Origin of the sequence: Halomonas sp. 25-S5, assembly GCF_029889845.1 — a bacterium.
Classification (GTDB): Bacteria; Pseudomonadota; Gammaproteobacteria; order Pseudomonadales; family Halomonadaceae; genus Halomonas.
Genome location: NZ_JARANV010000006.1, coordinates 55,769 through 111,757, shown reverse-complemented (window position 1 = coordinate 111,757; position 55,989 = coordinate 55,769). Strand labels below are relative to the sequence as shown.

At 67.4% G+C, this 55,989-nt stretch carries 51 protein-coding genes and 1 pseudogene (2 of these 52 only partly in view); 27 read left to right on the top strand and 25 right to left on the bottom strand.

The window, feature by feature from the left end:
• Together OP498_RS06680 and OP498_RS06675 are read right to left on the bottom strand one after the other, a co-directional pair.
• Positions 1-2,580, bottom strand: partial view of a DEAD/DEAH box helicase family protein gene (locus OP498_RS06680; RefSeq protein ID WP_280553009.1) — the 5' portion only. 225 nt of this gene lie to the left of the window's left edge; only the first 2,580 of its 2,805 coding nucleotides appear in the window; its start codon is at positions 2,578-2,580; the stop codon falls past the left edge of the window.
• A gap of 246 nt (positions 2,581-2,826) precedes the next feature.
• On the bottom strand, positions 2,827-3,759 hold the full coding sequence (locus OP498_RS06675; protein WP_280553008.1) for a GAF domain-containing protein: 933 nt from the start codon (positions 3,757-3,759) through the stop codon (positions 2,827-2,829).
• A gap of 257 nt (positions 3,760-4,016) precedes the next feature.
• Between OP498_RS06675 and OP498_RS06670 the strand changes: the two genes are divergently transcribed.
• The 3 genes from OP498_RS06670 to OP498_RS06660 all read left to right on the top strand — a co-directional run bounded on the left by OP498_RS06670 (position 4,017) and on the right by OP498_RS06660 (position 6,073).
• Positions 4,017-4,304, top strand: a complete 288-nt coding sequence (locus OP498_RS06670) for a coiled coil domain-containing protein (RefSeq protein WP_280553007.1) — start codon at positions 4,017-4,019, stop codon at positions 4,302-4,304.
• Positions 4,305-4,488: 184 nt separating this feature from the next.
• Positions 4,489-4,827: a helix-turn-helix transcriptional regulator gene (locus OP498_RS06665; RefSeq protein ID WP_280549949.1), complete on the top strand. Its 339-nt coding sequence runs from the start codon at positions 4,489-4,491 to the stop codon at positions 4,825-4,827.
• Positions 4,814-6,073 carry a type II toxin-antitoxin system HipA family toxin gene (locus OP498_RS06660; protein WP_280553006.1) on the top strand — a complete coding sequence of 420 codons (1,260 nt, stop codon included), beginning with the start codon at positions 4,814-4,816 and terminating at the stop codon, positions 6,071-6,073. The genes OP498_RS06665 and OP498_RS06660 overlap by 14 nt, the downstream gene beginning before the upstream one ends.
• A 31-nt stretch (positions 6,074-6,104) precedes the next feature.
• Here OP498_RS06660 and OP498_RS06655 read toward each other — a convergent pair whose 3' ends face one another.
• The gene (locus OP498_RS06655; RefSeq protein WP_280549952.1) at positions 6,105-6,452 is read right to left on the bottom strand and encodes a hypothetical protein; all 348 of its coding nucleotides are present in this window, start codon (positions 6,450-6,452) and stop codon (positions 6,105-6,107) included.
• 123 nt (positions 6,453-6,575) lie between these two features.
• Between OP498_RS06655 and OP498_RS06650 the strand changes: the two are divergent.
• A pseudogene (locus OP498_RS06650) lies at positions 6,576-6,722 on the top strand (dihydrodipicolinate synthase family protein); the annotation flags it as partial.
• A gap of 157 nt (positions 6,723-6,879) precedes the next feature.
• On the opposite strand, the gene OP498_RS06645 reads toward OP498_RS06650, so the two are convergent.
• Positions 6,880-7,194: a HigA family addiction module antitoxin gene (locus OP498_RS06645; RefSeq protein ID WP_280549954.1), complete on the bottom strand. Its 315-nt coding sequence runs from the start codon at positions 7,192-7,194 to the stop codon at positions 6,880-6,882.
• A gap of 15 nt (positions 7,195-7,209) precedes the next feature.
• Complete coding sequence (locus OP498_RS06640; RefSeq protein ID WP_280553005.1) at positions 7,210-7,803, bottom strand: type II toxin-antitoxin system RelE/ParE family toxin; 594 nt, start codon at positions 7,801-7,803, stop codon at positions 7,210-7,212.
• A 23-nt stretch (positions 7,804-7,826) separates the two neighbouring features.
• Here OP498_RS06640 and OP498_RS06635 point away from each other — a divergent pair, with 23 nt between their 5' ends.
• The 8 genes from OP498_RS06635 (at position 7,827) to OP498_RS06600 (ending at position 15,294) form a co-directional block, all read left to right on the top strand.
• Positions 7,827-10,364 carry a hypothetical protein gene (locus OP498_RS06635; protein WP_280553004.1) on the top strand — a complete coding sequence of 846 codons (2,538 nt, stop codon included), beginning with the start codon at positions 7,827-7,829 and terminating at the stop codon, positions 10,362-10,364.
• On the top strand, positions 10,361-10,654 hold the full coding sequence (locus OP498_RS06630; protein WP_280549223.1) for a DnaJ domain-containing protein: 294 nt from the start codon (positions 10,361-10,363) through the stop codon (positions 10,652-10,654). The genes OP498_RS06635 and OP498_RS06630 overlap by 4 nt, the downstream gene beginning before the upstream one ends.
• Complete coding sequence (gene grpE / locus OP498_RS06625) at positions 10,654-11,343, top strand: nucleotide exchange factor GrpE (RefSeq protein ID WP_280553003.1); 690 nt, start codon at positions 10,654-10,656, stop codon at positions 11,341-11,343. Before OP498_RS06630 ends, grpE begins: the two co-directional genes overlap by 1 nt.
• A complete protein-coding gene (locus OP498_RS06620) occupies positions 11,340-13,073 on the top strand; it encodes an Hsp70 family protein (protein ID WP_280553002.1) in 1,734 nt (577 codons plus the stop codon). The genes grpE and OP498_RS06620 overlap by 4 nt, the downstream gene beginning before the upstream one ends.
• Positions 13,073-13,321: a hypothetical protein gene (locus OP498_RS06615; RefSeq protein ID WP_280553001.1), complete on the top strand. Its 249-nt coding sequence runs from the start codon at positions 13,073-13,075 to the stop codon at positions 13,319-13,321. Before OP498_RS06620 ends, OP498_RS06615 begins: the two co-directional genes overlap by 1 nt.
• Before the next feature lie 70 nt (positions 13,322-13,391).
• Positions 13,392-13,958, top strand: a complete 567-nt coding sequence (locus tag OP498_RS06610; RefSeq protein ID WP_280549229.1) for a TetR/AcrR family transcriptional regulator — start codon at positions 13,392-13,394, stop codon at positions 13,956-13,958.
• Complete coding sequence (locus tag OP498_RS06605) at positions 13,955-15,142, top strand: MFS transporter (protein WP_280549231.1); 1,188 nt, start codon at positions 13,955-13,957, stop codon at positions 15,140-15,142. Before OP498_RS06610 ends, OP498_RS06605 begins: the two co-directional genes overlap by 4 nt.
• Positions 15,139-15,294 (top strand): YgjV family protein, encoded by a 156-nt coding sequence (locus OP498_RS06600; RefSeq protein WP_280553000.1) that lies wholly within the window; start codon positions 15,139-15,141, stop codon positions 15,292-15,294. The genes OP498_RS06605 and OP498_RS06600 overlap by 4 nt, the downstream gene beginning before the upstream one ends.
• Before the next feature lie 8 nt (positions 15,295-15,302).
• Here OP498_RS06600 and nfsA read toward each other — a convergent pair whose 3' ends face one another.
• The gene (gene nfsA / locus OP498_RS06595; RefSeq protein WP_280549234.1) at positions 15,303-16,034 is read right to left on the bottom strand and encodes an oxygen-insensitive NADPH nitroreductase; all 732 of its coding nucleotides are present in this window, start codon (positions 16,032-16,034) and stop codon (positions 15,303-15,305) included.
• Between the two features lie 213 nt (positions 16,035-16,247).
• On the opposite strand from nfsA, the gene OP498_RS06590 reads away from it, so the two are divergent.
• The 7 genes from OP498_RS06590 (at position 16,248) to OP498_RS06560 (ending at position 21,995) form a co-directional block, all read left to right on the top strand.
• Entirely contained in the window at positions 16,248-16,868 is a 621-nt protein-coding gene (locus OP498_RS06590; protein ID WP_280549236.1) for a LemA family protein, read from the top strand.
• Positions 16,865-17,638, top strand: coding sequence for a TPM domain-containing protein (locus tag OP498_RS06585; protein ID WP_280552999.1), 774 nt, complete (start codon positions 16,865-16,867; stop codon positions 17,636-17,638). Before OP498_RS06590 ends, OP498_RS06585 begins: the two co-directional genes overlap by 4 nt.
• Before the next feature lie 62 nt (positions 17,639-17,700).
• Positions 17,701-18,318 carry a TPM domain-containing protein gene (locus tag OP498_RS06580; RefSeq protein ID WP_280552998.1) on the top strand — a complete coding sequence of 206 codons (618 nt, stop codon included), beginning with the start codon at positions 17,701-17,703 and terminating at the stop codon, positions 18,316-18,318.
• A 108-nt stretch (positions 18,319-18,426) separates the two neighbouring features.
• Positions 18,427-19,179, top strand: coding sequence for a DUF1499 domain-containing protein (locus tag OP498_RS06575; protein WP_280552997.1), 753 nt, complete (start codon positions 18,427-18,429; stop codon positions 19,177-19,179).
• A 204-nt stretch (positions 19,180-19,383) separates the two neighbouring features.
• A complete protein-coding gene (locus OP498_RS06570) occupies positions 19,384-19,614 on the top strand; it encodes a DUF3820 family protein (RefSeq protein ID WP_280549241.1) in 231 nt (76 codons plus the stop codon).
• A gap of 61 nt (positions 19,615-19,675) precedes the next feature.
• The gene (locus OP498_RS06565) at positions 19,676-20,746 is read left to right on the top strand and encodes a GGDEF domain-containing protein (protein WP_280552996.1); all 1,071 of its coding nucleotides are present in this window, start codon (positions 19,676-19,678) and stop codon (positions 20,744-20,746) included.
• Positions 20,747-20,813: 67 nt separating this feature from the next.
• Entirely contained in the window at positions 20,814-21,995 is a 1,182-nt protein-coding gene (locus OP498_RS06560) for an MFS transporter (RefSeq protein ID WP_280552995.1), read from the top strand.
• An 84-nt stretch (positions 21,996-22,079) separates the two neighbouring features.
• Here the strand turns inward: OP498_RS06560 and OP498_RS06555 are convergent, their stop codons facing one another.
• The 3 genes from OP498_RS06555 to OP498_RS06545 form a co-directional block, all read right to left on the bottom strand.
• Positions 22,080-22,532: a hypothetical protein gene (locus OP498_RS06555; protein ID WP_280549248.1), complete on the bottom strand. Its 453-nt coding sequence runs from the start codon at positions 22,530-22,532 to the stop codon at positions 22,080-22,082.
• 335 nt (positions 22,533-22,867) lie between these two features.
• Positions 22,868-23,836 carry a magnesium transporter CorA family protein gene (locus tag OP498_RS06550; RefSeq protein ID WP_280552994.1) on the bottom strand — a complete coding sequence of 323 codons (969 nt, stop codon included), beginning with the start codon at positions 23,834-23,836 and terminating at the stop codon, positions 22,868-22,870.
• Between the two features lie 105 nt (positions 23,837-23,941).
• Complete coding sequence (locus tag OP498_RS06545) at positions 23,942-24,655, bottom strand: DUF3581 domain-containing protein (RefSeq protein ID WP_280549252.1); 714 nt, start codon at positions 24,653-24,655, stop codon at positions 23,942-23,944.
• 141 nt (positions 24,656-24,796) lie between these two features.
• Here OP498_RS06545 and OP498_RS06540 point away from each other — a divergent pair, with 141 nt between their 5' ends.
• From OP498_RS06540 to OP498_RS06520, 5 genes are all read left to right on the top strand, one after another.
• Positions 24,797-28,255, top strand: a complete 3,459-nt coding sequence (locus tag OP498_RS06540) for a hypothetical protein (protein ID WP_280552993.1) — start codon at positions 24,797-24,799, stop codon at positions 28,253-28,255.
• A 181-nt stretch (positions 28,256-28,436) separates the two neighbouring features.
• Positions 28,437-29,864 (top strand): sodium:proton antiporter NhaD, encoded by a 1,428-nt coding sequence (nhaD, locus tag OP498_RS06535; RefSeq protein ID WP_280552992.1) that lies wholly within the window; start codon positions 28,437-28,439, stop codon positions 29,862-29,864.
• 392 nt (positions 29,865-30,256) lie between these two features.
• Complete coding sequence (locus OP498_RS06530; RefSeq protein WP_280549257.1) at positions 30,257-30,703, top strand: hypothetical protein; 447 nt, start codon at positions 30,257-30,259, stop codon at positions 30,701-30,703.
• The gene (locus tag OP498_RS06525; RefSeq protein WP_280552991.1) at positions 30,672-31,895 is read left to right on the top strand and encodes a hypothetical protein; all 1,224 of its coding nucleotides are present in this window, start codon (positions 30,672-30,674) and stop codon (positions 31,893-31,895) included. The genes OP498_RS06530 and OP498_RS06525 overlap by 32 nt, the downstream gene beginning before the upstream one ends.
• A 33-nt stretch (positions 31,896-31,928) precedes the next feature.
• Positions 31,929-34,757 carry an EAL domain-containing protein gene (locus tag OP498_RS06520; RefSeq protein ID WP_280552990.1) on the top strand — a complete coding sequence of 943 codons (2,829 nt, stop codon included), beginning with the start codon at positions 31,929-31,931 and terminating at the stop codon, positions 34,755-34,757.
• A 701-nt stretch (positions 34,758-35,458) separates the two neighbouring features.
• Here OP498_RS06520 and OP498_RS06515 read toward each other — a convergent pair.
• From OP498_RS06515 to OP498_RS06480, 8 genes are all read right to left on the bottom strand, one after another.
• Entirely contained in the window at positions 35,459-36,721 is a 1,263-nt protein-coding gene (locus tag OP498_RS06515) for a DUF3541 domain-containing protein (RefSeq protein ID WP_280552989.1), read from the bottom strand.
• Positions 36,718-37,455: a trimeric intracellular cation channel family protein gene (locus OP498_RS06510; protein WP_280552988.1), complete on the bottom strand. Its 738-nt coding sequence runs from the start codon at positions 37,453-37,455 to the stop codon at positions 36,718-36,720. Before OP498_RS06510 ends, OP498_RS06515 begins: the two co-directional genes overlap by 4 nt.
• A gap of 180 nt (positions 37,456-37,635) precedes the next feature.
• Positions 37,636-38,805: a cell division protein ZapE gene (gene zapE / locus OP498_RS06505; protein WP_280552987.1), complete on the bottom strand. Its 1,170-nt coding sequence runs from the start codon at positions 38,803-38,805 to the stop codon at positions 37,636-37,638.
• A 65-nt stretch (positions 38,806-38,870) separates the two neighbouring features.
• On the bottom strand, positions 38,871-40,250 hold the full coding sequence (gene astB, locus OP498_RS06500) for an N-succinylarginine dihydrolase (protein WP_280552986.1): 1,380 nt from the start codon (positions 40,248-40,250) through the stop codon (positions 38,871-38,873).
• A complete protein-coding gene (gene astD / locus OP498_RS06495) occupies positions 40,247-41,716 on the bottom strand; it encodes a succinylglutamate-semialdehyde dehydrogenase (RefSeq protein ID WP_280552985.1) in 1,470 nt (489 codons plus the stop codon). Before astD ends, astB begins: the two co-directional genes overlap by 4 nt.
• On the bottom strand, positions 41,716-42,762 hold the full coding sequence (gene astA, locus OP498_RS06490; RefSeq protein ID WP_280552984.1) for an arginine N-succinyltransferase: 1,047 nt from the start codon (positions 42,760-42,762) through the stop codon (positions 41,716-41,718). The genes astD and astA overlap by 1 nt, the downstream gene beginning before the upstream one ends.
• A complete protein-coding gene (locus OP498_RS06485) occupies positions 42,762-43,850 on the bottom strand; it encodes an arginine N-succinyltransferase (protein WP_280552983.1) in 1,089 nt (362 codons plus the stop codon). Before OP498_RS06485 ends, astA begins: the two co-directional genes overlap by 1 nt.
• A 50-nt stretch (positions 43,851-43,900) precedes the next feature.
• Positions 43,901-45,115 carry an aspartate aminotransferase family protein gene (locus OP498_RS06480; RefSeq protein ID WP_280552982.1) on the bottom strand — a complete coding sequence of 405 codons (1,215 nt, stop codon included), beginning with the start codon at positions 45,113-45,115 and terminating at the stop codon, positions 43,901-43,903.
• Between the two features lie 209 nt (positions 45,116-45,324).
• On the opposite strand from OP498_RS06480, the gene OP498_RS06475 reads away from it, so the two are divergent.
• Positions 45,325-45,936: a class I SAM-dependent methyltransferase gene (locus OP498_RS06475; protein WP_280549282.1), complete on the top strand. Its 612-nt coding sequence runs from the start codon at positions 45,325-45,327 to the stop codon at positions 45,934-45,936.
• Positions 45,937-45,952: 16 nt separating this feature from the next.
• On the opposite strand, the gene OP498_RS06470 is transcribed toward OP498_RS06475, so the two are convergent.
• Complete coding sequence (locus tag OP498_RS06470; RefSeq protein ID WP_280549284.1) at positions 45,953-46,930, bottom strand: GlxA family transcriptional regulator; 978 nt, start codon at positions 46,928-46,930, stop codon at positions 45,953-45,955.
• A gap of 142 nt (positions 46,931-47,072) precedes the next feature.
• Positions 47,073-48,299: an enoyl-ACP reductase FabV gene (gene fabV / locus OP498_RS06465; protein WP_280549286.1), complete on the bottom strand. Its 1,227-nt coding sequence runs from the start codon at positions 48,297-48,299 to the stop codon at positions 47,073-47,075.
• Positions 48,300-48,495: 196 nt separating this feature from the next.
• Here fabV and OP498_RS06460 point away from each other — a divergent pair, with 196 nt between their 5' ends.
• Positions 48,496-48,882, top strand: a complete 387-nt coding sequence (locus OP498_RS06460; protein WP_280549288.1) for a hypothetical protein — start codon at positions 48,496-48,498, stop codon at positions 48,880-48,882.
• 89 nt (positions 48,883-48,971) lie between these two features.
• On the opposite strand, the gene OP498_RS06455 is transcribed toward OP498_RS06460, so the two are convergent.
• The 5 genes from OP498_RS06455 to OP498_RS06435 are packed head-to-tail and all read right to left on the bottom strand — an operon-like array spanning position 48,972 to position 54,044.
• On the bottom strand, positions 48,972-49,457 hold the full coding sequence (locus tag OP498_RS06455; protein WP_280549290.1) for a glutathione peroxidase: 486 nt from the start codon (positions 49,455-49,457) through the stop codon (positions 48,972-48,974).
• A 45-nt stretch (positions 49,458-49,502) separates the two neighbouring features.
• The gene (locus tag OP498_RS06450) at positions 49,503-51,635 is read right to left on the bottom strand and encodes a DUF3488 and transglutaminase-like domain-containing protein (RefSeq protein WP_280552981.1); all 2,133 of its coding nucleotides are present in this window, start codon (positions 51,633-51,635) and stop codon (positions 49,503-49,505) included.
• Positions 51,632-52,588 carry a DUF58 domain-containing protein gene (locus tag OP498_RS06445; RefSeq protein WP_280549294.1) on the bottom strand — a complete coding sequence of 319 codons (957 nt, stop codon included), beginning with the start codon at positions 52,586-52,588 and terminating at the stop codon, positions 51,632-51,634. Before OP498_RS06445 ends, OP498_RS06450 begins: the two co-directional genes overlap by 4 nt.
• The gene (locus OP498_RS06440; RefSeq protein WP_280552980.1) at positions 52,585-53,511 is read right to left on the bottom strand and encodes a MoxR family ATPase; all 927 of its coding nucleotides are present in this window, start codon (positions 53,509-53,511) and stop codon (positions 52,585-52,587) included. Before OP498_RS06440 ends, OP498_RS06445 begins: the two co-directional genes overlap by 4 nt.
• A complete protein-coding gene (locus OP498_RS06435) occupies positions 53,508-54,044 on the bottom strand; it encodes an NUDIX domain-containing protein (protein ID WP_280552979.1) in 537 nt (178 codons plus the stop codon). Before OP498_RS06435 ends, OP498_RS06440 begins: the two co-directional genes overlap by 4 nt.
• Before the next feature lie 121 nt (positions 54,045-54,165).
• On the opposite strand from OP498_RS06435, the gene OP498_RS06430 reads away from it, so the two are divergent.
• Positions 54,166-55,842 (top strand): acyl-CoA dehydrogenase family protein, encoded by a 1,677-nt coding sequence (locus tag OP498_RS06430; protein WP_280549299.1) that lies wholly within the window; start codon positions 54,166-54,168, stop codon positions 55,840-55,842.
• On the opposite strand, the gene OP498_RS06425 is transcribed toward OP498_RS06430, so the two are convergent.
• On the bottom strand, positions 55,782-55,989 hold the 3' portion of the coding sequence (locus tag OP498_RS06425; protein ID WP_280549301.1) for an EAL domain-containing response regulator. Its footprint extends 1,025 nt past the window's final position; the window shows 208 of its 1,233 coding nt (coding positions 1,026-1,233); its start codon lies off the right edge, out of view; its stop codon occupies positions 55,782-55,784. The two genes, OP498_RS06430 and OP498_RS06425, sit on opposite strands and share 61 nt — an antisense overlap.

Here is a 55,989-nt window from a genome sequence, read left to right as displayed (position 1 = left end):
GCGCTTGAAGTTGGCGCGCACGGTGTCGGCGTAGGGCGTGAGCTTGTCGTCCCAGCCGCTGACCCGGCGCACCAGGGCGATGATCTGCGCCAGTTCCGATTCCGGCCGGCGCGCTGGCACCTGATCCAGGCGGGCGTAGGCGTCCCACACCCGGGCCGGGGCGAGCTGCGGCTTCTCGCGCTTGAGCGCGTCGCGCAGCTCGCGAATGGCCCGGGCGGTGATCTCGCGGCGCCGGTGCGGCTGGTGATAGTAAATGGTCAGGGCGTCGATGTCGTCCCGGTGGGCCTCCAGCCACTCGCGAAATGCCTGGCGCAGGTTCTCGCGGTGGGTGTCGGCGTCGGTCTCCCAGTCGCTGGTGGTGACCTCGTCCGGGTTGATCTCATCCACCAGCTGCTCCTGGCGCTGGCGGACCTCTTCGAGGTAGGTGGTCAGCGGGCCGGTGATGGCGGCGGTGGCGGCCTTGGCTCGCTGCTCGCGCACCGTCTCGATCTGCGCCGGGCTGGGTTCGGCGGATTCGGGCAGCTGGTGGGCCTCGCGGGCGGCGCGGCGCAGGGCGTCCGGGTCGTCGGTGGCCAGCAATTCGGCGGCGATGGTGTTGAGGTCCGGGCCGCCGGTGATCCTGCGCACGTTCTGGTGCTGCTCGTCGTCGAGTCGCTTGCTGAAGCGGGCCAGGCGGCCGGCCAGGCTGGTCAGGGTGTCCGGGTCGCGCACGCCCATGGTCACGCCCTGCATGAGCGCCTTCATGGGCACGCTGGGCTGGCGCTCCAGGGTGCCGGTTTCCATCTTTTTCGACTCGCTCACCCCCACGGCGTCGACCAGCACGAAGTGTTCCTTCGGGCCACTGGCGGAGCGGTTGACCTGGCGCAGGCCGTCGGCGTCCAGGCTACGGGTGCCGCGGCCGACCATCTGCATGTAGTAGTTGCGGCTTTTCACGTCGCGCATGAACAGCAGGCACTCGAGGGGCTTCACGTCGGTGCCGGTGGCGATCATGTCCACGGTGACGGCGATGCGCGGGTGGTAGTCGTTGCGGAAGCTGTTGAGCAGGCCCTGGGGATCTTCGTCGATGCGGTAGGTGATCTTCTTGCAGAAGTCGTTGCCGGCGGCGAACTCCTCGCGGACGATCTTGATGATGTCGTCGGCGTGGCTGTCGGTCTTGGCGAAGATCAGGGTCTTGGGCACCTCGATGCCGCCAGCGTTGATGCCGGGGCCGCCCTCGCCTTCCGACAGGCGACGCTGCGGGAACATGCGCGGCAGGGCGTCGCGGAAGGCGCGGATGACGGTGCGGATCTGGTTGGGGTTGACCACGCTGCGGTCGAGCTGGCTGCCGGCGTATTCCAGGTCCTCGTCGAGCTGCGACCAGCGCTGTTCGCGGGTCAGGCGGTCGCGATGCTCGACGGTCTCCTCCGCCTCGATCGTCGCCCCTTCCCGAGTCAGCCGAGTGTCGATGCGCCAGATGAAGTGATCCACGTTCACGCCGTCCACCACGGACTGCTCCAGCGGGTATTCGCTGACCACGTTCTGCTGGAAGAAGCCGTAGGTGCGGTTGTCCGGCGTGGCGGTGAGCCCCACCAGGAAACTGTCGAAATACTCGATCACCTGCCGCCAGAGGTTGTAGATGGAGCGGTGGCACTCGTCGATGACGATGACATCGAAGAACTCCGGCGGCACCTTGGCGTTGTACACCACCGGCAACGGTTCCTTGCGCAGGGCATCGAGCCCGGCCGGTTCGTCTTCGGCCTCTTCGGGCAATGGCTCACCCTTGAGGATGGAGTAGAGCCGCTGGATGGTGCTGATGCAGACCTGGCCGTCGCGGGGCACATGGGGCGAGCGCAGGCGCTGGACGGTGTAGAGCTCGGTGAACTTGCGGTTGTCGTCCTGGGGCAGGTACTGGTGGAACTCGTTCTCCGCCTGTACGCCCAGGTTGCGGGTGTCCACCAGGAACAGCACGCGCTTGGCGCCGGCGTGCTTGAGCAGGCGGTAGATGCTGGTGATGGCGGTGAAGGTCTTGCCCGCGCCGGTGGCCATCTGGATCAACGCCCGGAGACGGTTTTCCTTCAGCGAGGTTTCCAGGTTGCCGATGGCGCGGAACTGGCAGTCGCGCAGGCCGTCCGGCTGCAGCACCGGCAGCGCCTGAAGCCGGGCCCGGAAGGGGGCGGTCTGCGAGCGCCACTCTGCCAGGGTCTCCGGGCGATGGAACTGGAACACTTCGCGGGCGCGGGGCGCCGGATCGTGGCGGTCGGTGAAACGAGTGATCTCGCCGGTGGCTTCATAGACGAAGCGCAGATCCACCTTGCCGATATGCTTCAGCTCGGCCTCGGCATAGCGGGCCGACTGCTCCTCCACCTTGCTGATGCGATGGCCTTCCTCCTCGCGCTTGGCTTCGATCAGGCCCACCGGCACGCCGTCCACCAGCAGAAGATAGTCCATGGGTCCAGTGTCAGTGGGATACTCCCGCACTGCCACGCCCCGCGCCGCCGACGGATTCAGCTCTGCCAGGCTCTGTACGAGCCAGCCGGAAGACCGGAGCTGGTCATCGATGCGATCGCGGGCGCGCTGCTCGGGATTCTGATTGTTACCCATGGGGTATCCCACCATGGCAATCGCTGCCAGGCGGTCCGATAACCGCCTGCCCCTGTCGAGAATGCGAGATGGGATAATGGGGGGAGTCGGCAGAGTCCGTCGCCATGGGGTCGTCCTTTGCGTATGGGCTGCGTGGTTATATTGTTCGATTCAGCCTAGCACCAAAGGATAATGGGTCCCATAAGCGGTTGGATCGAGGGGTCAGCTCTGGCTCGGAGGCGATCGGTCCCCCCGAAGCAGTCGGGTCTATTCGGAATCGAGATTCACAGCGCCGGGCTCGGTCGCCTCGCGATACAAAAGCGCGCAGTTGCGGCCGGCGTGCTTTGCGGCATAGAGCGCCTGGTCGGCCTGGGCCATCAGCTGGTTCGGCGCCTGGCTAGCGTCGTCGCCCTGGCGGGCGACCCCGAGGCTGACCGACATCGTTACTCTCAGCGGCGGCTCGTCTTCCATCCTTTCCACCAGGAAGGGTTCCGCGGCGACGCGCCAAAGGGCCCTCAAGCAAGTCCGCAACGCAGCGCGATCGTCGGGGTGTAGACGAGCGAGCAGGCGTCGCAAGGGCACCCGCGGATACGTCTCGGGGTAGCCCAGTACCGTCTTGAACGCCTGGGAACACCAGACCCGCCCGTTGCGAAGGCTGATTTCCCAGACGCCACAGTCGGCCACCTTGTGGAACAGTTCGATCTGGCGGGAGCGATGGTTCAGTTCGTAGCGGTAAAGGGCCGCCGCGATCAGCTGGCCGGCGGCCTCGAGGAGGTCGAGACCCGGCCCCCGCCAACTGACGGGACGCTCACAGTCATCGATGCCCAGGGTGCCCCACCAATGACCGTTGACGAAGATGGGCACCGTGGCCATGGACTGAATCGCCTGGCCCTCGAGATCACTCCGCAACGGTCCCGGTGGCATGACAGGGATACAGAAGTCATGAGACACCCCCGCCTGGCGCTCCTCGACCAGACGACGATAGACGGGATCCTCGAGCGATGAGGAAAAGAAGCGAAACCGGTTTTGGTTGAGCTGTCGATAGCGCTCCGATGGCGCCCACTCAAAGACATAGTCCTGGACCACGGTATCGGACTGCACCTCTAGAAGCTGGAAGATCCAGACACGGCTCGCCCCGGTGACGGGACCAATCTCCGCCAGTAACCGGTCGACGCCCTCTGCCCAATGGTCCGCCCTCATCAGGGTGCTGCCACCTCGGCTGAGCGCCGCCAGGCAGTCCGCGGTATCGATCAGGACAGGGGCGGCCGAGGCCAGATCCGGAGGGCGCGCTGGTTGACCTGACACAGTGTAAGCATCCTGTAAGTCAAGGAGTCCTCGACAGCTTGGCTGATCGCGGCTGGGATGCCAAGTATGCCACCCTTGAACAAACGCCCTGTCCGCTCGCGGACAGGCTATCTTCAAGGTTCCATGAACCGGAAAACGGAAAGGAGTGCCCCATGAGCAACAGGGAAGCCTACGAACAGAAGCTGCGCGCCAAGCTCGATGAGCTGCAGGCCGAGGTGGACAAGCTGAAGGCCCGCGCCCGGAGCGCCGAAGCCGATGCGCGCATCGACCGGGAAGAAGAGATCGACCGGCTCGAGGCGAAGCGCGAAGAGATGCGCAAGAAGCTCGAGGAGCTGCGCCACTCCAGCGACGACGCCTGGGACGACATCCGGGCCGGCACAGAGCGCGCCTGGGGGTCGCTGAGCGAAGCGATCAAGTCGGCCCGCTCACGCTTCAAGTGACCGGGCACGCCCCCTTCATGACCGGCGTCGGCCCCGTCGAGGCGTTCGCCGAAGGCCTGTTGGAGCTTTGACGCTGGCAGCATCAGGGCGACTTCATTGCGGAATCGCCAGCGCCTGACGTTGAGTGGGCGGGTAGTGGCATTAAAATATCGATAACGCTACTAATCGACACTATACTATCGGTATGAAAACACGTCACGTCACCCTCAGCCCCCAAGCCTCCCTCTCGCTACGCCTGTTCGCCGGTATGATCGAGGAGGGGCGGCTGCGCAAGGGGTGGACCCGAGACGAACTCGCCGAGCGGGTTGGCGTCGGCGTGGTCACCATTCGTCAGGTTGCCAAGGGCTCTCCCCGCGTGGCCATCGGCACCTATTTCGAAGCGGCGGCGCTGGTCGGCGTGTTGCTGTTCACCGATGACCTGGACACGCTGAAACGCGAGCATGCTACCCAGCGGGAACGGCTGACGCTGCTCCCCAAGCGCGCTCGCCGTCAGCCACAAGAGCCCATCGATGATGACTTCTAGCAGCCGACGCGCCTACGTCTGGGCTTGGTTGCCCGGTCAGACATCCCCCGTGGTGGCCGGTCTCGTGGAGCGCGACGATCAAGACCACTACCGCTTTGCCTATGGTCGTCGCTACCTGGCACGCGAAGACGCGATCAGCCTCTACCCCGACGAGCTTCCCCTTCGGCCCGGGAGCCAGGAGCAAGCAGGTGGCGCACTGCCCTCCTGCCTGCGCGATGCCGCTCCCGACGCCTGGGGGCGTCGCGTCATCATCAATCGGCTAACGGGCAGGAAGGGCGATGCTGCCGATGAGGTCGAGTTCAACGAGCTGGTCTACCTGCTGGAGTCCGGATCGGACAGGATCGGCGCGCTGGATTTCCAGCTCTCCCCCACCGACTACCAGCCGCGTGAGCACCAGGACGCCACCCTGGCGGCATTGCAGGAGGCCTCGGCGTATGTGGAAGCAGGGGAGCCGCTCCCTCCCCCCCTGGAGCAGGCCATTCAACACGGCAGCAGCATCGGCGGCGCTCGTCCCAAGGCCCTGTTGGATGACCAGGGCCGCAAGCTGGTGGCGAAATTCTCTTCCAGCACTGACCTCTACAGCATAGTGAAGGCGGAATTCGCTGCCATGCGACTCGCCAGGCTCGTGGGGCTCGATATCGCTCCCGTCGAGATGACCCGATCGCTGGGCAAGGACGTGCTGCTGGTGGAGCGCTTCGACAGGATGAGAACGCCCGGCGGTTGGTCCAGAAGGATCGTGCTGTCGGCCCTCACCCTGCTGGGCCTGGATGAGATGACGGCTCGCTATGCCAGTTATGAGGACCTCGGCCATCGCATCCGGGCAGAGTTCTACCAGCCCGAGCAGTCGCTGCTCGAGCTGTTCGGCCGCATCGTCTTCAACGTGCTTTGCGGCAACACCGACGACCATGCGCGCAATCATGCCGCCTGCTGGGATGGCGAATCGTATCGACTGACGCCGGCCTATGACATCTGCCCACAATCCCGAACCGGTGGCGAAGCCACCCAGGCTATGCTGATGAGTGGCCAGGAGCGGCGCAGCCAGCTCGTCCACTGCCTGGCGGCCGCGGAGCGACTCGGCCTGAGCTTGGCGCAAGCCAGGGAGATAATCGACCACCAACTTGCCACGATCCGGGAACAATGGGAGGCCGTGTGCGACGAAGCCGCTCTGAGCACGGTAGATCGCAACTTCTTGTGGGGCAGGCAGTTTCTCAATCCGTTCGCGCTGGAAGGCTATACGGCGTCATGAGTGAGCGCGCCCATTCGCGAGGTGGAGCGTCTCACCCGCGAAGCGCCATGACACAGTCAAGCTCCTCCCGATAAGCCGCCTCGTGCTGAGCCGGATCGGCAGAAAAGCGCCCGAGCGCCACGGCCAGCTCGAAGAAGCCCTGCCGGGGCAGGTCGTCACGGCGGCTGACCACCAGGGTGGCGACCATCGGGCGGCCGGCGGCGACGTCCTCGCGCATCAGCGCCTCCAGCGCCAGGGCGACGCGCTGGATGGTGCGAGGTGGCGTGAGGCCCAGCGCCTCGGCGGCCTGCTGGTAGGTGATCGGCACGGCTTCGTCGGGCAAGCCCATCAGCAGCTCACGCAGGCGCGGGGCCAGGTCGGGGTCAGCTTGGCTCACCATTCAATCACCCTCCTGGGGTTGGCGATAAACCTCCGGCTCACAGCTCGGATGCGCTGTGCCGAGTCTCCGCCGTGGCATACTCCCGAGCAAGTCCGCCGCCAGAATAGAACAAGGAGACAGCGCATGTTCACCGGCCTGAGTGCCTTCCCCATGACGCCCATGAACGAGAATGCCATCGACGAGGTGGCCTTCGTACGGCTGGTCGAGAGACTGGTCACCGCGGGTGTTGATTCCATTGGCGCCCTCGGCTCGACGGGCAACTATGCCTATGCACCGCCCAGCCTGCCGCTGCCCCTGAGGACGCTGGAGGGGCAGCAGCGACAGGCGCTTGGCGCGCTGCTGGAGGAGCTCAAGTGACCTGATGGAAGCGTGATGCTTTACAGCGCTCTGTATCGTATCGTGCCGAAAAAGAGCGTCATGCAAGATATCACGCGGCGTCGAGCGGCTTGATCCGTTCCATATCGTCCTTGATGGCCTCGGCAGCTACCCAGAGGTCAACGGCTCGCTGTGCGTTCAGCCAGAACTCCGGCGAGTTGCCGAATAGGCGACCGAGCCTAAGCGCCATCTCGGGGCTGACCGCTCGACGTTCGCGTAGCAGTTCATTGATGGACTGGCGTGATACCCCCAACGCTTCGGCAAGACCTGCGACGGTCAAGCCATAATCCGGCAGGAAGTCCTCACGCAACATTTCACCGGGATGCGTGGGCCTGCGCTGCATACCGCCCGTGTTTTCGATGGCCATCTTCACCTCCTGATGTCAGTGGTAATCGCAGACTTCGACATCGTAAGCATCACCGTCTTCAAAGCGAAAACAGATACGCCACTGGGCATTGATCGATATCGCATATTGCCCCGCTCTATCGCCGAACAACGCATGCAGCCGGTTACCGGGTGGCACTTCCAGATCGCGCAGCCGCATGGCCAGGTGGATATACTCGAGTTTTCGAGCGGCCCTGGCTGCTACATCGGCTGGAAACCGTCTTGACTGTCCCTTGGCATACAGCTCATGGGTGCGCTTGTCGGCGAAGGACTTGATCATCCCAGCAATGTAATGCGTCACGTGACGCGCGTCAAGATGGCAGCGGCCCTCAGGCGAGCACCTCGGCAATTGGCCGCCGACGTTCGAGGGCTTCGACGTCATCCACACCGTCGACAACGAGGAGCATGACTCATGAGCAACAGTTGGCGGGGGCGCGCGGTGCTCCACCATGGATAGGTGCCCAGTTTCACCACCAGCGTCGGACACGTTATAGTCGCACCTGACGATACCTATCACCATCGGCCGGCCACTGGCGCGGCTGTCGCATAGCGTGCCGGGGTCAACGCGCCCAAAGCCCTGGTGGCGCATCATCAACCTGTCTCCATGGCCAGAGCATGTCCAAGAAACGAAACAAGCGTTCGGCGCGCAACAAGCCGGGCCCCGCCTCTCTCTCGTCCGACGCCCTGGAAAGCTCCGCCCAAGAAACATTGCAGCGAGGCCGTTTCCGCGAGGCCATCGCCCATTTCAAGGAGCTGTTGAAACGAGAGCAGCGGGAGGAGTGGCGCGAGGGCCTGGCACAGGCCTACGAAAGCCGTGCCCACTCACTCACCGAGAAGGGCATGCTCAAGGAAGCGCTGGTGATGTGGGAGAACCGCCACCGGCTGGGGGCTGCCGCGCCGCTGCGCCTGGCACACACCGCCTTGCTGCTGCGCCTGGGGCGCGTCCACGAGACGGTCAAGATGTTCAACCAGGCCGCTGACACACTGCCTGCTGACGAACTGGCAGCACTGCGGACTCAGTTGGCGGCCTACTACCTGAGCGGGGAAGCCGAGGTCATGGAGGGCCTGGCGCCGGAGGATCCCGTGGTGGTCCACGGCGAGGCAGCGCAAGCGGCACTAGCGGCCTATTGCAGCGGCGATGACATAGCCCTGGAGCAAGCGTTGGCCGCCATTCCGTTCCGCTCGCCCTACCGCGATGGCGTGCACCTCCTCAAGGCCATGCAGCGCCTGCCCGAGCAGCCGACCCAGGCCGCGGCCCTGTTGGCCAGGGTGCCGGCCGAGTCGGCCTTCGCGCCGCTACGCCAAGCGACCGAACTCGCCCTGGTACCGGAACAGGAACTGGCCTCTCGCCTCGCCGATGTCGGCAAGGCCACCCGTCGCTTCGCGCTGACCCTGCGAGGCTGGAGCCCCGAGCGCCAGGCACTGTTCGAAGAGGCCCGCAAGCTGGGCGACGAACCGCCGCCCAAGGCGCTGTTGCACTTCCTGTACCGTCACCGTGACAAGCTGGGCGACGACTGGGTGCATGAACAGGGACGGCGCCTGTTGATCGATGACGCCCCGCAGAGCCTCGCTTGGCCCCGTGAGGCCGGTGGACGCTCCCTCTCGCAAGCGGAAAAAGTACAAGTAGGCGCCTGGCAGGCCGAGCGATACAGCGACAACCCGTGGTACACCCTAGAGTGCTGGGAGCTCCTGGCCCAGCACCTGGAAGAACCCCATGCCCCAGCTCCCGGCAGTGACCAGGCGCTACGCATCGCCCTGGTGCTGCGGCGCGTCGATCAGGCGGGGGACATCCTGGCACACGCCACGCCGTCTGCGGAGCCCCATGCCCTGGACCGGGCAGTCGCCCACCTCGTCGAAAGGAGTCTCGATTACGACCCGGATGCCCCGCAGGCCTATCTTCGCCTGACCGCCTACTACCTGCGCGGCAGGGAGCTCAAGGAGACGCGCCGTCTCCTCGAACCGGCGCTGGCTCGCTGGCCCGAGAACCTCCAGGTACTGACGGCGGCCCTGGACACGGCCGTAGCGGGCGGCGCCTTCAAGAAGGCGGCAGGCTTCGCCCGGCGCATCCTGGCCATCGACCCGATCAACAAGACGGCCCGGGAACGCCTGATGAAGGCCCACCTCGCCCATGCGCGCAAACAGCTTCGCAATGCCCGCCCGGACCTGGCCCGCCGGGAGCTCGAGCAGGCCAGCGCCTGGGATCGGTCCAAACGCTTCGGCATCCAGCTGGAGATCGTCGACGCCCTGATAACCTTGGCCACCGATGCCCCGGCCGGCGCTTCAGCCTTGCGGGCGGTGAACCAGCGTCTCGGCGACGGCCTCGCCGCTGGACTGAGTATCGCGCTGGAAGCGGCGGCGGTGGGCAAACCGCCCAAGGCCCTGTTCACGGACTTGGGCCTGTCCAAGCCGCAACCCCGAGGTGCTGAAGACCTGAAGGCCTGCCTTGCCCAACTGCGCGAGCACCTGGACAGCGGTGGCAAGCTGCCGCCCGAGGTGACCCGCTATTTCGAGAAGGTCCTGAAGGCCTCGGCCCAATTCGAGCTCTCTTTTCAAGAGATGGAAGCCGCCTGCGAGACCCTGCGCCGCTGCCGCTGGGACGCGGTTCGGCAAGCCTTCGCCCAGGCGGCCCTCAAGCGCTGGAAAGACGCGCCCGTATTTGCCTTTCATGCCTTCGAGGCCAAGTACAAGGGTGCCCCGTGGAAGGCGAGCTCAACCGACATCAGACGACTGGAGCGGGCCCTGGAGCACGCCCGAGAAAAAGGCGACACGCGCAGCACCGAGCGCCTGCTGAATGTGCTCGACAGTCTGCGCCTTACTTCCTTCGAGGATTCCCCCCTCCCGCCGGAGATGGGAGAGGAGATGGGGCCCGAGGCCTTGCCTATGCTCATCAACCTGATGGGACTGGATAGGCTCCTCGACATGCTGGGGCTGAGTCGCGACATGAAGCGCCAGTTCAAGGAGCTCGAGCGGGAGCTGGGTCGCCCGGCGCTGATCGAGATGCTCGGCGCCATGATGAGCGCCGACTCCGATGACCCTCCCCCTTTCCCGGCACCGCGACCCAAACGGCGGGCCGGGAGCAGGCGGCATGCCGTGGAAGACGATACGCCATCGGACGATGATGATCCTTTTAACCAGCCGGACCTGTTCACATGAGTGACCCTTACCTGACCCTGGGGGTGACAGCCAAGGCCACCGATGCCGACATCGAGGCCGCCTATCGTGCAGGCGTCAAACGTCATCCCCCAGAGCGCGACCCACAACGCTTCGAGGCCCTGCGCAGCGCCTATGAGGCGCTACGCACCCGCCGCGACCGCCTCGGCTACGAGCTGTTCGACACCTCGCCGCCGACGGTGAGCGATATCCTGGACAAGGCCGCCCCGACGGGTAAGCCGCGCCGCCCGGACCCGGCGCTATTCGCGGCCCTGCTACGCGGGGAATCGTGATGGACGCCGCCGCCAAGGAGCAGCTCGTCGAGCGTTTTCGTGCCTATCTGGAGGCCGGCGACGCCCAATCTGAAGAGCACGCCCAGCTTGCAGAGACAAGAGAAACCGCGGAGGCCGAATCCCCGGACCTGTTTACCCTGCTGGCCGAGCAGGCGGCGCTCAAGAACGAGGTAAAGCTCGAATCCCGTCAGATCAAGGCCGCTCTCGATCAGTTCCGGGAGTTGTTCGACACCTTGCGCCAGAGCAACACCCGCCTCGGCGAGGAACTGGAGCGCCAGCAACAATCGGCCCGAGACCAGCAACGCGACGCCGAGCGCGGCCTGTTGCTCGAGCTGCTGGAACTGCGCGATCGTCTGCGGGCCGGCCATGAGCAGGCTCGCCGCTATCGGCCGGGTTTCCTGGCGCGTCGTGGCGGCGCGGGCACGTTCGTCGCGGGGATGGCCGACGGCTCAGCCATGAACCTGGCGCGTCTGGATGACATCCTCATCCGGCGTGGGGTTTCACCGCTGCCAAGCGTGGGCCATGCCTTCGATCCCCATACCATGCACGCCACCGAGGTGGTGCATAAGGCCGACCGGGAAGACGGCGAAGTGGTGGACGAGCTGCGCAGCGGTTACCTGCAACACGACCGCCTGTTGCGCCCGGCAGAGGTCATCGTCAACAAGCGCACTGAGGAAACAAAATCTTGAGCGACAACATTATCGGCATCGACCTGGGCACCACCAACTCCGAAGTGGCCATCGTCCAGGACGGCAAGGTGCAGATCATCGACGTAGACGGCGCCAGGCTGCTGCCGTCGGTAGTGGGCCTGGCCAACGACGGCGCCCTGCTGGTGGGTCAGGTCGCCCGCAACCAGTACGCCCTCTACCCCGAACGCACCGTACGCTCCATCAAGCGGCGGATGGGCGATGACCAGAAGGTCACGATGGGGGAACAGGTCTACACGCCGCAGGAGATCTCCGCTCTCATCCTGCGCCGCCTCAAGCGCGCCGCCGAGGAGCACCTGGGCGAGGCCGTGGGCAAAGCCGTGATCACCGTGCCGGCCTATTTCTCCGACGCCCAGCGCCAGGCCACCCGCGATGCCGGCGAACTGGCCGGCCTGGAAGTGGTGCGCATCATCAACGAGCCTACCGCTGCGGCCCTGGCCTATGAGAGCGGCCACGCCGAGGCCAAGACCTTGCTGGTCTATGACCTGGGGGGCGGGACCTTCGATGTCTCGGTGGTGCGCCTGAGCCAGGAGGTTACCGAGGTCCTGGCCAGTCACGGCAACAACCGTCTCGGCGGCGACGATTTCGACAGCCGGATCGTGGAATTCCTGGTGGAGCGGCTGAAGACCGAGCAAGGGGTCGACCCCAGCGGCGACCGCGCCGCCATGGCACGCCTCGGACGTGCCGCCGAGACGGCCAAGATCGCGCTCAGCGATGCGCCCTACGCCCGCATCGAGGAAGAGTATCTGCTAGAGCACGACGGACACCCCATCCACCTGTCCCTGGAGCTTGATCGCCGGGACTACGAGACGATGATCACGCCCTTCATCGACGAAACCCTCGAGGCGATGCACATCGCCCTGGATGGCGCCGAACTCACGGTGGCCGATGTGGATGAAGTACTGCTGGTAGGAGGGGCGACCCGCACACCCTTGATCCAGCAATGGCTCGAGGAGGAGCTGGGAATCGCACCGCGCAGCGAGGTGGACCCGGAGCTATGTGTCGCCACCGGGGCCGCGATCCAGGCGGCGGTCATCGGCGGGCAGCCGGTGACGGCGAACGTGCTGGTCGACGTGACGCCCTACACCTTCGGCACCAGCGCCTTATCGGACCGTCTGGGCGAGCTCTATCCCTACACCTTCATCCCGCTGATTCATAAGAACACCCCCATCCCGGTCACCAAGAGCGAAGCCTTCTACACCTTCGAGGACGGCCAGACGACCATCGACGTCTTCGTCTATCAGGGAGAGGATCCCGATGCCCTCAACAACACCGAGATCGGCTCCTTCCGCATCGAAGGTCTCAGCGACGTCCCTGCCGGCAACGTGATCATCACGACCTTCTCGCTGGACCTGAACGGCATCCTGCACGTCACGTCCCGGGAGAAACGCACCGGCCTGGAGAAACACATCACCATCGACAACGCCACCGCCCGTTTCGAGCAGGAGGAGCTCAGTGACGCGCGTCAGCGCCTGTCCTCCCTCATCGAGGGCGAGGCCCAACCGGTCCAGTCGGCACAGCGCGAGGCGATCCAGGCGCAGGCCCTGATCGAGAAGGCCGAGCGACTGATGGAAGGCGCCAACCCCGAGGACCGGGAAGACCTGGTAGACAACATCGAGAGTGTCCAGGATGCCTTGGCCAGCGGTGATATCGCCGCCCTGGCGCGGGCCACGGATGAGCTCTCCGACCTGGTCTTCTATCTGGAGCCGTGATGCAACGCTGCCCCAACTGCCGTGCTCGCCGCAGCGGCGACGGCGACAGCCACTGCCGCCGCTGCGGCATGGAGCTCACACAACTGCTCGAGGCCGAGCAGGCCGCCCAGCGGCAAGTAGTGGCAGCGCTCGGCCACCTGGAAGCCGGCGATGTTCCCGGTGCCATCGCCACCCTCGAGCAGTCCCGTACCCTATGCCGCGAGCCCTTTTCGGCGCTCTTGCTGGACTTCGCTCGATCGCTCGCTTGACACCACTGGGTTCCCTGTATTCATATGATTCCGTATTTAGATAGATCAGTCTATACAGGAACAACCATCGATGCCCGCCTCCAAACGCGACCAGCTGCTCGCCACGGCCGAGCGACTCTTCTATGAACAGGGGTTCCACGCCACCGGGATCGACCGCATCGTGGCGGCCGCCGGGGTGGTGCGCATGACGCTCTACAACCACTTCGCCTCCAAGGAGGCCCTGGTGGCAGCCGTCCTGGCGGCTCGCCATGAGCGCTTCATCGCCAGCCTCGATGCGGCGACGGCCTCGGCCTCGCCGGGCCAGGTGACCCGAGCCCTGGTCGATGCGCATGGCAACTGGCTGGAACGCTACAGCCAGCATGGCTGCATCATGGCCAAGGCGATGGGCGAGTTCGCCGAGCACAACGCCGAGATCCACGCCCTGGCGGCGGCCGCCAAGACCGACCTGCTGGCGCGCCTGGAAGCCGCCGTGGCACGCGATGGGCTGGACCACCACGCCGGCCTGGCGCGACGCCTCTTCGTGGTGCTGGAAGGCAGCAATACGGCGGTGGCCCTGCTGGGTGCACAGACGGCGCTGGCCGACACGCGGGCGGTGGTCGACACCCTCCTCGCCACCGCCCGGAGCGAGACCCGATGAGACCACTGCCCCCCCTCGGCATGGCCGCCCTTGGCAGCGGGATCATTGCCATCACTTACGGCCTGGCCCGCTTCGTGTTCGGGCTCTTCCTGCCCACGATGCGCGACGAGCTGACGATCTCCCCGACCATGGCGGGTGTGATCGGCGCCCTGCCGTTCCTGAGCTTCGTGTTCGCGATCCTCGCCGCCACCTGGGTGATACGCCGCCTCGGGGTTCGCCGCACGGGGGTCGCGGCCGTCGGCCTGGCCGGGATCGGGCTGATGATGATTGCCCTGGCGCCGTCATCGCTGCTGCTGGCCGCCGGGGTGCTGATCTGCGGGATCAGCACCGGGCTGTCATCGCCGGTCATGGCGGAGGCGGTTCACCGGGTCGTGCCCTCCTGGGTCCTGCGCGGGCGGGTCAACGCCACCATCAATGCGGGCACCAGCCTGGGCATCGCGCTCGCCATGCCGGCGGTGCTGATCTGGGCGGAGGCCTGGCGCAGTGCCTATATCGGGTTCGCCGCCCTGGCGGCCCTGGGCACCCTGGCGGCCCTCTGCTATCTGCCTCGGGATGGTCAACGTCCCTCACCGTCGCAGTCCCGACCCGTCGCCCTGCCGGCGAGCCGTGAGCAATGGCTCGGGATCGCCCGGCTGAGCGGCCTGGCCGTCGGCATAGGAGGCGTGAGCGCGGCCTACTGGGTGTTTGCCCCGGATGCGGTGATCAACGCCGGGGGGCTCGCGCCGAGCCAGACCGCCTGGATGTGGCTGGCCGTCGGCCTCGGCGGGCTGTTGGGCGCTGGCGCCGGTGATCTCATCGCCCGCTTCGGGCCGGCCGCGAGCCATGCTGCTGGCCTCATGGTGATGTCTGCCAGCCTCGCGCTGCTGGCCTTCGATCCCGGCAATTTCGCCCTCGCCCTGGTATCCGCGGCCCTGTTCGGCACCGGGTACATGACCCTCAGCGGCTTCTACCTGGTCAGGAGCACCCAGATCATGACCGAGGCGCCCTCCTTCGCCCCGGTGATGCCGTTGCTCGCCACCTCGGTTGGCCAGATCGCCGGCTCTCCGCTGGCCGGCTGGCTGGTCGGGGCCGAAGGCCATGTCACCGCCTTCATGCTCTTCGCCATCCTGGGGCTCGCTGTCGCCGGGCTGGGGTTGTGGCTACTCAAAGAGCGAGGGGCTGCTGCCGATTGGAGTGCCCCTTGAACTCAGCCGCCACCCTGGCGGTGGCGGCGCTGACCTGGAGCGACCCGCGGGACATCCCCGCCCTGGCAGCGGGCCTGCTGGGCACTTGGGGCATGTTCATGCTGCGCGGGATCGCCATGCGCGGCGCCCGCCTGCGCCACATCCACGGCTGAGGCGTGGCTCACTTCATCTCGAAGCCGCGCTTGACCAGGAAGTCACGCATGTGGGGGCGCAGCTTGGTGTCGAACAGCGGGGTGAGGTTCTGCGACCAGTTGGTGTCCTTGGGCCCGCCTTTCCGCGACTGGTAATAGGCGTGCATGGTCTGGTCATAGGCCGCCACCAGCTCGCGGTCGTCGCGGTAGCGGTCCTCCTTGAGGATCGCCGCCACCGGCAGGCGCGGCTTCACGTCCGGATCGTGGGCCGGATAGCCCAGGCACATGCCGAACACCGGGAAGACGTGGTCCGGCAGCCCCAGCAGGTCGCTGATCGCCTGGGGGTTGTTGCGTATCCCGCCGATGTAGCAGATGCCCAGCCCTTCCGATTCCGCGGCGATGGCCACGTTCTGGGCCATCAGGGCGGTGTCCACGCTGGCCACCAGCAGCTGCTCGGTCATGCCGCGCACCACCCGGGCGCCGGTGCGCTCGGCGGCCTCGGTGGGGCGCTTCATGTCGGCGCAGAACACCAGGAAGGCGCCGCCGGTAGCCACGTACGACTGGCCGCCGGCCAGCTCGGCGATCGCCTCGCGGTTCTCGGGGGCCTTCACATGGATGACGCTGTAGGCCTGGACGTGGCTGGAAGTGGCCGCGGCCTGGCCGGCCTCGATCAGCATCTCCAGCAGCTCGCGAGAAACCGGCTGGTCGGTGAACTTGCGGACGGAGCGGTGGGACTTGAGCAGCTCGATGGTGGGATTCATGGGACCTCGTTGCAGGGTGTCGATCAACGTCGTCAAGGCGCTCGGCGAACATCAGTAAAGCCACATTGTCCATCACTCGGCGAGGCTTTGCATCGCCCGGGGCCGTCCTGTTTGCTGCAAGGTGGCGTGTCGGCCTGGCATCGCTTCCTTCGCATCAAGCTGATGCTGTACCTTGGACGTCATCGAATCGCGATGACAGGGATGACTCACCCCATGCTGACGAAACACACCACGCTCCCCGACCCTCGCGTCTGGCGGTTGGCCCTTGTGCTGATCATGGCGATGCTGTTGACCGGTTGCGGCGTCAACAACATCCCCACCTATGACGAACAGGTGAAGTCGTCCTGGGCGCAGGTGGAGAACCAGTACCAGCGGCGCGCGGACCTGGTCCCCAACCTGGTCGAGACGGTCAAGGGGTTTGCCCGGCAGGAGCAGGAGACCCTGACCGCCGTGGTGGAAGCGCGGGCCAAGGCCACGTCCATCCAGATCGACGCCGAGTCGCTGGACGACCCGGAAAAGATGCGTCAGTTCGAGCAGGCCCAGCAGCAACTGACGGGCGCGCTGAGCCGACTGATGGCGGTGTCCGAGCGCTATCCCGACCTGAAGTCGAACCAGAACTTCCTGGCCCTGCAGTCGCAGCTGGAGGGCACTGAAAACCGCATCGCCGTGGCGCGGCGCGATTTCATCACCGCGGTCGAGCGCTACAACACCGAGATCCGCACCTTCCCCGGCCGCCTGTGGCACAGCTTCCTCTATAGCGACATGCCGCTTCGCGAGACCTTCGAAGCCACGACCGAGAACGCGGACCAGGCCCCCCAGGTGGAGTTTGAATGAGTAATCTTCTGCGTATTCCGCTGTTGGCGTTGCTGTTGACGGGGGCCCTTGGCCTTCAGGCACAAGACGTCCAAGCCCAGGAACTTGAAGGACAGGAACTCGGCTTTCCCGAACTAACCGGCCGTGTGGTGGACCAGGCCGAACTGCTGGACCAGGCCACCGAATCACGCCTGAGCGAGCGGCTGGCGGCCCACGAAGACGCCACCACCGAGCAACTGGTGGTGGCGACCCTACCGGACCTGCAGGGCGTCACCATCGAGGAGTATGGCTATCAGCTGGGGCGTCACTGGGGCATCGGCCAGGCAGAGGAGGACAACGGCGCCCTGCTGATCGTCGCGCCGAATGAGCGCAAGGTGCGCATCGAGGTCGGCTATGGCCTCGAGGGTCGCCTGACCGACGCCCAGTCCTCGGTGATCATCAACCAGATCCTGACGCCGGCCTTCCGCGAGGGCGACTACGCCCGCGGCATTACCGAGGGCGTGGAGGCGATGATCCAGGTGCTGGGCGGCGAGCCCATGGACACCAGCGCCACCTCCAGCGCCCCGGCTCGGGAGCAGGGGCCTGAAGGACCGGCATCGATTCTCTTCTTCGTGATGTTCGTGATCGTCATGACCCTGGTACGCGGCGGTCGCGGCGGCCTGCTGGCCGGCATGTTGCTGGGCGGTGCTGTTGGCGGCAGGTCGCGCGGTGGCGGCGGCTTCGGCGGCGGGGGTGGTTTCGGCGGCGGAGGCGGCGGCTTCGGTGGCGGCGGCGCGTCCGGTGGCTGGTAACTCAGCATTCCGGCCGGTGGCGACACCGACACGACAATCAGGATTCGGAGATCACGATCCCCATGGCTTTATTGAATGAAAACGAGCAACGCCAGGTAGCCGAGGCGATTCATCGAGTCGAACGCGATACCGATGCCGAGCTGGTCACCGTGCTGGCGCCGCGAGCGGACAACTACGCCTATATCCCGCTGCTCTGGGCCGGCCTGCTGGCCCTGGTGGTGCCCGGTACGGTCAATTACTTTCCCGGCTGGTTGACGGCCTACGAGCTGACGCTGGTGCAGTGGGCGACCTTCATCGTGCTGGGACTGGTGTTCCGCATCCCCACCCTCACCACGCGGCTGATCCCGCGATCGGTTCGCCATTGGCGGGCGGCCAACCTCGCCCGGCGGCAGTTCCTGGAACAGGACCTGCACCATACCGAGGGGGGAACGGGGATGCTGATCTTCGTCTCCGAAGCCGAGCGCTATGTGGAAATCCTGGTCGACCGGGGCATCTCGGCACGTATCAGCGACGAGACCTGGCAATCCATCGTGGCGGCCTTCACCCAGCAGGTAAAAGCCGGCGAAACCCTGCAGGGGTTTCTGGAGTGCATCGAGGCCTGTGGGGAACATCTCAAGGAGCAGGTACCGGCCACTCACGAGCGCAACGAACTGCCCAATCATCTGATCGTGCTGGATTGACCCTCTTCTGCCCATGCACCGGGGCATGACGAGCACGTCTCCCCGGCTGCGGTGCCGCCGTCCGACATGGGCTGGCCGACGCGAGGAACCGGCATGACACGAGACCGCATGACATCGGAACATCAAGGCGCGGGACTGGCCTTCAAGGTGGCACTGGCCGGGGGCATCCTGGCTATCCTGGCGGCCCTCTCCATGGCTGGCGCGGGACCGGTCTATCGCGCCGGGCTGCTCGCGCTGGGGGATGCCTTCAGCGTGCTGCGCTACGCTGCCTTCATCGCTCTCGGCGCCGCCGGGCTGGGCCTGGTGGGACTGCTCATCGCCGCCTTCACCCGCCGCGCCCTCCCGGCGCTGCTCTGTGCCCTGGTGATCCTGGCCGGCCTGGTGCTGGTCGCGGTGCCCTGGATGCAGCTGCAGCAGGCCAGGACGGTACCGCCCATCCACGACATCACCACCGACATGCAGGACCCGCCCGCCTTCGAGGCCTTGGTCGAGGCCCGGGAGGCCGCGCCCAATGCCGTGGACTACCCCGGCGAAGCAACCGCCCGCCAGCAGCGCGAGGCCTATCCGGCGATCCGGCCGCTGATGCTGGACGCGCCCCTCCCCGAGGTACTGGCCGCCGCCGAGGCCGCGGCGCGCGACGCCGGCTGGGAGATCGCCGCGGTGGGTGAGGCCAGGCTGGAGGCTACCGATACCACCACCTGGTTCGGCTTCAAGGACGACGTCGTGATCCGCCTGACCGAGACGCCGAACGGCGTGCGGATCGACATGCGTTCCGCCTCGCGGCTGGGCCGCAGCGATGTGGGCACCAACGCGGCGCGCATCCGGGCCTTTCTGGCGGACCTCGCCCAGCGACTGGAGTAAGGCGCCGCGGCTGGGCAGGCGGCCGGGCCAGAGCCTGGGTGGCGGCGCCAATCGCTCAGTAAACTGAGCTTCCACAGGGTGGTGTCGCTCGATGCTTGAGACTCATTATCGACGTGCGATTGCCCTGCCGATCACCCCGATGGGCCCTTCGAGCCTTACATCGGGCATGGTAAGGTCGCCGCTGTCCGTCATGGAGCGAGCATAGTGAACCCCGAAGACCTTGAGAAACTGGTCACCCTGCGCATGCCTTTCGGCAAGCACGCGGGTTGCCTGATCGCCGATCTGCCCGGCCCCTACCTCAACTGGTTCGCCCGTGTGGGCTTTCCCGAGGGCCAGATCGGCCGGCTGCTGCACCTCATGCACGAGATCGACCACAACGGCCTGAGCGAGCTGCTCGACCCGCTGCGTGGAACTGCCGATACATCATCAAGGTGAAGCGCCGCCATACATCAGGTAGCGTGATACCCAGCACCTCCTCCACCAGCGAGACCATCCCATGTCCGAACAAGACCCCCTGCCGCCGCTGGAATGGGATCCTGAGGGCGTCCAGATCCAGGGCTTCTCTGCCGGCCTGTATCAGATCGAATGGCTGCTGGTCACGCTCGTCATCCTCTATCTGGTGATCATCGGCCTTCCCGACGAAGGGGGCTTGAGTGTGCTGGCAGCGACCTTCGGCTATTTCGGCTTCAGCTTGCTGGCCAGCCGGCTGCGCTTCTTCGGGGAACGACAGCGCTGGCTGCTGGCTCTGCACACCTGGGCGATGATCGGCTTCATTACCTGGTTCCTCTATGGCACCGAGGGCGTCACCGGCCCGCTGACGAGTCTCTACCTGCTCGCGGTCATCACCAGCGCCCTGACCCTGGGTGTTATTCACACGATGCTCGAGGTGGCGGCGATTGCGGCATGCCAGCTGCTGCTGCTCCATCTGCAGGGCACCGAGATCCTGGCAACCGACAGCCTGGCGCCAATCGGCACCAGCATCATCGCCCTGCTGATTGTCGGCTACCTCACCGCAGCACTGGTGCATACCATCCATGTCTCCAATCGCACCCTGCTGAAGATGGCCAGCCGGGATGCATTGACCGGCCTGTTCAACCGACGCGCCTTCGACGACCTGGCCAGCCCGATCCAGGAAATGGGCAGGCGTGCGCAGCGTCCCTTTTGTGTCGTCGTCATCGATATGGATGGCCTGAAGGCTATCAACGATAGCGAGGGACACGGCGCAGGCGACCGGGCCATCCTGGACCTGGCGAAACGTCTTCAGGCATGCAAGCGCAGCAGTGACGTCCTGGCTCGCTATGGCGGTGACGAGTTCGTGATGCTGCTTCCCGATACCGATGCGGCCGGGGGCAAGAAAATGATGCAGCATGTCATCACTCCCACGAGGCACAACCAGCCATCTATCAGTATCGGTGTCGCTTCCTATCCCGAACAGGGCGAGTCGTTGGAGGAGCTTCTCGACCACGCCGACAGCGCCATGTACCTCAGCAAGGCCTCGGGCGGTAATCGCGTGTCGGCTGGGGCTGGGGCGAGGGTGCTGGCCGCAGTCGACAAGCAGGAGGCGTAGGCGGGGAGGAGTCGCCGGGCGAGCAAAGATGGCACAATCGCGCCCTTTACTCTGCCAAGGAGGGGATATGCCGGCCTCGACGCTCCACGCCCGCCGAGTCACCCAGCGCTACTTCCTGGTCATGCTGGCCGTCGGCATGAGCGGCGGCCTGCTGGGGCCAGCGCTGCCGCAACTGGCAGCGATGACTGGCTCGAGCATGGGCCAGATCTCGGTGCTGTTCACCGCTCGGGCACTGGGCAACATGCTCGGCTCGCTGCTCTCGGGGCGGCTGGTGGACCGTTTTCCGGGCCACAGGGTGCTGGCCGCCATGCTGCTGCTGATGGCGGTGGGGCTCGCGGCGGTGCCGTTCAGCCAGGGACTGGCGATGTTGACCGGAGCCGTCTTCCTGCTGGGCCTGGCCGAGGTCTCGGCCAATGCCGGTTCCAACACCCTGCTGCTGTGGGCCCACGGCAAGGATTCGCCACCCTGGATCAGCGCCCTGCACTTCTGCTTCGGGCTGGGCAACACCCTGGTGCCGCTGGTGCTGGTGGCGATGCTGGCGCTGACCGGCCACTTCGCCTGGGCCTTCTGGGCGGTGGCGCTCTACGCACTGCTGTTGCTCTGGCCGCTGGCCCGCCTGGAGAGCCCCCGGGCACCGGCCGCCCGCGAGGGCGATGCCCCCATGCCGCCCGCCGATACCTGGCGGCTGGCGCTGTTCCTGTTCATGTTCGGCCTCTACGTGGGCATGGAGATCACCTTCGCCGGCTGGGTCACCGCCTACGCCACCCTGCGCGGCATGCCCGGCGAGGAGGCCGCCATGCTGGCCACCCTGTTCTGGCTGGCGCTCTCGGTGGGGCGCCTGCTGGCGATCCCGCTGCTGCGCCGCTTCTCGCCCTGGTGGGTGCTGCGCGGTTGCCTGGCCCTGGGACTGGCCAGCGCCCTGGCGCTGCAGCTGGACTGGCTGGGGCTGGGCGCCGTCTCGCTGCTCTTCGGGCTGGCCGCCTCGGCGATCTTTCCCACCCTGTTCGGGTTGAGCAACCAGCTGATGGCGATGAGCGGGCGCACCACCGGGTTGATCTTCCTGGCAGCCGGCAGCGGTGCCATGGCGGTGCCCTCGCTGGCCGGCCTGCTGCTGGAGGGGCTCGGGACGCACAGCTTCCCGCTGCTGCTCATGGCGCTGGTGGGCCTGCTGGCCCTGGCGCTGTTCGCCCTGCGGGCCAGGGTGGCACGCACTTCGGGCGCCGGCAGCGGCAGTCACGCCTCGACATGAGGCCGGCTGGCGAGCGAGTCATCGATTGCAAGACAGGAGGGCCCGCGTGGCCGACTGGCGGCACCGCGGGCCTGACGTGGGAGGTTACTCGAAGGTGGCGCAGACGTCCGACTGCGCACCAGGGTTGTGGCTTTCTACATGGGTGACCACGTCGCTGGCGGGCTCCAGCGATATACTCCACTGGTGATCATTCTTCATGGGATCGCAGCTGCCCTCGCTGCCACCACCGAAGTTGGAGTCGATCCAGTAGTGGACCGCGTAGCCCTTGCCGTCCTGCAGGGCGCCGGGGAAGTCGAAGGAGAAGGCTGGGTCGCCGTCAGCGGAGACGCTAGCGGACTCCTTAGCCACGACCTCGCCGGTCTCGGCATCGACGACGGCCACCTGGATCGCCTGGCCGCCGTGGGGGCCGCCGAAGCTGGCGTCACCCTGGAAGGTCAAGTCATGGCCGCCGCTGGCCAGGGCCAGCGGTGCGGCTAACAACAGGGAAAGCAGCATCCCGCGAGGCAGGGTACTGCAGGGGATGGTTGGCGTTATCATGATGCACCTCCCGAATGGGTAAAGGTGAGCGTCAGGCCCGGAGGGGCCTTTCCCCAGCATAGTGCCAACCCCCTGTCGCTGCCCTGCAAGAAGTCGAGAGGCCCTGTGGTCAGTGATTCTTGACGCGCTGGATCCGCCAGGCCAGCAGGCCGATGATCCCCAGCCCCAACGGCCCCAGCACGGCGGAAGCGATGGTCGGCTGGATCGCCACGCTCGGGCCTCGGCCTGCTGTGGGTGCATGTCGGGGCCAGGAAAGGGGAAAGTCCCCCGAGACTAGAGGCTGGCCTCGTCCAGGCTAAGGGCGCCGCGTCAACGTGCCGTGACGACGGACAGGCTCACAGCCACTTCCGGCGCCGGAACAGCCACAGCAGGCCGAGGCCGATGACGAGCATCGCCCCCAGCACCGCGAAGTAGCCCCAGCGATAGGCGAGCTCCGGCATGTGCGCGAAGTTCATGCCGTAGATGCCGGCGACAAAGGTGAGCGGCACGAAGATGGCGGTGATCACCGTGAGCACCCGCATGGTGATGTTGAGCTGGTGCGAGGAGAGCGAGATGTAGCCGTCGATCAGGTCGCCGCAGATGTCGTAGTACATCTGGGTCAGGCTGTGCAGGCGCTCGAAGCGCTCATGCACGTCGTTGATGGCGTGCAGGGTGTCCTCGTTGTCGCGGGGCAGGTGCTCGTAATCGTAGGCGGTGAGTTCCTGGGTGATGCCGACGTGATAGCGAAATACCCGGCGCATCTTCACCAGCCGCGAACGATAGGCGATGACCCGGCGCATCAGGGCGTCGCTGCCGTCCTCCATCAGCTCGTCCTCCAGGTCGCTGAGGGCATTCTCGAACTCGAGCAAGCTGTCGAGGTAGTAGCCGGCGGAGACGTACATGACCCTGAGCGCCACATGCTCGGGGGAGCGGCGCAGCAGCGTCTCGCCCTCGTGGGCCAGCAGGCGGTCTATGCTCAGCGCGGTGCCGGGGTGCAGGCTGATCAGGGAGCGCTCGCCGAGGAAGAAGGCGACCTGCTGGGGCGTGAAGTTGAGCTCGGCATCGAAGGAGGAGATACCGCGATAGAGGACCAGGGTATGGGTCTCGAACTCCTCGATCTTGGGCGGGTGTCGGTCGCGCTGGGCGTCGTCGATGGCCAGGGGGTGGCAGCCAAAGGCCTCAAGCAGTTCCCGCTCGCGTGCCTGGCCCTCGCCCTGCAGGTCGATCCAGATGCGGCTTCCGGCATCATCGCGCCAGCGCACGATCAGCTCCTCCCCGCCCCTCGTCACTCGGCCATCGGCCTCCAGCAGCAGCGTACGCATCATCGGGTCGTCATCCTCTGGCGAGACAATTCCTGAATATTACGGCACCGCCTGCGCCCTGCCCTGTCACCGTGGTGGCCTGAGAGCTCCGGGGCAGGCGATGTCGCCTCAGGCCTCTGCCTCGTGGGCGGCCTTGAGACGGTAGAACTCGGCGACCACCTCGTCCATGGCCTCGGCGTCGTAGTCGCAGAGCCCGCTGACCACCAGCTTCTTGGAGCCGGTGCCGATCGCCTCGCCGTCCGCCAGGATGCGGAACTCCAGCAGCACATCGCCGCGCTTGCCGGCCACCTCCAGCGAGGAATCGACGAATTCCAGGCCCGGCGCGGGGGCATCCAGGCGCTCCAGGCAGAAGCCCATGCTGTCATAGATGACCAGCGGGCGACGCGGGTTGAACATCACCCCCTTCTCCTCCATCAGCGGCTTGAGGTAGTGGGGAAAGTTCTTGCCCGAGAAAGCCACATAGCGGCGGGTGAAGGCCTCCACCACCGCCGCGTCGCGGGTCGTCTCGCCGCTACGCTCGACCTCCAGGTAACACTTGCCGTTCTCGTCGCAGATGCGAATCCGACCATTCGGCTGCTCGCTGAAACACAGCGGCGTACCATCCCCGACCATGCTCAGAAAGCGGAAGGTCATGCGCTGGGAGAGACCGAAGCGTTCCAGCACCAGGGCAAAGAGCAGGTCGCCGGGCACACAGAAGCGACGCGCATCCGGATTGTGGATGGGGTTGTAGTCGCCGGCAATGCGCTTGGCGAACTGGCTGGCCTGATGTGCGGAAATGCGGATACGCCCGTCCGTAAGCGTATGGAAATCATCGAGAAACATGCACTGTATGCCTGCGTCGTTGGCGGTCTGTACCCTGCCGGCGGTTGCCGGGAAGGCAGATGATGCCACAAAACCCCATGGCAACGCAGGCTGACGAGGCCATGTAACATGACCCCGGACCCCTCAGCTCGAGGAAGCCGTATGCAACGCCCGAATGCTCTTTCACCCAGACATCGACGCCAGGCCTGGATGATGGCCGTGCCCTTGCTGGCCTTCGCCCTGTACCTGGTCGTGGCGAACGGGCTGATCAACGCCCGATACACCCAGGCGTGGCTGGCCGAGAAGGCCGGCATGTCGATCCGCTGGGAGTCGGGCTGGAGCGCCTTTCCCGGGCAACTCACCCTGGAGGGGCTGCACATCGAGAGCGAGGCCCCGCCTCTGCAACTGACGATGGACCGAGCCCGTCTGCGGATCTCGCTGTCGGCGCTGCTCGACCGCCGTCTGGCAATTTCCCGCTTTACGGCACAGGGGCTACGCCGTTTCGGTCTTGACGACCTCCGCCTGGAGGGTAATGGCGAGCTCGCGCTGTCCGACCTACGGCTGGACGATGGCCAGGTGTCGATCCAGGGGCTCGAGCTCGGCATGGAAAAGGCCCGAATCAGGCGCGGCAGCACGGTGCTGGCCAACGACATCCGCCTGGCGACCGACTTTCAGGTGGCCCCCTTCCGCTGGCGCGAATACCCCGACCTGGCAGCGATCCGTTTCGTTTCGGGAACGCTGTCCCTGGATACCAAGGCCGATGCCTGGGACGTCTTCACCCCCTACCTGCGCCAGTTGGACTGGCTTGACCTGGCCGGCCACGGCAGGCTGACCGGCGAGCTCGCGCTCGAGCGGGGCGAGCTCGCGCCCGGCAGCCACCTTGAGCTGGACTCCCCAGCGCTGCAGGTGGCACTGGATGAGCGGGCACTGCTGACACCTGCCGAGACCCCTGAGCATGGGGCCAGGCCGGGCCGGGCGACCCCTGATGACGGCTCCGCGGGCTACCGCCTGAACGGCAGCGGCCGCGTCACCAGCCGGGTCGTGGAAAGCGATGAGGGGCCGGTCATGGAGCTCGGGGTGACCCTCGACGAGATGCTGATGCGGCGGGCCGGGCTGGCCAACCCGTTCATGACCAGCCGGCGCTTCCATCTCTCCGCCCGCGTGCTCGGCACTAACCTCGCCGACACCCCGCGGCAACTGACCTCCGCTAGGCTCGAATGGGAGGATGCCCGCCTGCCTGACGCTGGCGCCCTGGCGATTTACCTCCCCGAGGGCGGCCCACTGGCCCTGCAGGGTGGCAGTGCACAACTGGAGGGATACCTGGCGTATCGAGACGGCCTGCTCGAGGGCAATTTCCGCCTTGTCGGCGACCAAGTGGCCCTGACCCTGGCCGGGCGTGCGCTGCAAGGCAGCATGGCGCTGGATCTGGCACTGCCCGAGGTCAATCCACGTGAGCAACGGCTGGACCTGACAGGCACCCACCTCGAGGTTTCGGCACGTGGCGTGGGAGACGAATTGCCGTTGACCACCGAGATCACCCTCGAAGAGGCGATTCTAACCTCGATGGCGCCCCTGGCCGAGCTGATCAATGGAGATGGACCACCGGCGCTGGATGGCCGAGTCGTCGTCAGGGGCCGCGTCGCCCGCCTCGATGTCCTCGATGACTTCCTGACACATACCCTCGACGGTGGCCTGACGCTGGAAGGCGGTGGCGACCTGGTGGCCAGCCTGCAGCTGGAGCAGGGCCGGCTGGCCTCGGGCAGCCGCCTGGCCGTGACCACCGAGTCATTGCGTGCCCGCTTGCTGGGTCTGGATGTCCGGGGACGAGGCAGCGTCACGGCCAGTTGGCAGGAGGCTCAGGGCCGGCCCGTGGCCCGGGTGGACGCCAGCCTGGAAGAGACCCGCGTATCGAGATCCTCCGACGGTGGGCTGCTGATGCGGGACGGTCGACTGGCCCTGACCACCGAGAGCGATATCGCGAAAGCCGGTGCCCCGCTGTCAAGCCCGCGGCTGTCACTCTCCTGGCAAGACGCCGCCATACCCGATATCGCGGTGCTGCAGCCTTACCTGCCCGCGGCCGTAGCGGTGACACTGCGGTCCGGAAGGGCCACCACTCGCGGCCGGATCGAGGTCAAGGACGGGCTGGCCCGTGGCCAGATCGACCTGACCGGGCAGCACATCGTCGGCCGCCTGCTCGGCAAGGAGGTGGAAGGAGAGCTGGCACTGGATCTCCAGGTGCGGGAAGCCAATCTGGACAACGGCCGCCTGGACCTCTCCGGGTCTCGGCTGGCGATGCAGGCGGCGGCCTCGGGCCCACGCTTGCGCACCCGGATCGTGGCCCATGAGGCACGTCTCGGCCCGCTGCCGATGCCTGGCCGGGAGGGACCAACGCCGGGGCTGGACGGAGACCTGGTACTCGATGGGATGATCGCCAACCTTGGCTTCCTCGATGACTTCCTGCCTTCTGCTCACGGCCTGACCGTGGCCGGTAACGGCCGTTTCAGGGCCAGCCTGCACGTCACGAATGGCCAGCTACGTCCGGGCAGCCAGCTGCTGGTCGAGGCCGACGACCTGGCGGTCGGCTTCCTCGACTTCACGGCCAATGGCCGAGGCCGGCTCGAGGCCGAGCTCGACGGCGCGCATGAGGCGCCGGCAGCCCGGCTGAGCCTGACGCTGCCCCGTTTCAGCCTGCACCGCATCGGCGAGGCGCAGGCGCATGTCGAGGGCCGTCACTTCAGCCTCGAGACCGAAACGCCGCACTTCGGCCTCGACCATGACGACCGTTCGCTGCAGAACTTCACGACTCGCGTCCAGCTGCCCATCGCCGAGGTGGATGACCTCTCTCGCTATAACGCCTACCTACCGGAGGGCTCGGGGCTGGCATTGCTGGGCGGTCGTGCCGGACTGGAAGTGGACCTGCACCTCGAGGGCCTCCGGGCACGCGGCGACCTCACCCTGCAGGCCTTCGACACGACCATCCGGTTCGGCGAGCAGCGTCTGGACGGCGACCTGCGACTCGAGGCCCACCTGCGGGATGGCGACCTGGTCAGCCGTCGCTTCGATGCCTCCGGTTCGCGGCTTCGACTGGACAACATCCAGCGCCGGGATGAGCAGACGCGTGGCGAGGCCGGCTGGTGGGCGCGGCTCGATATCACCGAAGGCCAACTGGACTGGACCCACCCCCTGCAACTCGATGCTCGACTCGAGATGGCGATGCGCGATAGCGGCCTGCTGACACGCCTGTTCCTATCGAGCGCCCGGGAGTGGGAGTGGTTGAGTCGGCGTCTGACGGTGAAGGACATCCGTGGCAACGCCCGGTTGCAATTGAAAGACGATACCCTGCAGCTGAGCAACGCGCGCCTGACGGGCGGCCCCCTGGAGATGCTCGCGGACCTGGTCATTCGCCACGGCGTGCCGGAGGGTTCCCTCTATGCACGCCTGGGCATCCTGGCCGCTGGGGTATCCCTCGAGAAGGGCCAACCCGAGGTTCGCCTGCTGCGTCCGCGGCGCTGGTATGAACGCCGCCGTCCCTCGCCGGAAGAGGATCTGGAGGAGGTCACGGTGAGCCAGTGGCAGGAAGCCCTAGGCACCCAACCCGAGTCCCCTGCAAACCAGGACTGAACGCTCCCCCTACCAAAGAATCGGGGGTAATAAATAAGTGGCATACTGCATCGCAACACTCTGTGATAAGATTTTGCCGCTTTTTAACCCTTCCCCCACCTCCTGCCTCAGGATGATCGCAGCCATGCTGACAACCTGTCGTATACCCCCCACGCCACGGCAACCCGCTCGTTGGCCGGGCATGCTCGTGCTCGCCGCGCTCTCTCTGCTGGCCAGCGGGCCCGTACTCGCCGCCACCGGCGAACTCGACCTGACCGGCTCCTTCGTGGGCCTCCTCGCCGTCGCCGTCTTCGTGCTGGCCTACGCCCTGGTCATGGCCGAAGAGAAGATCCACATGCGCAAGTCGAAGCCGGTCCTGGTCGCGGCCGGCATCATCTGGGCGCTGATCGGCTGGGTCTATGTCAAGGCGGGAATGCCCGCCGAGTCGGAGCACGCCTTCCGCGTGACCCTACTCGAATTCACCGAACTGATGCTGTTCCTGCTGGTGGCGATGACCTACATCAACGCCATGGACGAGCGCCGGGTATTCGATGCACTGCGCTCCTGGATGGTCCGCAAGGGCTTCAGCTACCGCTCGCTGTTCTGGATCACCGGCGTGCTGGCCTTCCTGATCTCGCCGATCGCCGACAACCTGACCACCGCCCTGCTGATGTGTGCGGTGGTGACCAAGGTCGCCGAGGGCGACAAGCGTTTCATCAACCTGGCCTGCATCAATATCGTGGTGGCGGCCAATGCCGGCGGTGCCTTCAGCCCCTTCGGCGACATCACCACCCTGATGGTCTGGCAGGCCGGCTTGATCGAGTTCCAGGAGTTCTTCGAACTGCTGGTGCCGTCGCTGGTCAACTTCCTGATCCCGGCCGTGGTGATGAGCATCTTCATCAAGAACCGCAAGCCCGCCAGCCTGGAAGAGGACGTCTGGCTGAAGCGCGGCGCCCGCCGCATCATCGCCCTCTTCCTGCTCACCGTGGCCACCGCCGTGGCCTGCCACGTCTTCCTGCACCTGCCGCCGGTGCTGGGCATGATGACGGGCCTTGGCTACCTGCAGTTCTTCGGTTACTTCCTGCGTCGCACCCTGCCGCGCTCCCTGGAGCGCAAGCGCACCCGCTACAGCCAGCGCGGTGACTGGAAGAAGCTCGAGAGCCTGGGCAGCGTGGTGCCCTTCGACGTCTTCAACCGTGTGGCACGGGCCGAGTGGGACACCCTGTTGTTCTTCTACGGGGTGGTGATGTGCGTGGGTGGCCTCGGCTTCATGGGCTACCTGGGCATGCTCTCAGAGGCCCTCTACACCGGCTGGAACGCCACCGGCGCCAACATAACCCTGGGGGTGATCTCGGCGGTGATCGACAACATCCCGGTGATGTTCGCCGTGCTGACCATGGAGCCGGACATGTCCCATGGCCACTGGCTGCTGATCACCCTGACCGCCGGCGTGGGCGGCAGTCTGCTGTCGATCGGCTCGGCGGCCGGCGTCGCCCTGATGGGCCAGGCCCGCGGCAACTACACCTTCATGGGTCACCTGCGCTGGACCCCGGTGATCGCCCTGGGCTATGTCGCCAGCGTGATGGCCCACCTGTGGCTCAATGCCGAGAGTTTCCACGTCTTCAACTGACCCCGACTCCTTCAACTGCCCCCCCCCCCGGCGGCCATCCACCGCCGGGGCATCTCCTCTCACCGCGTTGATACGCCGGCCTGTAAAGTTCCTTAAAGTGATGTAGCGTATAAGGATGATCCGTGTCGGAACGGCACGATGATCTTCCTGATGCCTGTCGTGAGGAAGCACTGATACGCATCGGACAAAAAGATAATGCCCCCAGGGGCTGCAGGGAGAAGGCGTCATCGACTCATACACGCGTGAGATGCAGGCCGCACCTGCATGGTGCATGAACCTGGCGTTCATCAGACAACGGGAACGCAACCCCCGATGCCATCATTCGTCCTGATCCGCTCCCTGGCGGCGGCGGGCGCCGTTGCCGATGCCAGCCAGCCGAGGAGACGCGCTCCATGCTGCGCCTGAGCCTGTTGGCCCTGGCCACGGTGATGCTGCTGGCCGGCCTGTCGCTGGCCGGTGTACCGGCCTTTGCCCGCGAGGCACCGATCCTGCTGGTGGCACACCCCGATGTGAAGACCCACCAGCTGAAGCGCGATACCACCCGCGCCATGTTCGCCATGAGGCAGCGCACCTGGCCCGACGGTCAGGCCGTGCGGGTCTTCGTGCTCGACAATAACCATCCCGTGCATGCGCGCTTTGCCAAGGAACAGTTATCCGTCTATCCACACCAGCTGCAGCTGGCCTGGGATCGCATGGTGTTCTCGGGCACCGGGCAGGCACCCAACCGTGTTCGCGACCAGGCGGAGATGCGCGAGCGGATCGCCACCACACCTGGCGCCCTGGGATATCTTGAAAGGGAGTACCTGGATGATCGTGTCCAAGTCATTTCGATGGAGTGATCCCCGCTCCATAATCGCCATGGCCGGCGCACTGGCCCTAGGCATGTCTGCCCAGGCCCGGAGCGACGAAGGCGTACTGGATACCCTCCAGGTGCATGGCTTCCTGAGCCAGGCGCTGGTGATCACCGACGACAACAACTTCTTCGGTCCCAGCAGCGAGAACGAGGGCAGCTTCAAGTTCACCGAGATCGGCGCCAATGCCTCGCTGCGGCCTCACGAGGATGTACTGCTGGCCGCCCAGGTACTGAGCCGGCGCGCCGGCGGGGATGGCAGCGAGGCCAGGCCGGTCCTGGACTATGGCGTTGTCGACTATCAGATGCTCTCGAACCAGCAGCGCACCTTCGGCATCCAGGTCGGCCGTTTCAAGAACCCCTTCGGCTTCTACAATCAGACCCGCGATGTGGCCTTTACCCGCCCCAGCATCCTTTTGCCACAGTCCATCTACTTCGACCGCACCCGGTCCCTGGGGCTTTCCGGCGATGGCGTCAGCCTCTATCACGAGGAAAGGCTGTCGAACGGGGTGATAAGAACACAGGTTGGTATTGGACAAGCGCAGGCAGGGGATGACCTACGGCGCACCCTCCGCCTGGAGAATGTTCCTGGGTCTCTTGACCCAAAGCAATCAGCCATCGGCCAGATTCGCTATGAGCATGATGGCGGTCGCATCGTTGCAGCTCTGAGTGCCGCACAGGCCAAGGCGAAATTCGACTCGAATACGCCTCTGCAATCCGATATTACCTTTCGCTTTCGCCCCGTGATCCTGTCGTTACAGTACAACGAGGAGCTCTGGAGCCTGACCGGTGAGTTTGCGCTAAGGCCGACCGAGCTGGAAGGCATCGATAACCCCTGGCTAAACGATGTGACTGGCGAAAGCTGGTATGTCCAGTATACCCGACGCTTCCTCGATGACTGGCAGTGGCTGGTTCGTTACGACAGCCTGACCAGCAACAAGGATGACCGCTCGGGACAGAGCCTTGAAGATTTCACCGGTGGCGCGGTGCCTGCCCATTCCCAGTTCGCGGACGATATCACCCTGGGACTTCAGTGGACGCCTCACCCCCGCATCATGCTGGCCGGCGAATATCACCATGTCGATGGCACCGGCTGGCTGCCTGTCCAAGACAACCCGGACCCATCGGAGACCAGTCGTCGCTGGAACATGCTGCTGTTCCAGCTCTCGTTACGCTTCTGACGTTTCCATGCGCCTGGCCAGGAACCCACCGAGATGACACTTCCCGCGTCCCTCCGGACCCGTCGCCGACTCAGCCTGACATGGCGTGTCATCGCCCTGAGCAGCCTGCTGCTGGTCGGGCTCGTAGCGCTGTTCACCTGGCTGGGCCACGACAACCTGACCCGCCAATTCCAGGAGAGCCGCAACCAGCACCACGAGCGCCAGCAGCGCGAGATCCGCCTGGCCCTCCTGCGTTCGGCGGAGAACCTTCGCCAGCTGGCGGGCCTGGCCGCGGCCTCGCCACGCCTCGGGCCGCCCCTCGAGGCGGGCAATGCGGAGGAGGTCGAGGAGGCTCTGGCATCCCAGTGGCCGACCCTGCAGCTCGAGGCCGGCATCGACGAGATACGGGTGGTGGACACCCAGGGACGGCCCATGGGCCGCTGGGGCTCCGGTCAGTCGGAGGGCAGGTTGCCGATCCAGGCCTGGGTGCAGCAGATCATGGACACCGAGATACCCATCACGGCACTGCGCTGTGCGACGGACTGCCAGCAATATGCCGCCGTTCCGGTACTGGTGAATGGCGAGAGCGTCGGCCTGGTCGTGCTCTCCCGCTCGCTGGCCGATGTGACCCGACAGGCCAGGGAAGTCTCCAACGCCGAGGTGGCCCTGCTGGTAGCCGGCTCGCTGGATAGCCGCGATCTCCCCGAGGAACGCCATCTCGCCCCCTGGAATGGCTATCTCCTGGCCCTGACACGCCAGGAAGAGAGCCTGCCCGTCCTGCAACGGGCAGCCGGACTCGGACCGGTCAGCGCTCTGCTGCAAGCCCCCCTGCAGCTGCAGTACCAGGGCCAGTACCTCGAGCTCAGCGCAGTCCGCATGGACGAGGACGCGGACCGACGCAGTACCGGTTATTTCCTGCTGATCTCCGACATCTCGGCCCAGATCCAGGCCATCAACGAGGATACTCGAACCCTGCTGGGGGTCGGCCTGGCGGGCTGGATCGCCGCGGAACTGCTGCTGCTGATGATCCTGCTGCGCCCCATGGCACGCCTGCGCCGGATCGCCGGCTTGCTGCCGACACTGGCCAGCGGTGGATTCGATGATGTCCGGGCCGCGATCCCCTCCGTCCGCCATCGCCTGCCAGACGAGATCGACGTGCTGGAAGGCACCACACTGGAGCTCTCGCAACAACTCGAAATGCTGGAACAGGAAGTCCAGGAACGCGGCGACCAGCTGGCAGAGCGCGTCGAAGAGCTGGCCCAGGAAAGGGACTTCGTCAACAGCCTGCTGGATACCGCCCGGGTCTTCATCATCGCCCAGGACAGCAGGGGGCGAATCAGCCTCATCAACGACTATACTCGCGCGATGCTGGACCTTGACGAGCCCTCCCTGCTGGGTCGCCACTTCGTGGACGTGTTCGAGGCGGGCAGTCCTTCTCTGGTCGGCACCTTCGACACGCCCCAGCAGGAAGAACGCACCCTGCAGACCCCAGACCAGCACATCCATACCATCGCCTGGTACCATGCCCCGCTGCCATCCGGCACTGACGGCAGCATGTCGCGGATCTCGGTGGGGCTCGATATCACCGAACGCAAGGCCGCGGAGGCTCGCCTGACCTGGCTGGCCGAGCGTGACCCCCTGACCGAGCTCTACAACCGGCGCTACTTCCAGGACGCCTTGCAGAAGGCGCTGTGGCACGAATCACGCGGCGCCGTTCTGCTGCTGGACCTGGACCAGTTCAAGGACGTCAACGAGCTCAGTGGCCACCATGTCGGAGACCGCCTGCTGCGCGAGGTGACCGAGACCTTGCTGCTGAACCTGGGCCATCGCGGCGTCATCGCCCGCCTGGGAGGCGACGAGTTCTCGCTGTTGCTGGAACATGCCGACGAGGACCAGGCGGTTCAGGTTGCCCAGTATATCGACCAGTTGCTCGACAGCCTGGGGTTCAGGGCCGCGGGGCGGCGCCACCGGGTCACCGCGAGCATCGGCATCGCCCTGTTCCCGATCCACGGCGCGACGCCGGCCGACCTGATGGCCAGTGCCGACGTGGCCATGTACAAGGCCAAGGAGAGTGGCATCCAGCACTGGCACCTGCTCTCCAGGACCGAGAACGCCAAGGACGAGCTGCAGGAGCGGGTCTACTGGGTCGAGCGCGTGCGCAGCGCCCTGGAAGAGGACAGCTTCGAGCTGATGGTTCAGCCGATCATGCGGCTGGAGGATCGCGACGTGAAGCACTACGAGGTACTGCTGCGCATGCGCGAGGCCGATGGTAGCCTGGTGTCTCCGGCCTATTTCATCCCGGTAGCGGAGCGCAGTGGTCAGATCGTGCAGGTTGACCGCTGGGTGCTTCGCCACAGCCTGCAGCTACTCAGTCAACTGCAGGAGCGAGGCATCAGCCTGGCGGTCAACCTGTCCGGTCAGTCCCTGCATGATGAAGGCCTGAAGCAGTACCTGGCCGACGAACTGGCCGCCAACGGTGCCGATCCTCACCACCTTATCCTAGAGGTCACCGAGACCGCCGCCGTCACCGACTTCTCCACAGCACGCGGCGTGCTGCAGGCGGTCCGCGACCTCGGATGCCGCACCGCCCTCGATGACTTCGGCGTGGGCTTCAGCAGCTTCCATTACCTGGGGCAGCTGCCGGTGGACTACATCAAGATCGACGGTTCCTTCATCCGCAGCCTGCCGATCAGCCCCGAGAGCCGTGTCATCGTCCAGGCTATCGCCGATATTGCCGCCGGCTTCGGCAAGCAGGCCATTGCCGAGTTCGTCGACCAGGAAGCGCTGCTGCCGATGCTTAAGTCCTATGGGATCACCTATGGCCAGGGCTTTTTCCTGGGTCGTCCAGTTCCGGTTCAAATGGCCTTTGGCGATGACACTTGAAGATTTCACGCATAGACCTTTCAGCGCTCACCTCATCCTCCAGGTTACGGCTTAAATAGGAAGGCTCCAGATGACAGCATCCCAAAAAATGACGCACATCCGCAGTTCGACTGCCGAGCTTTTCGAGTCCTTCCTTAAAGACTTCACTTTTAATGTTGCCATAAGCGATGAAGAAAAAAACAGAATATACAGACTTCGTCATGAAGTGTATTGCCAGGAAATCGGCTACCACCCCCCCGGAATGGAGAGGAAAAACATCGAGATCGATTCTCATGACTCGCATTCCATTCACTGCCTAATTGAGCACCAGAGATCAGGGCTCGCAGCTGGCTGTCTCAGGCTAGTACTGCCGGCCCCAATGGCCGCCGGAAAGCACCATAGACTGCCTCTTCAGGAGTATGATGAGCGAAGCCTTACACACGAAACTCTCCACCCTGCCAAGCTTCCTTATGACAGCATTTGTGAAATATCGCGATTTGCCATCGCCAGGGCGTTCCGACACAAGCCCATAAAACATGAAACCCTTGATATGAAAAAAAACAGTTATGTATTCACACCCGAGGAGAGAAAGACATTCCCCTTGATAATCGTTGCATTGTTCCTTGCAACCTATGCACTCGTTGGCCTCATGAGCAAGCGCCATGTATTCGCCATGATGGAGCCAAGGCTTCCGAGACTCCTCTCGATGTCAGGCTTCCACTTTACAAAAGTCGGTGAGCGCATCGAGATGCATGGCTCTCGAAACGCTTTCTACATCGATCACCGGAAAGCTGAAAAGGAAATGCATGAAGACCTGATGCCACTTTACCTGTATATTCGTGATCAGTTGGCCCCTCAGCTAAAAACCCTCTCGGCCCACCAGAATGAGGTGTCCTCATATTGCTGAGAAGAGAAATCTTCGGCCCCGGATAGAGCCTCTCCGGCCAGTCCAGCAGCATGATGGCCAGCACGTTGCGGTGCTCCCCGTTGGCCAGGTCGGTGCCTCCCCGCTCTGACGGCACCATCCTCGCCTCGGGGTCATAGGCCTCGACCAGCGCATCCCGCAGGCGCGTCACGGCTGGATGGTCCTCCTCCCCGGCCAGCAGGAAACTGATGCCCACCTCCGTATAGATGTCTTCCTTGGTGTCGACCAGGATGCGCTCCAGCCCGGCGGCGAACTCGTCCAGCACCCAGCGGAACTCCTCTGCTGACACCGGTTGCTGATAGTAGTCGCTGGCGGCGATCACGAAGTGGGTCATGCCATAGATCTTGTTGCGATATTCGGCCGTCGAAAGCCGCGGGTCACGCGCCGGGGGATACTGTCGACGGAAGGCTGCCGTGGCCACCTCCCGCAGGTCGGCGACCCCCAGGTCCTCGAGGTAATACACCAGGTTGGCGACCTGGGCGGCGTAGACCGCCATCACGTCGGGATCGAGCACGAAGGTGCGGAAATCGACGCCCGCCAGGTAGTCCAGCGCCCGGTGGTAGCCGGGAAGGTCGGCCTCATTTAGCAGGCCGTGATATTTCGCCTGGGTCAGGTCGAAGGCCAGGCCCTTTGCATAGGCGATCTCTCCCCACTCACCCAGCATTCGCTTGCGGCGACGCTGCTTCGCGCTGCCTTCCGGATAGGCCGCCACCTGCTCCTGGGCCCGTCGCGCGGCATGGCCGGGGTCGGCCAGGGCATCGATCTCCTCGCGCAGGTCACTCACCAGCTGCCGCCCATAGGCGCGGTTGAGGGGCAGGTAACGATCCTCGCCGGTCAGCCGATAGAGCCGCTGCGCATAGTGTCGCTGCTTGCTCAGGGGCAGGTCGGGTAGCGCCGCCTCGTAACGCTCGCGGATCGCCTCGGCCACCGCCGCATGGTCCAGCCCCTGCTCCTGCTGCGGGAGGGCACAGCCGCCCAGCGACAGCAGCAGCACCATCAGCCAGGTCACGAGCACTGCGGGCGTGCGGACCCTTCCTCGTTCCATCAGGGTCATGCTCATTTCGCCTTCCTCCTTCGTCTGGCGCGTCCGGGCGGGATCAGCTTGACCCTGGCCTTGGATCGCCCACGGGCCTCCTCCTCGCCGCCCTCAGGATCCTGGGAAGTCGCTGGCGGCTGCACCACCACCCAGGCGAATACCGGCAGGGACAGCTGCCAGTGGATCGCCGAGAGCCGCAACCCCAGGGTGACCACCAGCCCCGTGGCGAAGGAGACGGCCAACGGTGCGGCCAGGGCCTCCAGCCCCACGAAGACCACGCCACCGGCAATCGAGGCGGTGGCATAGACCTCCTGCCTGAGCACCATGGGCACCCGACGCGCCAGCACATCGCGGACCATACCGCCGGCCACCCCGGTCAGCAGCCCCATCAGCACCGCCACCACGCCGGGCGCCTCCAGCATCAGGGCCTTGTGGGCGCCGATCACCGTGAACAGCGCCAGGCCGAAGGCGTCCGCCACCGGAAGGAAGCCGCGCGAGAGGCGATGGATGTAGTGGAAGCCGAGGATCGACAGGCCCACGGTGGCGAGTATCACCCAGAGGTAGGCCGGATCCGTCACCCAGAATACCGGACGCACGCCCAGCACCAGGTCGCGCAGGGTGCCGCCACCGATCCCGGTCACCGCCGCCAGCACCAGCATGCCGAAGGGGTCCATCCGCGAACGGCAGGCCAGTATCACGCCCGAGAGGGCGAAGACGATCACCCCCGCCATGTCCAGCCAGTAGACCAGCCCTGTCACATCGTCTCTCCCTTGTTCGCTGGCCGGCAGCATAGCGCATCCGGCCACTTCCCCGCTGCAACGACCCGGCGGTTCAGGCAGGCGGTGGTGTCAGCCGTCGGGCATGAGGGTCAAGGTTTCGACGTGTTGGACGAGGATCTCGTGAGCCGTGCGACCGAGTCAGCGCTCAGCCACTCGATCTCAACGGGCTCCGCCATGACTGCCCTCCTCCTGACGCTGACGACCGAAGCGCTCCAGCTGCATCTCCTGCAGGCGACTCAGTACCCGCCGGAACGGGAAGGCGAGGTAGCCGTGGGGATAGAGCTCGCCCAGCGCCACCTCTGCCTCCAGGTAGAGGGGAATGCGCCGGTCATAGCACTCGTCGACCAGGGCGATGAAGCGGCGCACGCCATCGTCATGCCTGGCCAGCTCGGGAAAGTCCCGCTCGCCCGCCGCGACGCGGGACACCCCGTCCTCGGTGCCCCGGGCGATACTACCCGCCTGTTGTCCGCCGCTCAGGCGAGGCACGTCACTCAGCAGGACATGCGCGAAACGATCCCCCAGGGCGATGAAGTCCAGGGCGGCGAGTGGCTGTTCGCACAGGTCGGCATAGCGGCACCACAGCACCCGCTCGCTGCGACGCACCACCGGAATCGCGCGATGCCCGAGCTCCACGGGGTCGTCGGAGAAGTGTTCTCCTCGGCGCAATCGCTCGAACACCTCGACCAGCACGCTCGGCTCTCCCGCCTGGGCGACCCAGTAACGCGGATGGGCCTGGCCAGGATGCAGCCGGTGGTCCTGGCCGCCGTCGAGCTCGACCACCCGCATGTGCCGCTCGATGGCCGCGATGGCGGGCAGGAAGCGCTCGCGGTTGAAGCCATCGGCATAGAGCTGGTCGGGGGCCTGGTTCGAGGTGCAGACCAGCGTCACCCCATGATCGAACAGGGCGCTCAGCAGGCGCCCGAGGATCATCGCATCGGCGATGTCGCTGACGAACAGCTCGTCGAGGCACAGCACCCGAATCTCGCCGCCCAGCTCCCTGGCCAGGGCCATCAAGGGATCGGCGGTGCCGCTCAACTGGAACTGGCGCCGGTGAACCCAGCGCATGAAGTGGTGGAAGTGCAGGCGACGCGCGGGCACCCGGAGATTCCGATGGAAGCCATCCATCAGCCAGGTCTTGCCACGCCCGACCGGGCCCCAGAGGTAGACCCCCGGGATGGCCGCGGCCGTGGCACTGCCCTCCGCCTCCTGCAGGGCGTGAAAGCATGCCTCGAGATGGCCGACTGCCCGCCACTGGGCCTCGTCCGAGGCGAAGCCGGCCTGCTCGACCGCCTGGCGATAGGCGTCCATTGGCGACGGAGACGCCCTCATCGCCTGCGGCTCCCCGCCCATGTCGGCCTCCTCCTGGCCTGCGCCACCGGCACTCGGCGCGCCACTCATCCTCGCTGGAAGGGGTAGACGGCGCCGATGGCCAGGATCCCCGTCAGCTCGTCCAGCGCCGCCAGGGTCTCCTTGGCCAGCTGCGGGTCGGCCAGGTCCTCCGGGGCCAAGCGGTCGCGGTAGTGACGCTCGACCCAGGCGGTGAGCTCGCCGTGCAGGGCCTCGGTGAGCAGGACACGTCCCGACAGGGCCGCGCGCTCGGCCGCCGAGAGCACCACCCGCAGCCGCAGGCAGGCGGGGCCTCCGCCGTTGCGCATGCTCTGCTTGACGTCCTTGACCACGACCTCGCTGATGGGATTGTGGCCGGCCAGCAGGAGATCCTGGATGGTGCGCCAGACGCTCTCGCGTTCCTGGCACTCCCCGGGCACCACCAGCGTCATGGTGCCGTCCGGGTTGGAGAGCAGCTGGGAGTTGAAGAGGTAGGAGGCCACGGCGTCCTCAAGGCTGACCGCCTCCTCGGGAATCCGTATCGGCACCAGCGGCGTGGCCATCTTGCCCCTCAGCGCATCCAGGGTGGCCTGCTCGTCGAGGAAGGCTCGCTCGTGGTAGAGCAGCACCGGGCCGTTGCCCACGCTGATGACGTCGTTGTGGAAGACGCCGGCGTCGATGGCCTCGGGGTGCTGCTGGGCGAACACCACCTGGGACTCCGTGAGGCCATGCTGGCGGGCAATTGCCTGGCTCGCTTCCAGGGTCTGGCGCGCCGGGTAGCGCCGGGGGGCCACGCCCTCCTCCGCTCCCCAGCCGAAGGCCGCGCGGCCATAGACGAAGAGGTGCACCCCAGGCTCGCCGTGGTCCGCGGCGAGGCGGGTATGGTTGGCCGCGCCCTCGTCGGAGAAAGCCGGGGTCGCCGGCAGCACCGGGTGGTGGGCGAAGCACGCCTCGTCGCGGAAGATCGCTGCCAGCACTCGGGTGGTGGTGGCCGGCTCCAGGAAGCGGTGGAAGCTCGACTGCAGGTTGGCCGGGGTGACGTGCACCCGGCCGTCCGGCGCATCCGTGGAGGGCGTCACCGTGGCGGCATTGGCGGTCCACATGCTCGAGGCCGAGCAGACCGCGCGCAGGATCTGCGGGGCCTCGCCCGCCGCCCGGGCCAGCACCCGCGCATCGCTGCCGGAGAAGCCGAGCTGGCGAAGCGCCCCCAGGTCGGGGCGCTGCTGGGGCGGCAGCACGCCCTGGGCGTAGCCGGCGTCCATCAGCGCCTTCATCTTGCCCAGGCCCTGCAGGGCGGCCTCCCGGGGATTGGCCTCCAGGCCACCGTGGGTCATGGAGGCGACATTGCCCAGGGCCAGGCCGGCATAGTTGTGGGTCGGGCCGACCAGGCCGTCGAAGTTGACCTCACGAGAGTTGACCTCGCGTACGTCCGGGGTCGGCTGGCTCATAGCGTCACCCCCGGGGGCAGCGTCTCGGGCAGCACCAGCGCCTCGCTCTCCATGGAGGCGACCGGATAGGCGCAGTAGTCGGCGGCGTAGTAGGCGCTGGGGCGATGGTTGCCGCTCTCGCCGACGCCACCGAAGGGCGCATCGCCGGAAGCGCCGGTGGTCTGGCGGTTCCAGTTGACGATGCCGGCGCGGATACGCAGCAGGAAGTCGTCCCAGTCATCACGCTCGCCGCCGATCAGCCCGGCGGAGAGGCCGTAGCGGGTATCGTTGGCCAGGCGCAGCGCCTCGTCCCAGTCGCGATAACGATGCACCTTGAGCAGCGGGCCGAAGTGCTCCTCGTCGGGCACCGCCAGGCCGGTGACGTCGATCAGCGCCGGGCTGAGCAGGCTGGTATCCGATTCGACACGCGCCATGCGCGCCAGCACCGTGCCCCCCAGCGCCTCCAGGTCGTCCTGGGCCTTGAGCAGGCCATCGGCGGCCACCACGCTCACCAGGCCGGCATAGAAGGGCGCGGGGTCACTGAACTGGCCCGCCACCCGCAGCCTCGAGATGGCGTCACTGAGGGCATCCAGCAGGTGATCCCCCACCTGGCCCTCGGGCACGATCAGCCGCCGGGCGCAGGTGCAGCGCTGGCCGCCGGAGAGGAAGGCCGACTGCAGGATGCTCAGCACGGCCGCCTCCTGGTCGGGGACATCCTTCACCACCAGCGGGTTGTTGCCGCCGAGCTCCAGGGCCAGGATCTTGTCCAGCTGGTCGGCGAACTGGCGATGCAGGAGGCCCCCGACCCGGGCGCTGCCGGTGAACAGCAGGCCATCGATGCCGGGGTTTGCCGAGAGCGCCTGGCCGGTAGCGGCCGCGCCCTGCACCAGATTGATCACGCCGTCGGGCAGCCCCGCCTCCTGCCAGCACTGCAGGGTGAGGTCGGCGGTCAGCGGGGTCTGCTCGCTGGGCTTGAACACCACGCAGTTGCCGGCCAGCAGCGCCGGCACCATGTGGCCGTTGGGCAGGTGGCCGGGGAAGTTGTAGGGGCCGTAGACCGCCATCACCCCATGCGGGCGATGGCGCAGCACGGCGGTGGCGTCCCCCAGATCGCGGCTGCGCTCGCCGGTGCGCTCCTGGTAGGCGCGGATCGAGATCGCCACCTTACCGATCATCGCGCCGACCTCGGTGCGGGCTTCCCAGAGGGGCTTGCCGGTCTCCTGGGCGATGGCGGTGGCCAGGTCCTCGCGATGACGCTCCAGCACCTCGCGGAAGCGCTCGACCAGCGCCTGGCGCTCGTCGAAGGCGGTGCGCGCCCAGGCCGGGAAGGCGCCCCGGGCGGCCGCCACCGCGGCGCCTACCTGGGCCTCGGTGGCGGCGGCGCCTTCCCAGAGGCGTTCATCGGACACCGGATCGTGCTTGGTGAAGGCCTCGCCCTCACCCGCCTGCCAGGTGCCACCGATCAGCAGTTGTCGTCTTGCCTTCATCACGCCTCCTCCTCGGTATCCAGTATGCGCAGGGTGTCGCCGGAGGCGACCTCCAGCCGACGCGCCTCGGCTTCGTCGAGCGTCACCACGCCCTCGGCGTCGGGCCCGCGTCCCAGCCAGGCGGCACAGAAGCCGGCCATCCCGGTGGTGGCCGCCAGCCAGCGCGGCCGCGGCGAGCGCTCGAGCATGCCGGTCTTGACCTCCACCCGGCAGCGCCGCGACAGCCGCACCCCACGCACGTCGTCGATGTAGGCCTCCACGGTGGGGCCGCCGTCGAAGATGTCGATATAGCCCTCCCAGCGCAGGCCCTCCTTCTTGAGCATGGCCAGCGCCGGTCGGGTATGGACATGGACCTCGCCGATGCAGGCCCGCGCCGCCTCACTGAGGAAGGGGGTGTAGATCGGGAACTTGGGCATCAGCTCGCCGATGAAGCTCTTCTGGCCAAGCCCCGTGAGCTTGTCTGCCTCGTCGAAGTCGAGCGGGAAGAAGTGGCTGCCCAGGCACTCCCAGAAGGGGCTCCTGCCGTGCTCGTCGAAGACGCCGCGCATCTCGGCGAGCACCTTGTCGGGGAAGCGGTCGCGGAACTCGGCCATGAACAGCCAGCGCATCATCGACAGCAGTGCGCCGTTGCGCTCGTGGCGACGGTCGGCACCGCGGTACTCGGGGCGCAGGAACAGTGAGGCCACCTCGGCATCGCCGGTGTGATCGGAGCTCAGGAAGAGGGTGTCGATGGTGCGGTGCAGGTCGAGCTGTACCGAGGAGTGGGCCAGGGTCCCGAGCCGGTAGTGGTAGAAGGGGATCTCGCGCCCCACCTGGCCCTCGATGGCACAGCAGCCGGCCAACCGTCCGCTCGCCTCGTCCTCCAGCACGAAGAAGTAGAGCCGCTGGTCCTGCGGCGTGCGCTCCTCGAAGGCGGCCACCGTCGAGGCGATCTTGGCCGCCAGGAAGTCGCGGTTGTCGGGTAGCGAGGTGAAGCCCACCCCGGTCTCCCGGGCCAGGGCCTGCAGCTCGTCCAGGTCGCCCTCGGCGATCGGTCGAATACGCATCACAGCTCTCCCTCGTCATAGCCCGGATCGTGCTCGTCGACACTCCCATCCCCCATCACCGGCAGCGGCAGGGGGGCGGCCAGCACGGCGCGCCCCTCCTCCACGCCCAGCCGCTCGGCATGCGCCGGGGAGAGCATCAGCTGGCCGGTGGGCGACAGGGCATAGCGCGCCACCACGCAGCGGAAATCGCCGAGGCGCTGGTTGGCGACCATGGCCGGCTCGGCGTCGGGCAGCGCGTGGGCGGGACGGATGCGCACCGGGTGCCAGGCGGCCCGTCGGAAGCTGGCCAGGCGCTCGCGCTCGGCCTTGATCACCGGGCCGGCATCGAAGAGATCCACGTGGCGCGAGCGCAGGAAGCCCTCGGCCAGCATCTCGGTCAAGGCCGGCTCGTGGTCGGGATGCTCGCGGCCGATGGCGGCCCGGGCCTGGCGGGTGAGCAGCGCCAGGTAGAGCGGGAACTGAGGCATGACCTCGGCGATGAAGCTCTTCGAGCGCACCCCGGCCAGGTAGTTGATCTCCTGGTAGTCGCGCACGAAGAAGTGGCGCCCCACGCTGTTCCAGAACGGCGACTCGCCCTGCTCGTCCAGGTAGCCGGGAAAGGCCATGGCCAGGATCCCGGCGAAGCGCTCGGGGTACTGGGCGATGAACATCAGCCGCGCCCGGCGTAGCAGGCTTTCGGCGCTGGTGCCCTTGTAGCGGGCATCTAGCGACAGGGCACAGAGCAGGGTCGCCTCCGAGACCTCGTGGGAGAGCGACAGGGTCGGCACCTCGCGACGCACGTCGAGCTGCTGGGAGGCGTGGATCAGCGTCTCCTGGCGATAGGTGTAGTAGGCCTCGCGGGCGCCGGCCTGGGCCCGGATGGTGGCGGTACCTACCACCTCTCCGCGCGCCAGGTCCTCGAGCACGAAGGTGTAGTGCTCGTCGCCGGGCGCCTCGACCTCGGCGGCGAAGGCACGCTGGGAGCGGGCGATACGCTCTTCCAGACGATCACGGTGGGCCGGCAGGTTGGTCAGCCGCGGCGTCGCGCTGCCGGCCAGCCGCTCCAGGGCCGGCAGGTCCGCCGGGCGGACGGGGCGTATGACCAGCATGGCAGGGTCTCCGGAAGGGGATAAGTCGTCACGCATCGCGGCACCGGGGCTCACTGCCCCGCCACCAGCCTTGCCACCGCCCGCTCGAGACGCGCCATGCCCTCGGCGACATCGGCCTCGGGGATCACCAGCGAGGGCGCCATGCGCAGCACGTTGGGGCCGGCGATCAGCGCCATCAGCCCCTCCTCGAGGGCCAGCGGCAGGATGTCCTTGGCCCGCCCCTCGTACGCCGGTGCCATCTCGGCTCCGATCAGCAGCCCCATGCCGCGGATCTCCCGGAACACGCCATGCTGGCGGTTGATCGCCTCGAGGTGCTCGCGGAAGAGATCATGGCGGCGCTTGATGCCCTCGAGCACCTCAGGGGTGTCGATGTACTCCACGGCGGCCAGGGCCACGGCCGAGGCCAGTGGGTTGCCGCCGTAGGTGGAGCCGTGGGTGCCGATGGCCATGGCCGGGGCCACGCGGTCGGTGGTCAGCATGGCACCCACCGGGAAGCCGCCGCCCAGCGACTTGGCGCTGGTCAGGATGTCCGGGGTCACGCCGTATTGCTGGTAGGCATAGAGCGAGCCGGTGCGCCCGGCCCCGGTCTGCACCTCGTCGAAGATCAGCAGCGCATCGAAGGCGTCGCACAGGTCGCGCAGCCCCTGCAGGAACTCGGGGTCGGCGGGGATGATGCCGCCCTCCCCCTGCATCGGCTCGACCATCACCGCGCAGGTGTCGTCATCGATCAGGTTGCGCACGCTGTCCAGGTCATTGAACTGGCCATGGACGATGCCCCCCGGCACCGGGCCGAAGCCCTGGGAGTACTTGGGCTGCCCGCCGACGCTGACGGTGAAGAAGGTACGGCCATGGAAGGACTGCGAGAAGGAGACGATGCGGTGCTTGTGCTCGCCATGCTGGTCATGGGCCCAGCGCCGCGCCAGCTTGAGGGCCGCCTCGTTGGCCTCGCCGCCGGAGGAGCAGAGGTAGACCTTGTCGGCGAAGGTGCGCTCGACCAGGCTGCGCGCCAGAGCCAGGGCCGGCTCGTTGGTATAGACATTGGAGAGGTGCCAGAGCTTGTTCGCCTGGGCCGTGAGGGCCTCGACCAGCACCGGATGGCAGTGCCCCAGGCCATTCACGGCGATACCGCCGGCAAAATCGATGTACTCGCGGCCCTCCTGGTCCCACAGGCGACTCCCCTCGCCGCGCACCGGAACCGCCTTCTGAGGGGCGTAGTTGGGCACCATGTAGTGGTCGAAGTCGGCGCGGGTCGGGGTCTGGCTCATGTCGCTCTCCATTCCTGGCATGACGAATCAACTATCACTCGGATCAACTATCATTCGGATCAACTATCATTCGAGTCAACTGACACTCGAGTATAGGGAGCGCCGCCGCAGGAAGCTTTCAGCAATGGGACGGCGAGTTGTGTAAAAGGCAGTCGCCGTGCTGCCCCAGGCGCGCCGCGGGACACCCCCCCGTCGACGAGGAGTTCGTCATGTTCAACACCACGGCCTGGAACCGGATCCGCTACGGGCTCTACGCCCCGGTCTACGACCTGGTTGCCGAGCGCGCCTTCCGTGGAGCCCGCCGCACGGCCCTCGGCCAGGTGACCTGGCAGCCCGGCATGCGGGTGCTGCTGGTCGGCGCCGGCACCGGGCTCGACCTGCCTTGGCTGCCCCGCGACATCGAGCTTCACGCCGGCGACCTGTCACCGACCATGGTCAGGCGCCTCGAGCAGCGCGCCGAGGCTCAGGGCCGGGACGTCCAGCCCCAGGTCATGGATGCCGAGTGCCTCGCCTACCCTGACGACCACTTCGACGTGGTGGTGATGCACCTGATACTGGCGGTGATGCCCGACCCCGCACGGGGGCTCGCCGAGGCCCGCCGGGTGCTGAAGCCGGATGGCCAGCTCTGCGTGATGGACAAGTTCCAGACCGACGACCATCCCGCGGGCCTCGTCCGACATGGCCTGAACGCCCTCACCTCGGCCATCGCCACCGACATCACCCGCCAGGCCCGGCCACTGCTGGAGGCGGCCGGCTTCGTCATCGAGCAGGACACACCGGTAATGATGGGCTCGCTGGTCCGCGCCCTGTTGGCGCGCTAGCGAGTCGACCCGCTCTCTACCTCAGCCGCTCCTCGCGGGGCGTGATGTCGAAGTGGTTGCGGTAGGCGGTGGAGAAGTGCGCCGCCGAGGAGAAGCCGGTCTGCAGGGCGATCTCGCCGGCGGGACGGTCGCTCTCACGCAGCAGGCGCCGCGCCTGCTGCAGGCGCAGGTCCAGGTAGTAGCGGCTGGGCACCGCCTGCAGGTACTTCTTGAACAGTCGCTCTAGCTGGCGACGGGAGATGCCCAGGTGCTCGGCCAGCTCGTGGGTGGTCAGCGGCTCCTCGATGTTGGCCTCCATCAGCGCCACCGCCTCAGCCAGGCTCTCGGGGGCATGGCCGAGCCGCGAGCGCAGCGGGACCTGCTGGGGCTCGTCGCCCATGCGGATACGCTCCAGCACGAAGTGCTCGGAAATGCGCTCGGCCAACCGGGGGCCGTGCTGGCTGCCCACCAGGGTCATCATCATGTCCATGGCGGCGGTGCCGCCCCCGCAGGTCAGGCGGTCGCGGTCGATCTCGAAGAGCTGGCGGGAGAGGCGCACGCGGGGGAAGGCCTCGGAGAAGGCATCGAAGCGCTGCCAGGGCAGCGTCGCCCGGTAGCCATCCAGCACCCCGGCCCGGGCCAGCACTTCGGTGCCACCGCCGATGCCGCCCAGCAGCACGCCCGCCCCGGCCAGCCGACGTAGCCACTCGATCAAGGGCACGGGGACGCTGCCGAAGAGCGGGCCCGGGGCGCACACCAGCAGCAGGTCCAGGGGCTCATCGACCTCATTGATCCCGGCCTGGGGCATCAGTGCCTGATGGGAGGCGCTGGCCACCGGGCCGGCAACGCTGGCGAAGGTGGTAAGCCGATAGAGCGTGCGTCCCTCGAGGCGGTTGGCCACCGCCAGGGGCTCGGTGGCACAGGCCTGGGCCAGCAGGGAGAAGCCGGGCAGCACCACCACGCCGACATGCCGCGTCACTGACGTCGGGCGAAGGGAAGTGAGGGGCTCGGGCATGCAGATCTGGCCTTGGGGTGGGTGCCGGGGCGCTGGGCAATGTGCCCCATCTTACCCAAGGCCAGGAAGATCCACAGCCCCGCCGCGCGGACAGGGCAGCGGCGTCGTGCGGCCTATTCGGCGTTGCCGGAAACGCGGGACCCTACAGGTTCACGACATCGAAGTCGGCCACCGGGTTCACGTCGGCCTCGTAGTCCACGTCGTCGCGCTCGAAGCCGAACAGCTTCAGGAAGTCGTGCTTGTAGCCGGCGTAGTCGGTGATCTCGAAAAGATTCTCGGTGGTCACCCGAGGCCACAGCGCCTTGCAGGCCTGCTGGACGTCATCGCGCAGCTCCCGGTCGTCCAGGCGCAGGCGGCCGGCCTGATCGGTGGCCACCTCACCGCCCTGACCTCGAGGTGAATAGAGTTGCTCGCCGAACAGGCGATTGAGCTGGTCGATGGTGCCCTCGTGCAGGCCCTTCTCCTTCATCACCTTGTAGACCATGGCGATATAGAGCGGCATCACCGGGATGGCCGCGCTAGCCTGGGTGACGACCGACTTGAGCACCGCCACATTGGCGCCGCCACCGGTGGCGGAAAGGCGCTTGTCGATCTCGCCGGCGGCACGATCCAGATCCTCTTTCGCCTTGCCCAGGGCGCCGTGCCAGTAGATCGGCCAGGTGATCTCGGTGCCGATGTAGCTGAAGGCCACGCTGCGGGCCCCGGGCGCCAGCACTCCGGCACGGTCCAGGGCATCGATCCATAGTTCCCAGTCCTCGCCGCCCATCACTGCCCTGGTGTCCTCGATCTCCTGCTCGGTGGCGGGCTCGACCTCGGCCTCGATGATGGCATCCTTGTTGGTGTCGATGGCGGTGGCACGGTAGGTCTCGCCGATCGGCTTGAGCGCCGAGCGCTTGAGCTCGCCGCTGTCGGGAAGCTTTCGCACCGGCGAGGCCAGCGAGTAGACCACCAGGTCGACCTGGCCCAGGTCCTGCTGGATCAGCTCGATGGCGGTCTCGCGGGCCTCGTGGGAGAAGGCGTCGCCGTTGATCGACTTGCTGTAGAGGCCCTCGGCCTTGGCGAACCGGTCGAAGGCGGCGCTGTTGTACCAGCCGGCGGTGCCGGGCTTCTTCTCGCTGCCGGGCTTCTCGAAGAACACACCCAGGGTGTCGGCCCCGTAGCCAAAGGCCGCGGTGATGCGGGCCGCCAGGCCGTAGCCGCTGGACGCACCGATCACCAGCACCTTCTTCGGCCGCTGCTCCTCGTCACCCGGGGTCTTGTCCAGGCCGCGGGCGCGGGTCGCCTCGATCTGCTCGAGCACGTTCTTCTCGCAGCCGACGGGGTGGGTGGTGGTGCAGATGAAACCGCGTACCTTGGGCTTGATGATCACGTCAGACCTCGTTGTTGTCCGGCGGGCGGGGCAACCGCTCCCGTCCGCATGGGGGAATGAATGCGCCGAATGGTTGGATCGAAGGGGCAGTGGGCGACATTCTAGCGGCCCCGACGGCAGCTGTCCGCCCTTGAGGCCAGCGCAGGGCTGGTGCAGGATGCTCGTCCCGGGCAACGAGTGTGGCAGGAGGGTAGCGATGGATGCACAGATGCTGGTCGACGAACGCGGCGAGCTATGGCTGGCGCTGGCCCCGCTGTGGCTGGAACGGGAGCCCCGCGAGACCGACTATGCGCGCATGGTCGCGGTCATCCAGCGCCACGACCTGAGCGTGCGCGATCTGGAGTGGGTCTTCCGCCTGGAACTTGCCCCGGTGCTCTCGCGCCACCAGATGTCGGTGGCCGGCGAATGGCGCTCGTTCGACGACCACAAGCTGATGAAGCAGTTGGTGGCCCACAATCTGCGGCTCAACGGTTGGCGGCGCAAGAGCTGGGCGTTGTTCTCGGGACTGACCACCATGATGACGCGCCATCGCTGGAACGAGCTGATGGGACGGGTGCTGGTCGAGCGCGGCGAGATGCCCTGACCACGACCCGGGATGACCCGGCTCGGCCATTGGGCTGGAACGCGCCGAGGGAGCGGGTGCCGGTCGAACGCGGCGAGATGCCCGGTCCTTCAGGGCTCGTCCAGGGCCTTCTCCAGCGCCTCGCGCAACGCCACCTCGCCGTCGCGGGGGGAGAACCGGTGAATGCCCCGGCCATCCCGGCCGACCAGGAACTTGGTGAAGTTCCACTTGATCATGCCGGTTCCCAGCACCCCCGGCGCTTGGCGCTTGAGCTCGACGAACAGCGGATGGGCGCCGCGGCCGTTGACCCTGACCTTCTCCAGCAGCGGGAATGACACCCCGTACTCGTGCTCGGCGAAGCGACAGAAGTCCAGCGCCGACTCCGGCGACTGGCGGGCGAACTGGTTGCACGGAAAGCCCAGCACGGTGAACCCCCGGTCGCGATAGCGAACATAGAGGTGCTCGAGGTCACGCAGCTGGGAGGTAAAACCGCACTGGCTGGCCACATTGACGATCAGCAGCACCTGGCCACGCAGGGCGCGCAGGTTGAAGGGCTCACCACTCGGGGTGCGGCATTCGTAATCATGGATGGACATGGATCGGGCTCGCTCTCTGACCCTCTACGATGACATGCCGACTCCTCACGCACCAGCCCCGCCCGGGCCAAACCGCCGCCTCGGCAACCGGCGGCGCACCTCGGCCACGCGCTGCGCCAGCCGGCGTCGCCGCTGGCGCCGCTCGGCCTCCTCGAGGGGCGCATAGGCCAGCCGCTCGAGGTCCCGGGCACACTCCTCGAGCGCCCTCCCCGCCGGCCCGGCCTGGGGGGCGATGCGCCGCAGGTGGGCGGCGGGAGACTCCCCCGGGCGGGCCGCCAGGCCATGCCGGGCCAGCCAGGCCTGCAGGCTGCCCACCAGCCAGCGCTCGTCACGCCGGCGCCGGCGGTGTTGCCAGCTCCCACGAGCCAGCAGGACAAGGCCCGCGGCAACGACCAGCACCACCACCAGGCCCAGCGCAGTGGTCACGGCCCCCCGGCCGGGCAGCCACGCATCCAACCGCGCCCAGGCCTCGCGCCACCAACCCGCCAGCCTTGCCATCAGGGAACGGCGCGACTCGCGCTGGTAGCCGATCACCCCGCGCTGCCAGCGGTATTCAAGGCGCTCCCACTCCAGGCGCAGGCGGTTCACCCAGCCCACCTCGCGCATGCGCAACGGGGAGAAGCGGGCATCCGCCAGGAAGGCCTCGGCGCCGTCATCGACCGCCTGGGCGCCCTGTTCGATGCGCTCCGGGGCGATGACCGCGGTGGGGTCCAGGCGCCGCCAGGCAGCGTCGCGCCATACCTCCACCCAGGCGTGGGCATCATAGTCTCTGACCGTGAAGTGGCCATCCGGGTGCCGCTCACCGCCCAGGAAACCCGCCACCACCCGCGCCGGGATGCCCGCCATGCGCGCCATCACGGCGGCCGCCGAGGCGTAGTAGGTGCAGTAGCCGGCCTGGCTGTCGAACAGGAAGTCATCGACGCGGTGCTCGCCGACCAGCCGGGGCGGCGAGAGCGTATAGCGATAGGGGGCCTCGCCGAAACGCGCCATCATCGCCGCGAGATAGGCGTCGGGGTCGCCGTCGCTCTCCCGCCACAGCCGCTCCGCCAGGGCCCGGGTACGGGGGTTGGCACCGTCGGGCAGCAGGCGGTGCCACCGCTCCCCGGCGGGGTCCGGATTGACCGGCGGCGCCCCGCTGCTGGAGAGCCTCAGCAGGCTGCGAGAACTCAGCGGGGTCAGCCCCTCCAGGGTGCCGTCGGCCAGAAAGCGCAGGCGGCTGTCGCTTTCCAGCGGCGTGCCCAGAGAGGGGCGCCAGGTGCGGCTGTCGGGCTCGAGCAGCAGCTCGGCGCTGAAGCGCGCGCCCTCCTGCGCCTGCCAGGGGGAGCGTGTTCCTTCACGCACGAAGGCCTCGACCGGGCGCTCCAGGGCGCCGGCCAGTTGGTCGGGCGTGGCCCGCGACCAGCGGATGCCATCGAAGTGCGACAGGGTGTAGACCCGCCAGTAACGCTCGTCGGGGGCGGGCTCGCGCCCCTCGAAGCGGACCCGGAAGGCCCGCGCATCGCTGCGCGACAGCTCGGCGATGTCGCCCGGGGAGATCTCGTCGGTCAGGCCGGTGGCGGCCCGGTCCAGCTGGGGCATGCTCCACAGCGGCCCCAGGCGCGGGAAGGCGACGAACAGCAGCGCCATCAGCGGGGCCGAGAGCGCCAGTAGCCAGGCCGTCTCCCGCCAGGCCTGGCGCAGGCCGGTGGCACCGGAGAGCCAGACCAGCGACTGCAGCAGCCAGGCCACCGCCAGCAGGGCACCCGCGGCCATGGCAATCCCCTGGTCATGCAGGAAGGCCACGGTCGTTGCCACCAGGCCGATCACCACCACCACCCGGGCATCGCGCCGGTCATGGGTCTCGAGCAGCTTGAGCAGGTAGACGCCGAGCAGCAGGCCGACCAGCCCGTCCATGGTGCCCAGGGTGCCGAACTGCAGCCACAGCGCCAGCACTAGCCCGCCCACCGCGGCCAGCCGCAGCAGGATGCCGGCACGGGGCAGGCCGCGACGCAGCTGCACGAGCCGGTAGCCGGCCACCGCCAGGGCCAGTGCCACCAGCCAGGCCGGCATCCAGGCGAGGTGCAGGGCCAGCACCAGGCACTGGCCGATGAACAGCTGACGCAGCATGCCCCCGCTCAGCCCCCGGCCATCCGCCAGCACGGCCGGGGCCGCCAGCCTGGCGGGAGTACGGACGCTCATGCTCCAGCCTCCGGCCGGGCCGCCGGGAAGCGCGCCAGGGCATCCAGCGCCCGGCGCCGCTGGGCCTCGCCCTCACCCTGGGGCAGGGTGAGGCCCGGCAGCCTGAGGCCATAGCGGTCGCCGGCACGGTGGTGGGCCAGCACCCGGGCACAGAGCACCGAGAGGCGCCGCTCCGGGTCGCCGCGACAGGCGGCGTAGTCCAGCCACAGCTGCCGGCGCGGCGGCACGCTGAACGCCTTGGTGGCGAGCACCCCGGTGCGGCTCCACTGCTTCCAGGCCACCCGCCCCGGGCTGTCGCCGGGCTGAAAGCGGCGCAATCCCGCGAAGTCGCTGGCCTCCAGGCCCGCCCCGCCGTGGCGCACGGCCGGCTCGTCCTCCCCCACCGGGCGTGGCCAGACCAGCAGCTCGGCGTCGTGGCGGACCCAGGCCACCACCCGGACCAGCCCCAGCGGCCAGCGGGTCTCGAGGCGCAGCCAGGGCAGCGCCAGGACCCCGCGCCGGGGCGTCGGCAGGGCCAGCTCGGCCTCGCCGAGGCCGCCGACGATGTCCACCCGGCCCCGGGCACCGTCGCAGCGGAGTTCCAGGGCCGTGCGCTCGCGGCGTGCCCTGAGCACCACCCCCAGACGCGCCTCGCCGCCGGCGAAGGCCTCCCGGGGCAACCGCAGCCCCGGGGTGACGCCGAGCAGGTTGAGCCAGCCGCGCAGCAGCACCACCACGCCGACGCTGAACAGCCAGAAGGCCAGCCCGTAGGCCAGGCTGTTCTGGTAGTTGATGCCGAACAGCAGCAGCACCACCACCAGCACCGCCCAGCCCAGGCCGAAGCGGGTGGGAATCAGGAACAGCCGTCGCTGGGGCAGGGGGTGATCCATCGAGGCGGCCAGGCGACGCAGCCACCAGTGGCGCAACCGCCCGGCAGGGCGGGGGCCGGAGGTCGCCGCGGTGGCCACGCTCACCCCATCACCGCCACGCGGGTCAGCAGGTGGCGGGCCAGCGCCTCGCCCTCCTCCCGGGGGCCGCTGCTGAGTCGATGGCCCGTCACCGGGACCCACACCGCCTGGACGTCCTCGGGCAGCACGTGATCGCGCCCCTCGAGCAGCGCCCAGCCCCGGGCCGCCTGGAGCAGGGCCAGCACGCCCCGGGTGGAGAGCCCCCAGGCCAGCTCGGGATGCTCGCGGCTGGCCGCGGCCAGGGCCTGGACGTAGTCGAGCAGGGCATCGGCCACATGGACCCCGTCCAGCCGCGCCTGCCAGCCGCGCAGGCGCTCGGCGTCGAGCAGCGGCATCAGCGCCTCGAGCTTCACTCGCCCGGCCCGGCCGCGCAGGATCTCGCGCTCGGCGCGGGGGTCCGGATAGCCCAGCGAGAGGCGCATCAGGAAGCGGTCGAGCTGCGACTCCGGCAGCGGGAAGGTCCCTGCCTGCTCCTGGGGATTCTGAGTGGCGATCACGAAGAAGGGATCGGGCAGCGCCCGGGTCTCGCCCTCCACGGTCACCCGCCCCTCCTCCATCGCCTCGAGCAGCGCGCTCTGGGTCTTGGGGGTGGCCCGGTTGATCTCGTCGGCCAGCACCAGGCCGTGGAAGACCGGCCCGGGATGGAAGAGGAAGCGCGCCTCCCGCGGGTCGAAGACCGAGACCCCCAGCACGTCGGCGGGCAGCAGGTCGCTGGTGAACTGCAGGCGCTGCATGTCCAGGCCCACGACCCGCGCCAGCGCCTGGGCCAGGGTGGTCTTGCCGAGCCCCGGCAGGTCTTCGATCAGCAGGTGGCCGCGGGCCAGCAGGCAGCAGAGCGCCAGGCGCACCTCCCGGGACTTGCCGAGCACCACCCCTTCCAAGGCGGCAAGCACCGCCTCCAGGTCGGGAAGTCGCTCCGGCCGGTTCATCGCCCCGCCTCCAGCTCGCCGCCGGCCAGCAGGGCCTGCACCGCCTGGCGGGTATCCGGGGTGACGCCCTCTAGGGCCAGGGCCTCGGCGGGCGGCAGCCAGAAGGCCTCGGCCACCTCCTCGGCCTGCAGCGTCAGCGGGCCATCGTGGTCGACCAGGAAGAGGCTGCCGAAGATATGGTTGCCGCCCGCGTCATGGACGAAGCCCCCCAGGTGGTGCAGCGGCACGCCCCGGATGCCGAGCTCTTCTGCCAGCTCGCGGCGGGCCGCCACGTGCACCGCCTCGCCGGCTCCCACCACGCCGCCGGCGGCGAGGTCCAGCCCGCCCGGGAAGACCTCTTTGGTCAGGGTGCGACGCTGCACGCAGAGCTCGCCGCGGCGATTGCGCACCACCACATAGGTGGCCCGGTGCCAGAACCGGAAGCGGCGCATGGCGGCCCGGGGGGCGCTGCCGCAGGGGCGGTTGCGCGCATCCACCAGCTGGATCTGCTCATCGGCGATATGCGGCTCGGGCAGGGATGCATCGATGGTCATGGGGGACTCCCGGGGAAATGCCTTCAGCCTACCCAGTCACGCCGGCAGCGTCACGCCGCGCGTTGACCGCTCGCCGGGCGGGGACCATGCTCAGGTCAGGCCTCTATCTCGGAGCCCGACCATGCCCGACCCCGCCCCCCGCACCCGGCTGGCCACCCACGAGGTGACCAACCAGCCCTCGCCACCGACGGACCGCGACCTGCTCGCCGGGGATACCCCGCTGCAGGAGGCACTGGCCCGGGAGGCCCCGGAGTGGGTCGCCAGGCGCCTCGCCCCGCTGGGGCGCGAGGCCGGCAGCGCCCGGGTCCAGGAACTCGGGGAGGCGGCCAACCGCCACCCGCCCGAACTGCGCCTGTTCGACCGTCACGGCCGGCGGCTGGACGAGGTGGCCTACCATCCCGCCTACCACGAGCTGATGCACCTGGCCATCGACCATGGCTGGCATGCGGTGGCCTGGCAGGAAGAGGGACGCGGCGGCCATCAGGCGCATGTCGCCGCCCTCTACCTGCTGACCCAGGCGGAGCCCGGCTTCTGCTGCCCGGTCACCATGACCCATGCCGCGCTGCCGGTGCTGCGCCAGACGCCGGCCGTCGAGGCGCACTGGGCCCCGGGGCTGCTGGCCTGGGACTACGACCCGCGCCTGCTGCCCGCGGGCGAGAAGACCGGGCTGACCTTCGGCATGGCGATGACCGAGAAGCAGGGTGGCAGCGACGTGCGCGCCAATTCCACGCGAGCCGAACCCCTCGCCACCACCCGCGCCGAGGGCTCGGCGGACGGCTGGCGGCTGACCGGCCACAAGTGGTTCTGCAGCGCCCCCATGTCCGACGCCTTCCTGACCCTGGCCCGCAGCGACGAGGGCCTCTCCTGCTTCCTGGTGCCGCGCGTCACCGCGGAGGGCGAGCGCAACGCCATCGAACTTCAGCGCCTCAAGGAGAAGTGCGGCAACCGCGCCAATGCCTCGGCGGAGATCGAGTACCGCGGCGCCCGGGCCGAGCCGGTGGGCGAGCCCGGCCGCGGCATCGCCACCATCCTCGAGATGGTCCAGCAGACCCGGCTGGATGCCGCCACCGCCCCGGTGGGCATGATGCGCCAGGCCCTGGTGGAGGCCTGGCGGCATGTCCGGGAGCGCCACGCCTTCGGACGGGCGCTGGCCGAGCAGCCGCTGATGCGGGTGCTGCTGGCCGACATGGCCCTGGAGGTGGAGGCCGGCCTGGCGCTGGTGATGCGCACCGCCCGGGCCTTCGATGGCGCTGCCCGTGGCGACGAGACCGAGACCGCTCTGTCACGGCTGCTGCCGACCCTGGCCAAGTACTGGCACAACAAGCGCACGCCGGGCTTCATGGCCGAGGCCATGGAGTGCCTGGGCGGGATCGGCTATGTGGAGGAGGCGCCGCTGGCCCGGCTCTACCGCGAGGCGCCGGTCAACTCGATCTGGGAGGGGTCGGGCAACGTGATCTGCCTGGACCTGCTGCGGGTGCTGGGCCGCCATCCGGAAGCGCTGGCGGCGCTGCAGGCCGAATTCGCCGCGGTCCGCGGCCAGCAGGCCGAACTCGACCGCGCCCTTGCCCTGCTGGACGCCGAGCTGGCCGCCCCACCCGCCTCGCTGGAGCCACGTGCCCGCTGGCTCGCCCAGCGGCTGGCCCAGTGCCTGCAGGCCGCCCTGCTGCTGCGCCATGCCCCTTCGGAGGTGGCCGAGACCTTCTGCCGATCGCGGCTGGGTGACGAGGCCGGACCGGCCTACGGAGTGCTGCCCGGGGATGCGCCGCTGGCGGCCCTGCTGGCACGCATCGGCGACTGAGCGCCGGCTAACGCCAGGATGTCCGCGGCGGGCATGGGCCGCGCCAGGCCGAAGCCCTGCACATGGGTGCAGCCGTAGCGCTCCAGGTGGGCCAGGCAGGCCAGGTCCTCGACCCCCTCGGCCACCACCCGGATGCCCAGCCGGCGC

What these genes read in the sequence shown, in the direction of transcription:
- OP498_RS06660 (WP_280553006.1), top strand. Translation starts at nt 4,814, where the DNA reads ATGATGACTTCTAGCAGCCGACGCGCCTACGTCTGGGCTTGGTTGCCC.
- nfsA (WP_280549234.1), bottom strand. Translation starts at nt 16,034, where the DNA reads ATGAATCCCACCATCGAGCTGCTCAAGTCCCACCGCTCCGTCCGCAAG.
- OP498_RS06655 (WP_280549952.1), bottom strand. Translation starts at nt 6,452, where the DNA reads ATGGTGAGCCAAGCTGACCCCGACCTGGCCCCGCGCCTGCGTGAGCTG.
- OP498_RS06640 (WP_280553005.1), bottom strand. Translation starts at nt 7,803, where the DNA reads ATGATGCGCCACCAGGGCTTTGGGCGCGTTGACCCCGGCACGCTATGC.
- OP498_RS06455 (WP_280549290.1), bottom strand. Translation starts at nt 49,457, where the DNA reads ATGTCCATCCATGATTACGAATGCCGCACCCCGAGTGGTGAGCCCTTC.
- OP498_RS06525 (WP_280552991.1), top strand. Translation starts at nt 30,672, where the DNA reads ATGATCGTGTCCAAGTCATTTCGATGGAGTGATCCCCGCTCCATAATC.
- OP498_RS06540 (WP_280552993.1), top strand. Translation starts at nt 24,797, where the DNA reads ATGCAACGCCCGAATGCTCTTTCACCCAGACATCGACGCCAGGCCTGG.
- zapE (WP_280552987.1), bottom strand. Translation starts at nt 38,805, where the DNA reads ATGAGGGCGTCTCCGTCGCCAATGGACGCCTATCGCCAGGCGGTCGAG.
- OP498_RS06635 (WP_280553004.1), top strand. Translation starts at nt 7,827, where the DNA reads ATGTCCAAGAAACGAAACAAGCGTTCGGCGCGCAACAAGCCGGGCCCC.
- OP498_RS06670 (WP_280553007.1), top strand. Translation starts at nt 4,017, where the DNA reads ATGAGCAACAGGGAAGCCTACGAACAGAAGCTGCGCGCCAAGCTCGAT.
- OP498_RS06460 (WP_280549288.1), top strand. Translation starts at nt 48,496, where the DNA reads ATGGATGCACAGATGCTGGTCGACGAACGCGGCGAGCTATGGCTGGCG.
- OP498_RS06590 (WP_280549236.1), top strand. Translation starts at nt 16,248, where the DNA reads ATGCTGACGAAACACACCACGCTCCCCGACCCTCGCGTCTGGCGGTTG.
- astB (WP_280552986.1), bottom strand. Translation starts at nt 40,250, where the DNA reads ATGAGCCAGCCGACCCCGGACGTACGCGAGGTCAACTCTCGTGAGGTC.
- grpE (WP_280553003.1), top strand. Translation starts at nt 10,654, where the DNA reads ATGGACGCCGCCGCCAAGGAGCAGCTCGTCGAGCGTTTTCGTGCCTAT.
- OP498_RS06530 (WP_280549257.1), top strand. Translation starts at nt 30,257, where the DNA reads ATGCTGCGCCTGAGCCTGTTGGCCCTGGCCACGGTGATGCTGCTGGCC.
- OP498_RS06630 (WP_280549223.1), top strand. Translation starts at nt 10,361, where the DNA reads ATGAGTGACCCTTACCTGACCCTGGGGGTGACAGCCAAGGCCACCGAT.
- OP498_RS06440 (WP_280552980.1), bottom strand. Translation starts at nt 53,511, where the DNA reads ATGAACCGGCCGGAGCGACTTCCCGACCTGGAGGCGGTGCTTGCCGCC.
- OP498_RS06615 (WP_280553001.1), top strand. Translation starts at nt 13,073, where the DNA reads ATGCAACGCTGCCCCAACTGCCGTGCTCGCCGCAGCGGCGACGGCGAC.
- OP498_RS06665 (WP_280549949.1), top strand. Translation starts at nt 4,489, where the DNA reads ATGAAAACACGTCACGTCACCCTCAGCCCCCAAGCCTCCCTCTCGCTA.
- OP498_RS06430 (WP_280549299.1), top strand. Translation starts at nt 54,166, where the DNA reads ATGCCCGACCCCGCCCCCCGCACCCGGCTGGCCACCCACGAGGTGACC.
- OP498_RS06605 (WP_280549231.1), top strand. Translation starts at nt 13,955, where the DNA reads ATGAGACCACTGCCCCCCCTCGGCATGGCCGCCCTTGGCAGCGGGATC.
- astA (WP_280552984.1), bottom strand. Translation starts at nt 42,762, where the DNA reads ATGCGTATTCGACCGATCGCCGAGGGCGACCTGGACGAGCTGCAGGCC.
- OP498_RS06475 (WP_280549282.1), top strand. Translation starts at nt 45,325, where the DNA reads ATGTTCAACACCACGGCCTGGAACCGGATCCGCTACGGGCTCTACGCC.
- astD (WP_280552985.1), bottom strand. Translation starts at nt 41,716, where the DNA reads ATGAAGGCAAGACGACAACTGCTGATCGGTGGCACCTGGCAGGCGGGT.
- OP498_RS06480 (WP_280552982.1), bottom strand. Translation starts at nt 45,115, where the DNA reads ATGAGCCAGACCCCGACCCGCGCCGACTTCGACCACTACATGGTGCCC.
- OP498_RS06675 (WP_280553008.1), bottom strand. Translation starts at nt 3,759, where the DNA reads ATGAGGGCGGACCATTGGGCAGAGGGCGTCGACCGGTTACTGGCGGAG.
- OP498_RS06575 (WP_280552997.1), top strand. Translation starts at nt 18,427, where the DNA reads ATGACATCGGAACATCAAGGCGCGGGACTGGCCTTCAAGGTGGCACTG.
- OP498_RS06450 (WP_280552981.1), bottom strand. Translation starts at nt 51,635, where the DNA reads ATGAGCGTCCGTACTCCCGCCAGGCTGGCGGCCCCGGCCGTGCTGGCG.
- nhaD (WP_280552992.1), top strand. Translation starts at nt 28,437, where the DNA reads ATGCTCGTGCTCGCCGCGCTCTCTCTGCTGGCCAGCGGGCCCGTACTC.
- OP498_RS06515 (WP_280552989.1), bottom strand. Translation starts at nt 36,721, where the DNA reads ATGAGCATGACCCTGATGGAACGAGGAAGGGTCCGCACGCCCGCAGTG.
- OP498_RS06565 (WP_280552996.1), top strand. Translation starts at nt 19,676, where the DNA reads ATGTCCGAACAAGACCCCCTGCCGCCGCTGGAATGGGATCCTGAGGGC.
- OP498_RS06645 (WP_280549954.1), bottom strand. Translation starts at nt 7,194, where the DNA reads ATGGCCATCGAAAACACGGGCGGTATGCAGCGCAGGCCCACGCATCCC.
- OP498_RS06550 (WP_280552994.1), bottom strand. Translation starts at nt 23,836, where the DNA reads ATGATGCGTACGCTGCTGCTGGAGGCCGATGGCCGAGTGACGAGGGGC.
- OP498_RS06560 (WP_280552995.1), top strand. Translation starts at nt 20,814, where the DNA reads ATGCCGGCCTCGACGCTCCACGCCCGCCGAGTCACCCAGCGCTACTTC.
- OP498_RS06545 (WP_280549252.1), bottom strand. Translation starts at nt 24,655, where the DNA reads ATGTTTCTCGATGATTTCCATACGCTTACGGACGGGCGTATCCGCATT.
- OP498_RS06485 (WP_280552983.1), bottom strand. Translation starts at nt 43,850, where the DNA reads ATGCTGGTCATACGCCCCGTCCGCCCGGCGGACCTGCCGGCCCTGGAG.
- OP498_RS06435 (WP_280552979.1), bottom strand. Translation starts at nt 54,044, where the DNA reads ATGACCATCGATGCATCCCTGCCCGAGCCGCATATCGCCGATGAGCAG.
- OP498_RS06610 (WP_280549229.1), top strand. Translation starts at nt 13,392, where the DNA reads ATGCCCGCCTCCAAACGCGACCAGCTGCTCGCCACGGCCGAGCGACTC.
- OP498_RS06580 (WP_280552998.1), top strand. Translation starts at nt 17,701, where the DNA reads ATGGCTTTATTGAATGAAAACGAGCAACGCCAGGTAGCCGAGGCGATT.
- OP498_RS06520 (WP_280552990.1), top strand. Translation starts at nt 31,929, where the DNA reads ATGACACTTCCCGCGTCCCTCCGGACCCGTCGCCGACTCAGCCTGACA.
- OP498_RS06585 (WP_280552999.1), top strand. Translation starts at nt 16,865, where the DNA reads ATGAGTAATCTTCTGCGTATTCCGCTGTTGGCGTTGCTGTTGACGGGG.
- OP498_RS06555 (WP_280549248.1), bottom strand. Translation starts at nt 22,532, where the DNA reads ATGATAACGCCAACCATCCCCTGCAGTACCCTGCCTCGCGGGATGCTG.
- OP498_RS06470 (WP_280549284.1), bottom strand. Translation starts at nt 46,930, where the DNA reads ATGCCCGAGCCCCTCACTTCCCTTCGCCCGACGTCAGTGACGCGGCAT.